The organism is Streptomyces sp. MUSC 14 (genome assembly GCF_001866675.1).
Lineage (GTDB): Bacteria > Actinomycetota > Actinomycetes > Streptomycetales > Streptomycetaceae > Streptomyces.
Map to the genome: position 1 here is coordinate 1 of NZ_MLYN01000028.1, position 56,380 is coordinate 56,380.

At 73.2% G+C, this 56,380-nt stretch carries 54 protein-coding genes (1 of these 54 cut by a window edge); 29 read left to right on the forward strand and 25 right to left on the reverse strand.

Annotated features, from left to right (window positions below):
• On the reverse strand, positions 1-900 hold a 900-nt coding region (locus BIV25_RS18640; protein WP_071373476.1), incomplete at its 3' end, for a DUF4349 domain-containing protein.
• A gap of 192 nt (positions 901-1,092) precedes the next feature.
• On the opposite strand from BIV25_RS18640, the gene hemG reads away from it, so the two are divergent.
• Both hemG and hemQ read left to right on the forward strand, forming a co-directional pair.
• Entirely contained in the window at positions 1,093-2,547 is a 1,455-nt protein-coding gene (gene hemG / locus BIV25_RS18645) for a protoporphyrinogen oxidase (RefSeq protein WP_071373477.1), read from the forward strand.
• Between the two features lie 5 nt (positions 2,548-2,552).
• Entirely contained in the window at positions 2,553-3,284 is a 732-nt protein-coding gene (hemQ, locus tag BIV25_RS18650) for a hydrogen peroxide-dependent heme synthase (RefSeq protein ID WP_071373478.1), read from the forward strand.
• A 12-nt stretch (positions 3,285-3,296) separates the two neighbouring features.
• Here hemQ and BIV25_RS18655 read toward each other — a convergent pair whose 3' ends face one another.
• The 7 genes from BIV25_RS18655 to BIV25_RS18685 form a co-directional block, all read right to left on the reverse strand.
• Positions 3,297-4,931: an alpha/beta hydrolase gene (locus BIV25_RS18655; protein WP_071373656.1), complete on the reverse strand. Its 1,635-nt coding sequence runs from the start codon at positions 4,929-4,931 to the stop codon at positions 3,297-3,299.
• 331 nt (positions 4,932-5,262) lie between these two features.
• Positions 5,263-6,039, reverse strand: a complete 777-nt coding sequence (locus BIV25_RS18660) for a TIGR04222 domain-containing membrane protein (RefSeq protein WP_071373479.1) — start codon at positions 6,037-6,039, stop codon at positions 5,263-5,265.
• 103 nt (positions 6,040-6,142) lie between these two features.
• Complete coding sequence (locus BIV25_RS18665; protein WP_071373480.1) at positions 6,143-6,901, reverse strand: DUF4142 domain-containing protein; 759 nt, start codon at positions 6,899-6,901, stop codon at positions 6,143-6,145.
• A gap of 223 nt (positions 6,902-7,124) precedes the next feature.
• The gene (locus BIV25_RS18670; protein WP_256255913.1) at positions 7,125-8,510 is read right to left on the reverse strand and encodes a DUF692 domain-containing protein; all 1,386 of its coding nucleotides are present in this window, start codon (positions 8,508-8,510) and stop codon (positions 7,125-7,127) included.
• Positions 8,511-8,600: 90 nt separating this feature from the next.
• Complete coding sequence (locus BIV25_RS18675; RefSeq protein WP_071373481.1) at positions 8,601-9,206, reverse strand: TIGR03086 family metal-binding protein; 606 nt, start codon at positions 9,204-9,206, stop codon at positions 8,601-8,603.
• A gap of 76 nt (positions 9,207-9,282) precedes the next feature.
• The gene (locus tag BIV25_RS18680) at positions 9,283-9,921 is read right to left on the reverse strand and encodes a TetR/AcrR family transcriptional regulator (RefSeq protein WP_071373482.1); all 639 of its coding nucleotides are present in this window, start codon (positions 9,919-9,921) and stop codon (positions 9,283-9,285) included.
• Positions 9,922-9,933: 12 nt separating this feature from the next.
• Positions 9,934-10,641, reverse strand: coding sequence for a peptidyl-tRNA hydrolase (locus BIV25_RS18685; protein ID WP_071373483.1), 708 nt, complete (start codon positions 10,639-10,641; stop codon positions 9,934-9,936).
• Positions 10,642-10,736: 95 nt separating this feature from the next.
• On the opposite strand from BIV25_RS18685, the gene BIV25_RS49295 reads away from it, so the two are divergent.
• Positions 10,737-11,639 carry an ATP-binding cassette domain-containing protein gene (locus BIV25_RS49295; protein WP_071373484.1) on the forward strand — a complete coding sequence of 301 codons (903 nt, stop codon included), beginning with the start codon at positions 10,737-10,739 and terminating at the stop codon, positions 11,637-11,639.
• Positions 11,636-12,307 carry an ABC transporter gene (locus BIV25_RS49300; RefSeq protein WP_071373485.1) on the forward strand — a complete coding sequence of 224 codons (672 nt, stop codon included), beginning with the start codon at positions 11,636-11,638 and terminating at the stop codon, positions 12,305-12,307. Before BIV25_RS49295 ends, BIV25_RS49300 begins: the two co-directional genes overlap by 4 nt.
• Here BIV25_RS49300 and BIV25_RS18700 read toward each other — a convergent pair.
• The 7 genes from BIV25_RS18700 to zapE all read right to left on the reverse strand — a co-directional run bounded on the left by BIV25_RS18700 (position 12,299) and on the right by zapE (position 18,942).
• Positions 12,299-13,156, reverse strand: a complete 858-nt coding sequence (locus tag BIV25_RS18700; RefSeq protein ID WP_071373486.1) for a polysaccharide deacetylase family protein — start codon at positions 13,154-13,156, stop codon at positions 12,299-12,301. The genes BIV25_RS49300 and BIV25_RS18700 overlap by 9 nt on opposite strands.
• A gap of 79 nt (positions 13,157-13,235) precedes the next feature.
• Positions 13,236-13,778, reverse strand: coding sequence for a YbhB/YbcL family Raf kinase inhibitor-like protein (locus BIV25_RS18705; RefSeq protein ID WP_256255914.1), 543 nt, complete (start codon positions 13,776-13,778; stop codon positions 13,236-13,238).
• Positions 13,779-13,934: 156 nt separating this feature from the next.
• The gene (locus BIV25_RS18710) at positions 13,935-14,927 is read right to left on the reverse strand and encodes a slipin family protein (protein WP_079176716.1); all 993 of its coding nucleotides are present in this window, start codon (positions 14,925-14,927) and stop codon (positions 13,935-13,937) included.
• A gap of 179 nt (positions 14,928-15,106) precedes the next feature.
• The gene (locus BIV25_RS18715) at positions 15,107-16,654 is read right to left on the reverse strand and encodes a SulP family inorganic anion transporter (protein ID WP_079176717.1); all 1,548 of its coding nucleotides are present in this window, start codon (positions 16,652-16,654) and stop codon (positions 15,107-15,109) included.
• Positions 16,655-16,662: 8 nt separating this feature from the next.
• Entirely contained in the window at positions 16,663-17,244 is a 582-nt protein-coding gene (locus tag BIV25_RS18720; RefSeq protein WP_071373487.1) for a carbonic anhydrase, read from the reverse strand.
• Positions 17,245-17,349: 105 nt separating this feature from the next.
• Positions 17,350-17,673 (reverse strand): hypothetical protein, encoded by a 324-nt coding sequence (locus BIV25_RS18725; RefSeq protein ID WP_071373488.1) that lies wholly within the window; start codon positions 17,671-17,673, stop codon positions 17,350-17,352.
• 165 nt (positions 17,674-17,838) lie between these two features.
• On the reverse strand, positions 17,839-18,942 hold the full coding sequence (gene zapE, locus BIV25_RS18730) for a cell division protein ZapE (protein WP_071373489.1): 1,104 nt from the start codon (positions 18,940-18,942) through the stop codon (positions 17,839-17,841).
• Positions 18,943-18,979: 37 nt separating this feature from the next.
• Between zapE and BIV25_RS18735 the strand changes: the two genes are divergently transcribed.
• From BIV25_RS18735 to BIV25_RS18800, 14 genes are all read left to right on the forward strand, one after another.
• A complete protein-coding gene (locus BIV25_RS18735; RefSeq protein WP_071373490.1) occupies positions 18,980-19,810 on the forward strand; it encodes a pyrimidine reductase family protein in 831 nt (276 codons plus the stop codon).
• 129 nt (positions 19,811-19,939) lie between these two features.
• On the forward strand, positions 19,940-20,413 hold the full coding sequence (locus BIV25_RS18740) for an indole-3-glycerol phosphate synthase (RefSeq protein WP_107486180.1): 474 nt from the start codon (positions 19,940-19,942) through the stop codon (positions 20,411-20,413).
• 97 nt (positions 20,414-20,510) lie between these two features.
• Positions 20,511-21,902: a UDP-N-acetylmuramate--L-alanine ligase gene (gene murC, locus BIV25_RS18745; protein WP_071373492.1), complete on the forward strand. Its 1,392-nt coding sequence runs from the start codon at positions 20,511-20,513 to the stop codon at positions 21,900-21,902.
• Positions 21,903-21,916: 14 nt separating this feature from the next.
• Positions 21,917-22,324, forward strand: coding sequence for a peptide-methionine (R)-S-oxide reductase MsrB (gene msrB, locus BIV25_RS18750; protein ID WP_071373493.1), 408 nt, complete (start codon positions 21,917-21,919; stop codon positions 22,322-22,324).
• Between the two features lie 71 nt (positions 22,325-22,395).
• Positions 22,396-24,069 (forward strand): SWIM zinc finger domain-containing protein, encoded by a 1,674-nt coding sequence (locus tag BIV25_RS18755; RefSeq protein ID WP_071373494.1) that lies wholly within the window; start codon positions 22,396-22,398, stop codon positions 24,067-24,069.
• A gap of 115 nt (positions 24,070-24,184) precedes the next feature.
• The gene (locus BIV25_RS18760) at positions 24,185-26,575 is read left to right on the forward strand and encodes a DUF4132 domain-containing protein (protein WP_071373495.1); all 2,391 of its coding nucleotides are present in this window, start codon (positions 24,185-24,187) and stop codon (positions 26,573-26,575) included.
• Positions 26,575-26,967, forward strand: a complete 393-nt coding sequence (locus BIV25_RS18765; protein WP_071373496.1) for a hypothetical protein — start codon at positions 26,575-26,577, stop codon at positions 26,965-26,967. Before BIV25_RS18760 ends, BIV25_RS18765 begins: the two co-directional genes overlap by 1 nt.
• A 213-nt stretch (positions 26,968-27,180) precedes the next feature.
• Positions 27,181-28,506 (forward strand): PP2C family protein-serine/threonine phosphatase, encoded by a 1,326-nt coding sequence (locus tag BIV25_RS18770; protein WP_256255916.1) that lies wholly within the window; start codon positions 27,181-27,183, stop codon positions 28,504-28,506.
• A gap of 184 nt (positions 28,507-28,690) precedes the next feature.
• The gene (locus BIV25_RS18775) at positions 28,691-30,028 is read left to right on the forward strand and encodes a ferric reductase-like transmembrane domain-containing protein (protein ID WP_071373498.1); all 1,338 of its coding nucleotides are present in this window, start codon (positions 28,691-28,693) and stop codon (positions 30,026-30,028) included.
• A 15-nt stretch (positions 30,029-30,043) separates the two neighbouring features.
• The gene (locus BIV25_RS18780; RefSeq protein WP_071373499.1) at positions 30,044-30,469 is read left to right on the forward strand and encodes an FMN-binding protein; all 426 of its coding nucleotides are present in this window, start codon (positions 30,044-30,046) and stop codon (positions 30,467-30,469) included.
• A gap of 1 nt (position 30,470) precedes the next feature.
• Positions 30,471-31,217: an FAD:protein FMN transferase gene (locus BIV25_RS18785; protein WP_071373500.1), complete on the forward strand. Its 747-nt coding sequence runs from the start codon at positions 30,471-30,473 to the stop codon at positions 31,215-31,217.
• Between the two features lie 125 nt (positions 31,218-31,342).
• A complete protein-coding gene (locus BIV25_RS18790) occupies positions 31,343-32,473 on the forward strand; it encodes an ABC transporter ATP-binding protein (protein ID WP_071373501.1) in 1,131 nt (376 codons plus the stop codon).
• Positions 32,470-33,123, forward strand: a complete 654-nt coding sequence (locus BIV25_RS18795) for an ABC transporter permease (protein WP_071373502.1) — start codon at positions 32,470-32,472, stop codon at positions 33,121-33,123. The genes BIV25_RS18790 and BIV25_RS18795 overlap by 4 nt, the downstream gene beginning before the upstream one ends.
• Positions 33,120-33,788, forward strand: a complete 669-nt coding sequence (locus BIV25_RS18800; RefSeq protein ID WP_071373503.1) for an ABC transporter permease — start codon at positions 33,120-33,122, stop codon at positions 33,786-33,788. Before BIV25_RS18795 ends, BIV25_RS18800 begins: the two co-directional genes overlap by 4 nt.
• Positions 33,789-33,793: 5 nt before the next feature.
• On the opposite strand, the gene BIV25_RS18805 is transcribed toward BIV25_RS18800, so the two are convergent.
• The 4 genes from BIV25_RS18805 to BIV25_RS18820 are packed head-to-tail and all read right to left on the reverse strand — an operon-like array spanning position 33,794 to position 38,462.
• Entirely contained in the window at positions 33,794-34,393 is a 600-nt protein-coding gene (locus BIV25_RS18805) for an ATP/GTP-binding protein (RefSeq protein WP_071373504.1), read from the reverse strand.
• Positions 34,380-34,790 carry a DUF742 domain-containing protein gene (locus BIV25_RS18810; RefSeq protein ID WP_071373660.1) on the reverse strand — a complete coding sequence of 137 codons (411 nt, stop codon included), beginning with the start codon at positions 34,788-34,790 and terminating at the stop codon, positions 34,380-34,382. Before BIV25_RS18810 ends, BIV25_RS18805 begins: the two co-directional genes overlap by 14 nt.
• A 31-nt stretch (positions 34,791-34,821) precedes the next feature.
• Positions 34,822-35,298: a roadblock/LC7 domain-containing protein gene (locus BIV25_RS18815; RefSeq protein WP_071373505.1), complete on the reverse strand. Its 477-nt coding sequence runs from the start codon at positions 35,296-35,298 to the stop codon at positions 34,822-34,824.
• Positions 35,295-38,462 carry an ATP-binding protein gene (locus BIV25_RS18820; RefSeq protein ID WP_079176718.1) on the reverse strand — a complete coding sequence of 1,056 codons (3,168 nt, stop codon included), beginning with the start codon at positions 38,460-38,462 and terminating at the stop codon, positions 35,295-35,297. The genes BIV25_RS18815 and BIV25_RS18820 overlap by 4 nt, the downstream gene beginning before the upstream one ends.
• 232 nt (positions 38,463-38,694) lie before the next feature.
• Between BIV25_RS18820 and BIV25_RS18825 the strand changes: the two genes are divergently transcribed.
• On the forward strand, positions 38,695-39,660 hold the full coding sequence (locus BIV25_RS18825; protein ID WP_071373506.1) for an ABC transporter substrate-binding protein: 966 nt from the start codon (positions 38,695-38,697) through the stop codon (positions 39,658-39,660).
• Between the two features lie 245 nt (positions 39,661-39,905).
• On the opposite strand, the gene BIV25_RS18830 is transcribed toward BIV25_RS18825, so the two are convergent.
• The gene (locus BIV25_RS18830) at positions 39,906-40,361 is read right to left on the reverse strand and encodes a tellurite resistance TerB family protein (protein WP_071373507.1); all 456 of its coding nucleotides are present in this window, start codon (positions 40,359-40,361) and stop codon (positions 39,906-39,908) included.
• Positions 40,362-40,509: 148 nt separating this feature from the next.
• Between BIV25_RS18830 and BIV25_RS18835 the strand changes: the two genes are divergently transcribed.
• On the forward strand, positions 40,510-40,878 hold the full coding sequence (locus tag BIV25_RS18835; RefSeq protein ID WP_071373508.1) for a metalloregulator ArsR/SmtB family transcription factor: 369 nt from the start codon (positions 40,510-40,512) through the stop codon (positions 40,876-40,878).
• Positions 40,879-40,933: 55 nt separating this feature from the next.
• A complete protein-coding gene (tatA, locus tag BIV25_RS47100) occupies positions 40,934-41,224 on the forward strand; it encodes a Sec-independent protein translocase subunit TatA (RefSeq protein ID WP_079176719.1) in 291 nt (96 codons plus the stop codon).
• Positions 41,225-41,365: 141 nt separating this feature from the next.
• Here the strand turns inward: tatA and BIV25_RS18845 are convergent, their stop codons facing one another.
• Together BIV25_RS18845 and BIV25_RS18850 are read right to left on the reverse strand one after the other, a co-directional pair.
• Positions 41,366-41,821 (reverse strand): DUF6114 domain-containing protein, encoded by a 456-nt coding sequence (locus BIV25_RS18845; RefSeq protein ID WP_256255918.1) that lies wholly within the window; start codon positions 41,819-41,821, stop codon positions 41,366-41,368.
• Between the two features lie 5 nt (positions 41,822-41,826).
• Complete coding sequence (locus tag BIV25_RS18850; protein WP_071373510.1) at positions 41,827-42,525, reverse strand: DUF6230 family protein; 699 nt, start codon at positions 42,523-42,525, stop codon at positions 41,827-41,829.
• Between the two features lie 766 nt (positions 42,526-43,291).
• On the opposite strand from BIV25_RS18850, the gene BIV25_RS18855 reads away from it, so the two are divergent.
• The 3 genes from BIV25_RS18855 to BIV25_RS18865 all read left to right on the forward strand — a co-directional run bounded on the left by BIV25_RS18855 (position 43,292) and on the right by BIV25_RS18865 (position 46,253).
• Positions 43,292-43,942, forward strand: coding sequence for a Tat pathway signal sequence domain protein (locus tag BIV25_RS18855; RefSeq protein ID WP_071373511.1), 651 nt, complete (start codon positions 43,292-43,294; stop codon positions 43,940-43,942).
• Positions 43,943-44,377: 435 nt separating this feature from the next.
• Positions 44,378-45,025 carry a ScbR family autoregulator-binding transcription factor gene (locus BIV25_RS18860; protein ID WP_071373512.1) on the forward strand — a complete coding sequence of 216 codons (648 nt, stop codon included), beginning with the start codon at positions 44,378-44,380 and terminating at the stop codon, positions 45,023-45,025.
• Positions 45,026-45,047: 22 nt separating this feature from the next.
• On the forward strand, positions 45,048-46,253 hold the full coding sequence (locus tag BIV25_RS18865) for a damage-control phosphatase ARMT1 family protein (protein ID WP_071373661.1): 1,206 nt from the start codon (positions 45,048-45,050) through the stop codon (positions 46,251-46,253).
• Here BIV25_RS18865 and BIV25_RS18870 read toward each other — a convergent pair.
• Both BIV25_RS18870 and BIV25_RS18875 read right to left on the reverse strand, forming a co-directional pair.
• Positions 46,241-47,503, reverse strand: coding sequence for a cytochrome P450 (locus BIV25_RS18870; protein WP_071373513.1), 1,263 nt, complete (start codon positions 47,501-47,503; stop codon positions 46,241-46,243). The genes BIV25_RS18865 and BIV25_RS18870 overlap by 13 nt on opposite strands.
• Positions 47,500-48,300 carry an alpha/beta fold hydrolase gene (locus tag BIV25_RS18875; RefSeq protein ID WP_071373514.1) on the reverse strand — a complete coding sequence of 267 codons (801 nt, stop codon included), beginning with the start codon at positions 48,298-48,300 and terminating at the stop codon, positions 47,500-47,502. The genes BIV25_RS18870 and BIV25_RS18875 overlap by 4 nt, the downstream gene beginning before the upstream one ends.
• A gap of 172 nt (positions 48,301-48,472) precedes the next feature.
• Here BIV25_RS18875 and cyc2 point away from each other — a divergent pair, with 172 nt between their 5' ends.
• From cyc2 to BIV25_RS18900, 5 genes are all read left to right on the forward strand, one after another.
• Positions 48,473-50,635 (forward strand): germacradienol/geosmin synthase Cyc2, encoded by a 2,163-nt coding sequence (gene cyc2 / locus BIV25_RS18880; protein ID WP_071373515.1) that lies wholly within the window; start codon positions 48,473-48,475, stop codon positions 50,633-50,635.
• A 148-nt stretch (positions 50,636-50,783) separates the two neighbouring features.
• Positions 50,784-52,670 (forward strand): O-aminophenol oxidase PhsA, encoded by a 1,887-nt coding sequence (gene phsA / locus BIV25_RS18885; RefSeq protein ID WP_371273036.1) that lies wholly within the window; start codon positions 50,784-50,786, stop codon positions 52,668-52,670.
• Between the two features lie 544 nt (positions 52,671-53,214).
• Positions 53,215-53,808, forward strand: coding sequence for a PDZ domain-containing protein (locus BIV25_RS18890; RefSeq protein WP_071373516.1), 594 nt, complete (start codon positions 53,215-53,217; stop codon positions 53,806-53,808).
• Between the two features lie 237 nt (positions 53,809-54,045).
• Positions 54,046-55,173, forward strand: coding sequence for an aminopeptidase P family protein (locus BIV25_RS18895; protein ID WP_071373517.1), 1,128 nt, complete (start codon positions 54,046-54,048; stop codon positions 55,171-55,173).
• 65 nt (positions 55,174-55,238) lie between these two features.
• Complete coding sequence (locus BIV25_RS18900; RefSeq protein WP_071373518.1) at positions 55,239-56,177, forward strand: aminoglycoside phosphotransferase family protein; 939 nt, start codon at positions 55,239-55,241, stop codon at positions 56,175-56,177.
• Between the two features lie 26 nt (positions 56,178-56,203).
• Here the strand turns inward: BIV25_RS18900 and treZ are convergent, their stop codons facing one another.
• Positions 56,204-56,380 carry the 3' portion of a malto-oligosyltrehalose trehalohydrolase gene (gene treZ, locus BIV25_RS18905; RefSeq protein ID WP_071373519.1) on the reverse strand. The gene runs 1,569 nt beyond the window's last position, so 177 of the gene's 1,746 nt are visible here — the last part of the coding sequence; its start codon lies beyond the right edge, outside the window; it ends in the stop codon at positions 56,204-56,206.

The following is a 56,380-nucleotide window of genomic DNA, read 5'->3' on the forward strand; positions in this document are numbered from 1 at the left end:
GGGTTTCGCGTGGTGCGGCAGTCGGGGGCGTATGATCCGCAGCCACATCAGCGTCAGCAGGGCCGCGCAGGCCGCGAACGGCAGGGCGGCGCCGAGCGCGAGGGCGATCCAGCGCAGCATCGTGACGAGCACGTGCCAGCCGCCCGACAGGGCGTCCACGACGCCCGGAGAGTGGTCCGTGGCGGCCCTGCGCGCGGGCTTCTCGGACAGCGACAGGGTGATGGTCGCAAGGCTCGTGCGGTCCTTCAGGGACGCCTGCTGCGCCAGCAGGGCCTCCAGGTCGGCCTCGCGGCTGCTCAACTCGCCCTCCAGGGACACGACATCGCTCAGCCGGTCCGCCCGGCCCATCAGCGCGCGGATCCGGTCCACGCTGGCCCGCTGCGAGCTCACCCGGCTGTCCACGTCCACGACCTGGTCGGTGACGTCGACCGCCTTCGCGGTGCGCTCGACGAGCCGGCCGGTGCCCTGGAGAGCGGCGAGGACGTCGTCGTAGCGCGCGCTCGGCACGCGCAGCACGACCCGGCTCCGCTCGTGGCCGTCGGCGTCCCGGTCGGTGTTCTCCTCGCCGACGTAGCCGCCCGCGTCCTCGGCGGCCGACCGGGCCGTGGCCAGGGCCTTGGCGGCGTCCTTGACCTCGACGGTCAGGGAGGCGGTGCGGACGACGGCGTCGGCGGCGGGGCCCGGCGTCCGGCGAGCGGACCCCGTGGCGCCCGAAGTGGCCTGGCCGGACGCGCCGTTGACGCCCGTGACCGGCCGCCGGGCCGTGTTGCCCGCGGCGGACTTCGCCGAGGCGCCGTCCTGGTCGGCGGCGGCGCCGCAGCCCGCGAGGGCGAGGCAGGCGGCGAGCAGCAGCCCGGCGAGCGGCCGGACGGGGCGGCGTGGGGAACGCGGTGTGCGCATGGGTGGTACCCCCCGGGGGACGGTGATCTGCGATTGCTGTGACGGCCCTACGACGGCCGGGCGGGCGGGGACGTTTGACGGCGCGGGTTCCGATGCGGTCACGGTCCGGACGCGCCGCGGTCACCGGGGTGCGGTGGAGGGGACCTTCGGGCCCTGGCGGGAGTGTCGGAGGGGTCTGAGAGAGTGGAGGGCATGAGCGCAACGGGTACGCGTACGGGGCATGTCGTCGTCATCGGAGCCGGGATCGCCGGGCTGGCCGCCGCCCACCGGCTGCTGGGGCGCGGCGCGCGCGTGACCGTGCTGGAGGCCGCGGACCGGGTCGGCGGCAAGCTGCTGCCCGGCGAGATCGCGGGCGTGCGGGTCGACCTGGGCGCCGAGTCGATGCTCGCCCGCCGCCCCGAGGCGGTGGCCCTCGCGCGTGAGGTCGGGCTCGACGAGCGCCTTCAGCCGCCCGCCACCGCGACCGCCTCGCTCTGGACCCGGGGCGCCCTGCGCCCCATGCCCAAGGGCCACGTGATGGGTGTGCCCGGCACCGCCGCCGCGCTCACCGGCGTCCTGTCCGACGGGGGCCTCGCCCGCATCGAGCGCGACGCCGACCTGCCGCGCACCGAGGTCGGCGACGACGTGGCCGTGGGCGAGTACGTGGCCGCCCGGCTCGGCCGCGAGGTCGTCGACCGCCTCGTCGAGCCCCTGCTCGGCGGGGTCTACGCGGGCGACGCGTACCGCATCTCGATGCGCTCGGCCGTGCCCCAGCTCTTCCAGGCGGCCCGCACCCACACCTCCCTCACCGAGGGAGTCCGCGAGATCCAGGCCAGGGCGGCGGCGAACCAGCAGACCGGGCCGGTCTTCATGGGCATCGAGGGCGGCGTGGGCACGCTGCCGCTCGCGGTCGCCGACGCCGTCCGCGCGCGGGGCGGCGAGATCCGCACCGGGACGCCCGTGCACGAGCTGCGCCGGGAGGCCGACGGCGGCTGGCGGGTGGTCGCCGGGGAGCGGGTGCTGCGCGCCGACGCGGTCGTCCTCGCCGTCCCGGCCCCGGCGGCCGCCCACCTGCTGGGCGCCGAGTCCCCGTCGGCCGCCGCCGAACTGCGCGCGATCGAGTACGCGTCGATGGCCCTGGTCACCCTCGCCTACCGGCGCGCCGGACTGCGGCTCCCCGAGGGCAGCGGCTTCCTGGTCCCGCCGGTCGACGGCCGCACCATCAAGGCGTCCACGTTCGCCTCCCACAAGTGGGGCTGGATCGCGCAGCAGGACCCGGACGTGGTCGTGCTGCGCACGTCCGTGGGCCGGCACGGCGAGACGGAGATCCTCCAGCGCGACGACGCCGCCCTGGTCGAGGTCTCCCGGCACGACCTGCGCGCGGCCACCGGTCTGGACGCCGAGCCCCTGCGGACCCGGGTCACCCGCTGGACCGACGGCCTGCCGCAGTACCCGGTCGGGCACCACGCGCGCGTGGCCCGCATCCGCGAGCACGTCGCGAAGCTGCCGGGCCTCGCGGTGTGCGGTGCGCAGTACGACGGCGTCGGCATCCCGGCCTGCATCGCGAGTGCCCACGCGGCCGTCGACCAGCTCGGCGGCGATCCGGCCGGAATCCGGGAGCTGACGGCCAACCCGGTGCAAAGCCTCCACGGCGGAGCGGGAGAATAGGAACCATGAGCGACGACGCCCCCACCACCGAGCCCGGCAGGATCCCCAACAAGGGCAAGCTGGCCAAGGACCTCAACGAGGTCATCCGTTACACCCTGTGGTCGGTCTTCAAGCTGAAGGACGTGCTGCCCGAGGACCGCGCGGGTTACGCCGACGAGGTCCAGGAGCTGTTCGACCAGCTCGCCGCCAAGGACGTCACGGTCCGCGGCACCTACGACGTCTCCGGTCTGCGCGCCGACGCCGACCTCATGATCTGGTGGCACGCCGAGACCAGCGACCAGCTCCAGGAGGCGTACAACCTCTTCCGGCGCACGAAGCTCGGCCGCGCGCTGGAGCCCGTGTGGTCCAACATGGCGCTGCACCGCCCGGCCGAGTTCAACCGCTCGCACATCCCGGCGTTCCTCGCCGACGAGACGCCGCGCAACTACGTGAGCGTCTACCCCTTCGTGCGCTCCTACGACTGGTACCTGCTGCCCGACGAGGACCGTCGCCGCATGCTCGCCGACCACGGCAAGATGGCCCGCGGCTATCCCGACGTGCGCGCCAACACGGTCGCCTCGTTCTCCCTCGGCGACTACGAGTGGGTCCTGGCCTTCGAGGCCGACGAGCTGTACCGCATCGTCGACCTCATGCGCCACCTGCGTGGCTCCGAGGCCCGCCGGCACGTCCGCGAGGAGATCCCGTTCTACACGGGCCGCCGCAAGGACGTCGCGGACCTGGTGGCGGGCCTGGCCTGACCTCGCCGGGACCTACTTGGTGGCCTTGCCGGCCGGAGCGGCCGGCCGGGGCTCCTGGTGCGGTGCGCATGACGCGTGCCGCCCGGGAACCCGGCCGTCCAGCAGGTACGCCCAGAAGCGGTCGTTGACGCACGCGTTGGCGCCGCCCGCGATGCCGTGCGTGCCCGCGTCCCGCTCGGTCACCAGGACCGAGCCGGCCAGCCGCCGGTTCATCTCCAGCGCCCCCGGGTACGGCGCCGCCGCGTCCCGCTCGGCCGCCAGGATCAGCACCGGCGGCAGCTCACCGGGTCCGGTCCGCACGTCCAGCGGCTTCTGCCGCGGCGCCGGCCAGTAGGCGCACGGCAGGTTCAGCCACGCGTTGTCCCAGGTCTCGAACGGTGCCACGCGGGCGAGCCGGGTGTTGTCCCGGTCCCATGTCCTCCAATCGGTGGGCCAGGGGGCGTCGTTGCACTCCACCGCCGTGTACACCGCGTCGGAGTTCTCCGCCGCCGCCCGCGCGGCCGGGTCCTCCGCCCCCGCCGTGGCCAGCCGGACCAGCGGCTTCGGGTCGCCCTTCAGATAGGCCGAGAGCGCGGCCGCCCGGCTCGGCCAGTCGTCGTCGTAGTACCCGGCGCTCAGGAACGTGGCCTGGAGCTGACCGGGGCCGACCTTCCCGTCCGCCGCCTTGCGGGCCAGGCGCTCGCGCGCGGTGTCGTAGCCGTGCTGCACCTTCCCGGCCGTGTTCCCGAGCCCGTAGGCGCCGTCGTGGCGGGCGACCCAGTCCTTGAAGTCCGTCCAGCGCTCCTCGAACGCGGCCGACTGGTCCAGGTTGGAGCGGTACCAGATGTTCTGCGGATCCGGGTTCACCGGCGCGTCCAGCACCATGCGCCGTACGTGCGAGGGGAACATCGTGGCGTACAGCGCCCCGAAGTACGTGCCGTACGACGCCCCCACGAACGTCAGCCGGTCCTCGCCCAGCGCCGCCCGCAGGACATCCAGGTCACGGGCGTTGTTCAGCGAGGTGTAGTGGCGCAGCCCGCTCCCGGAGCGCCGGGCGCAGCCGCGCGCGTACGCCTTCGCCCGGGCGATCCGCTGCTGCTTGTACGCCTCCGACGGGTGCACCGGCGCCGCGCTGGGCGCCGCGGTCAGGCGCCGGGGGTCCTCGCAGGACAGCGGTGCCGAGCGGCCCACGCCGCGCGGGGAGTAGCCGACGAGGTCGTACGCGGCCGCGGCCTGCTTCCACTGCGGGACGGCGCCGATCAGCGGGAAGATCATGCTGGAGGCGCCCGGGCCGCCCGGGTTGTAGACGAGGGCGCCCTGCCGGGGCACCCGCCGCTTGCTGTCGCGAGGGTCCTTCCGGGTCGCCTCGGCGCGGCTGACGGTCAGTTTGATCTGCGCCCCGTCGGGATGGGCGTAGTCCAGCGGGACGCTCACCGTGCCGCACCGCACGGTGCGCGCCGTCGCGGGGATGTCCGCGCGCGAGCACGCGCCGAAGTCGATGCCCCGCGCGCGGGCGCGGGCCACGGCCACGGCGGTGCCGCGCGCCTCGGCCGTGCCGGGCACACCGGGCACCGCGCGCCCCGCGTCGAGAGTGTGTCCCGCCGGGGCGGCGGCCAGGGTGGTCAGGAGCAAGGACCCGGCGGCCGAGTACAGGGCGGCAGCTCTCATCGCGTATCCCTTCGGTGCGGCGACGGCGATGGCACGGCTGCCACGCCCCGGCGACATCACAAGGGATGTTTCGTTCGGCCGTGGGGGAAGGCAAGCACCACCCGGCCGGTGTCGGCCCCAATGCCCCCGATGCGCCCCCTGCGGCCGCCCTCACTCCCGCCAGGTCCTGTCGTCACATTCCCGTCGTCGCCCGAAGGGCGGCCTCGCGGCGTCTGGTGCGTGCTCGGGGTGCCGGGCGGAAGTCCTCGTACGGACGTACTTGGGCTTTCGCCCGGTGCGGCGAGAGGGCGTGCCAGGCGTCGCGAGGCAGACGGGAATGTGACGACAGGGCCTAGGGCTGGTCGCGATGGGTGAAGGCCGCGCGCAGCTCGGGCTCGCCGATCGCCCGGATCCCGCGCACGGCGACGGAGGTGAGGAACGACCGCTCGTCCCCGGCCGGCCTGCGAGGCAGCGCGCCCAGCAGCCGCAGCCCGGCCGGCGAGGCCCAGCGGGAGTACGGCTGCACCTCGAACCGGGCGATGACGAGGCAGCTCAGCGAGAGTACGAGCGGCAGGGCGAACCACAGGCCGACCAGCAGCCGCGGGGTGCCGGTGGGCAGGGGCAGCAGCAGTGCGCTCGCGCCGAGCACCGCCACGGCCAGCGCGCCCGCCCGCACCTGGCGCACGGCCGCCGCGACGGTCGTGGCGGCACCGTCGGGGACGGCGAGCCCGGCGCGCTCCAGCCGGACGGCGAGCCGTCGTACGGCCTCGGCACCGGCCGCGCGGGCCCGTACGGGCTGGATCCGGGACTGGCCCTCCGGCCCGATGGCCCCGATGACGGACTGTTCGATCTCGTCGTGCCCCCGCGGGTCCACCACCGTGGCCCAGCCGGTGTGCGCGAGCAGCAGACGCCGCTGCCGGGCCATCGAGACCATCGTCACATCGGCGACCCGGGCCGGACCGCCGGAGAGGAAGGCCGCCTCGTACAGCGTCAACGCGTGCGCACGCTCCTGGTCCACCGCGGCGGCGGCCGCGTCCCGGGCCGCCGCGCGTACGGCCGCCAGACACAGCCGGGTGCACGCCGTACCGGCGAAAGCCCAGGCCAGGAGCAGGAGAAGAAACCAGAACATGACAAGTTTCTATGCCGACGGCCCGGGTGAACGCCATGCCCTTTTCACATTCCGGACGGAGTGTGGCCGGTATGTGACGTTCCGTCTCGTGCGGTCGGCGCCGTCAGGGGCTGCTCGGCTCCGCGGTGGCGGGCGGCAGGGAGTACGACGGGCCCGGTGACGGCGTCAGCGGGACGGCCGCGCTCGGGGCGACCGCCGGCGGGTTCGGCACCGGGGTGGGAGAGGCCGCGAGCTCCTGGGCGAGCGTGGCGAAGTCGACGTACCCCGTCGCCTCCAGGACCTTGATGTGGTCGAGGACGGTCGCGTTGGCGTCGTCGGCGAGATCGCGGACCAGGGAGTTCTGGGTGTCGGCCCGGACCTGGGCGGCCAGCGCGTACACCCGGCCGTGCGCGAGCCGCAGAAGGGCGGCGAACTCGCGGTCGAAGTCCTCGCCCTGCGCGCCGTTCAGGGTGGCGAGCCACTGCTTCTGCTGGCTGTTCGCCTCGTTCGGCAGGGGGATGCCGAGCTGGGTGGCGACCGTGCGCACGTGCGCGTCCAGCGAGGTGTGCCCGTCGACCAGGTGCTGGCCCGCGGTGCGGACGGCCGTCGTGGTGCCCTTCTGCTCCGCCAGCTCGCCGGCCGGCAGCTCCCAGAGCCCCGCGAGCCGGACCTTGGTGATGAAGTCCTTGTCCTGGGCCGACAGCGGGCCGTAGGGGGTGGTGACGGTCTGCGTGCTCAGCGTGCTCGCGTCGGCCGTGTCCTGCCGGTCGGCGTAGGACCAGATCGGGTAGAGCAGTGCCGCGGCGGTCGCCGCGAGTGCCGCGATGACCAGTCCGGTGCCGCTGAATATGCCTCGGCCCTTGATCGGGGGTCGGGGTCGCATGGCGCCTCCTGTAGCGCACCGCACGCGTGTGCAGGGGTGTGGTACGGCTTGGCATATTACTGCCGTCGGTTCCCTGCGGGGCTTGGGCGGGGTACGCGCATGATCACCGTCTCCGTGCGGCGCGTCGGCGACCGCCCGTGCGTCGTGGCTGGTCGCGCCGTTCCCCGCGCCCCTTCGGCGCGCTTGCGCCGGGGCGGTGCCGGTGAGCGAGGCCACTTCCTGCTCAGCCCCGCTGTCGCCGCAGTACCCTGCGCGCCGTACGGGCCACCCGCCCGCCGGACCGCCTCGGTGCCGGTCCCGACCGGTCCAGCCACCACTCCCGCAGCTCCTCGCGTGCGCCCGCCTCCCGCGGGCGGCCGGAGTGCAGCAGACGGCCGGCGAAGGTGAGGGCGTCGCGGCGGTACCCCCCGCTCATCGGATGCTCGCGCGCGTACTCCAGGAACAGCTGCCGGTACCCCGCGCCGAGGATCACCGGCAGCTCCGGAGCCACCTTCGCCACCACGTCGGCCCGCTTCGCCGCGAGCGCCCGGGCCTGGACCCGCATCCGGGCGCGGTCGAACCCCTCCGGCACCGGCGTCCCGGCCACCAGCGAGGACAGCACGGCGGCCTGGGCGACGCCGACCCGCTCGCGCGCCGCCACCACGGGCCGCGCGAGCACGGCGACACCGCCGCCGTCACCCGCGCCCGAGGGAAGGGCACCGGCGGCGGCCCCCGTGCCGCCACCGGTGCCGGCCTGTTCCCGTCCGGCCGTCACCGCATCGCGGATCAGGGTCAACTCCCTTTCCAGTTCGGCCGGTTCGGGGAAGTTCTCGTCGCGCTCCAGCAGCACGCCGGGCGGCTGGGTCCGGGCGGCGAGGTCGGTCAGGATGTCCAGGACCGGGCGCGGTACGGGGTGGGCGTGGCTGTCGTGCCAGACCCCGTCGCGCTCGAAGCCGCCCGCGACATGGACGTAGGCGAGCGCCTCCAGCGGCAGCCCGGCCAGCGCCCGGGCCGGGTCCTCGCCCCGGTTGACGTGGTTGGTGTGCAGGTTGGCCACGTCGATCAGCAGCCGTACGCCGGTGCGCTCGACCAGCTCGGACAGGAACTGCACCTCGGTCAGCTCCTCGCCCGGCCAGGAGAACAGCGCGGCGATGTTCTCCAGCGCCAGCGGCACCGGCAGGGCGTCCTGTGCGATACGGACGTTCTCGCACAGCACGTCCAGGGCGTCCCGGGTGCGCGGCACCGGCAGCAGGTGCCCGGCCTCCAGCAGGGGGGACGCGGTGAGCGGCCCGCCCGCGCGCACGAACGCGATGTGCTCGGTGACCAGCGGGGCGCCGAGGGCCTCCGCCCGCTCCGCCAGTGCCGTCAGCCGCCCCTCGTCGGGTCGGCCGGCGTCGCCGAGCCCCAGGGAGACCCCGTGCGGGATCACGGTCACGCCGCGCTCGCGCAGCCGCAGCAGCGACTCCGGGAGATGCCCCGGGCAGACGTTCTCCGCGACGACCTCCACCCAGTCGATCCCCGGCATCCGCTCCACGGCGTCCGCGATCTCCGGCCGCCAGCCGATCCCCGCGCCCAGCCGCCCCGTGGTCTCCGGCTGCACGGCCCCGCCCCGCATGATCCCTGCCCGCATGACCCCTCCCCTCGTGCGAATGACGGAGGTATCGCCCCGGCGGGCGGTACCGAATCCCGTTCCCGTCGCGTTCAGAGCAAGATTTGAGGTTCAGCCCCGCACGGGCCACCGCTCGGGGCTGCGGCCCAGCAGCCGCAGCGCCTCCTCCAGCGGGCCGGATCCCGCGGGCACCTCCAGGGCGGGGCCGAAGGAGGAGCCGGGGCCGCGCCGGGCAGGATCGGCCGGCACCGCACGGGCCACGGCGAGCGCGGCGACGAGGACGTGCTCGGGCAGGTCCACCGTGGTGCCGAGGGCGGCGGCGACGTCCCAGGCGTGCACCACGTAGTCGACGAAGTGGAAGCCCATCGCCCGCCCGCCGGGGAAGTCGCCCAGGTTCGGCAGCGTGAACTCCCGCTCCGTGGCGCCCGGTTCGGCGAACGCCGCGAGCACCGCGGCGGCGGCCGAGCGGTGGGTCCGGGCGGGCTCGCTCAGCTCCTCGGGCTCCCGCCAGTGCTCCGGCTGCCGTCCCGCGCCGCGCGCCGCGGCGGCGAACCCGACGTGCTGTGCGGTCATGTGGGCCACGAGCCGGCGCAGGTTCCAGCCGGTGCAGGGGGTGTCGCGCGTCCAGTCCTCGGGCGTGGCCAGGTCCACCACGCGCACGGCCTCCTGGACGGCGATCCGGTCGAGTTCCACGACGTTCGTTCCGGTCACAGTCATGGCCCGAGCATAAAACAAAGCGAACGATCGTGCTCTTTTTTGGGAAACCCGGTCCCGATGCCAACCGGGTTCCGGGTCAGGGGACTTGAGGGACCGGGGTGCCGTCCACGGCCGCGCCCCGCAGCCGCGCCGCGATGGCCACCCGCGCCCTGCGGTACGCGCTCTCCTCGTCGTGCAGCACCGACAGGGCGTTCGCCGTCTCCAGCAGCGCCACCACCTCGAAGGCGAGTTGCGGGACGTCCGTGTCCGCGCGCAGCTCACCCGCCGCACGGGCCTCGTCGATCGTCCGCTCCACGTACCCCGACCAGTCGCGCTGGGAATGGACCGCGGCGTCGTGCAGCGGCCCGGTCCGGGCGTCGTACTCGGCCATGACGCCGTAGAAGAAGCAGCCGCCGGGGAACACCCGGCCGCGTGAGTACTCCAGCCACAGCTCGCACAGCCGCCACACCCGCCCGACCCCGGCCGGGGTCTGCGCCGCGGGCCGGAGCACCCGCTCGGTGAAGATCCGCGCGGCCTCCCGCACCGTGGCCAGCTGAAGCTCCTGCTTGGAGCCGAACAGCGCGAACACCCCGCTCTTGCTCAGCTCCAGCTCGGTGGCGAGCCGTCCGACGGTGAGCGCCTCCAGGCCCTCCACCGAGGCGATCTCCACCGTGCGGCGCAGCACCAACTGCCGGGTGCGGTTGCCCCGTTCGACCCGGCCGTCGACCCGCGTCATCGCGCCGGCCCCCTAGCGCAGTGCAGGGTGATCGGCGACGACCGTGCACGAGCCCGGCGCGATCTCGGTGAAGCCGGCGTCCCGCACCACCGGCAGCCCGCTGCCGGTCAGCCGCCCCCAGTCGGCGGGGTCGGCGGTGCGCACGGCGAGCGCGAAGCCCGCGTCCCGCCAGGCCGCGCGCTCCGCCTCCGGCAGCGCCCACCAGGCCAGCTGCGCGCCGTGCCCCGCCTGGGCCATGGCCTTGCCGGCCGACATCTCCAGCTCCGGGTTCAGCCACAGCACGGGCCGGGCCGCCTCGGGCGCGACGGGCGGCTCCGGGTCGTCCAGCTCGGTGCCGGACACCTGGAGCCTGGCCAGGTCCTTGGGCCAGCCGTCGAGCGGGATCGGCGGGAACACCCGCAGCTCGGCCGACTTGCCGGTCACCGTGATCCCGGGCAGCGCCTCGGCCCGCCGCCACTCGGACCCACGGGCGCGCCGGACCACCTTCCGGATCCGCGCGTCCTCCCAGGCGCGTACCGCCCCGGCCCACGCGCCGTCCCCGTGCGCCCGCTCGTCCCCGAGCAGCACGAGCACGGCCCGGGCCGCCGTCTCCAGCGCGTCGGTACGGGCGGGCGGCGCGGCGCGCTCCAGCCGTACGACGAGCGGGAGCACGAACTGGGGTGCTTCGTCACGCGTGTCAGCCGGGGGCGTGGGAGTCGGGGGCGTGGATGCAGGGCTCACAACAGGCCACCTTAAAGGGCGTGCGGCACGGCGCGACCGGCCCACGGACCGGACGGGGCAGCGGTCCCCGCGGCGCGACCGACCACAATGACCGTATGCAATGTGCCTTACGACTGTCCGCCGTAGGCCGCCGCTACGGCATCCGCGGCCCCTGGGTGCTACGAGGCGTCGACCTCACCATCGCGCCCGGCACCCTCACCCGCATAGAAGGAGCGAACGGCACCGGAAAGTCCACCCTCCTGCGTCTCCTCGCCCGCCTGGACGCGCCGACCGAGGGCCGCGTCACCGGCCGCCCGCGCACGGCCTACGTCCCGGAGCGCTTCCCCTCGGCGCTCCCGTTCACCCCGCTCGGCTATCTCACCCACCTCGGCACGGTGCACGGCCTGAGCCGCGCGACGGCACGGCGCACCGCGGGCACCTGGCTGGAGCGGTTCGGCGCCGGCGGCCACGCCGACACCCCGATGGCCCGGCTGTCCAAGGGCAGCAGCCAGAAGGTCGCCGTCGCCCAGTCCCTGCTCGGCGAGCCGGAGCTGCTGGTGCTGGACGAGGCCTGGACCGGCCTGGACGCGGCGGCGCGGGCCGAGCTGGAGCGGGCGGTGGCCGAGCGGACCGCCGCCGGCGGCGCCGTGGTGTTCGTCGACCACGACCCGGCCCGGCTCGCCGGAACGCCGGACGCGACGTACACCGTGCTCGACGGCGGGCTCAAGCCCCGTACGGGCGGCGGGAGTTCACCGGCCGGGCCGCTCGCCCTGATCGTCGCGCAGGGACCGGCCGGCGGGGCGTTGCCGCCCGACGCGGCGCGGACCGGCGCCACCGCGCTGGAGACCGCGCCCGGCGGCTACCGCCTCACCGTCCCCGCCTCCCACTCGGACATCCTGCTGCGCGCCCTGCTCACGGCCCGCCCGCCCTGGCACGTCGTGCGCGTCACCCCGCCCCCGGAGCACACACCGGTCCCCGACGACCTCGCGCCGCCCCCCGATCCAGGAAGCCGCCCATGACCGCACTCCTGCGCTACCAGCTGGACCTGCTGGTGCGCTCCCAGCGCTGGCTGCCGCCGGTGCTCCTCTACGCCGCGTACCTCGTGATCGGCGTACAGAGCGGCCAGCCCGTCCTCGACTCGCTCGGCTTCACGGCCGGCGGTCTGCTGCCGGTGGCGGCCTGGCTGGTGCGGATCTGCGTCACCGGCGAACCGGACGCGGCCCGCTCCTGTGCCGCCGCAGCGCGCGGCCCCGCCCGCGCCCACCTCGCCGCCCTGCTGACCGCGCTGCTCGCGGCGGCGGTGCTCGGGGTGGTGGCGACCTCGGTGGTGACGCTGATCAGCGCCCCGGCGGACAACGGCCACCAGATCCACGTACCCCTGCTGCAGGCGGGCGCGGCCGGACTGCCGGCCACGCTCGCCTGCGCCCTGATCGGCGCGGCCGTCGGCGCGCTCACCAACCGGCCGGTGCTGCGGTCCACCGGCCGCGCGGTGCCCTCCATGCTGCTGGGCGTGCTGCTGTCCGTGGTGCTCACCGGCTCCCCGGCGCAGGCCGCGGTGAGCGGTCTGGTCACCGGCTCGCAGACCGGCCGGATCACGGTGCCGCTGCTGCCGCTGGCCGCGGCGCTCGTGCTCGCTGCCGCCGCCTTCGCCGCGGCGGCCCGGCTCAGCTCCCGCCGCTCACCCTGACCGGTGCCCGTCGGTCTGCCCGATCAGCTCGGAGACCTTCACGAACCGGTAGCCGCGCCTGCGCAGTTCGGGTACGACCGTGCGGACGGCCCGCTCGGTGACCGGGGCGGCGCTGCGGGTGCAGTGCAGGACGACCACCGAGCCGGGCCGCACGCCGTCCAGCACCTGCCGGGCGACGGCTCCGGCGTCCGTGGCGAACGCGTCGCCGCTCACCACGTCCCACTGCACCGCCGTCACCCCGAGCCCGCCCAGCGCCCGCAGCGAGCGCTCGTCGTGACAGCCGCCGGGGAAGCGGAAGTACGGCATCGGGTGCGGCACGCCCGCGTTCTTCAGGGCGGCGTCCGCGCGCCGCACGTCCGCGCGCATCCTGTCGGCCGGCAGAGCCGGCAGGCCGTGGCAGCCGGCGGTGAACGCGTGGTGGCTGTAGGAGTGGTTGGCGACCTCGAAGCGCGGGTCGCGGCCGAGATCGCGGGCCTGTGCCGGGTACTCATCGGCCCACCGGCCGGTCATGAAGACGGTGGCCGGCACCTTCAACGCGCGCAGGGCGCCGATGAGTCCGGGGTTGTCGAAGTGCTCGCCGGCCGCCGCGCGGGGCCCGTCGTCGGCGGTCATGTCGGCGTCGAAGGTCAGCGCGACCGCCCTGCCGCGGGTGCGCGGGCCGTGCTCGAAGACCGGGGCCAGCCCGCCGGGCCCCGGCGCGAGCACGGGCGGCCGTACGACGGGAGGGATGATGGAGACGGGTACGGCGGACCTGCCCGGCCCCGGACGGCCTCCGCCCGCGCCGCCACAGGCGGCGAGCGCCGCGCCCAGGACACAGACGGCGCCGATACGGCCTGCTCGTGCGATCATCACGCGAACGTACGGCGGGATGGTCGCTCGTATACCGATCTGCGAACGGCGCGGCGCCCCGGTCACCCGGCCGGCGGGCTCAGCGGCCGTAGCGGCCCGTGAGAGTTCCCTCGGCGAGCGTGTGGCCGGTCAGGGCCTTGTGGAGGTCGGCCGGGGTGGCGTCCGGGGAGAGCGCCGGGCGGCGGTCGGTGGCGTAGACCGTGAGGACGTAGCGGTGCGGGCGGTCGCCGCGGGGCGGACACGGGCCGCCGTAGCCGGTCCTCCCGAAGCCGTTGCGGCCCTCCGTCGCGCCCGGCGGGCGCTCTCCCGCGGCGAGACGCGCGGTGCCCCGCCCGATGTCCCACGCCAGCCAGTGCGTGAACGTGCCGTGCGGGGCGTCCAGGTCCTGGAGGAGCAGCGCCAGGGACGCCGTGCGGGCGGGTACGCCGGTGACGGCGAGCGGCGGTGAGACATCCGCTCCGTCGCAGGTGAAGCGGCGCGGGATCGTGCCGCCCCCGGCGTACGCGGTGCTCGTGACCGTGATGCGGGCGGCGGCTGTCGCGGGCCCCCGGTCGCCCGTGCGGCCCGCGCCCCCGCACCCGGCGACGCAGCCCAGCACGGCCGCCAGGACCGCCGGGGCCACCACACTCCTCCGCATTCCCCGCACGCCGGGGGGTGTCGTTCGGATCATGCCTGCGTCGCGGGCTCTGGCACGCGCTCCCTCCAGAGGGGGCACCCCCAGCCGCGTTGTCGTCACTCGCCGACTCCCGTCGACTCACGCCTGCGCATGCCCGGCACGCTAGCCGGACCGCGTCCCTCCGTCACCGTCCGCCGCGCGGGGCCCCTCGTCGCCGTCGAGGGACCGCTGCGTGCCGCCGCCGTCCGGCACGTGCTGCGTACTCCCGCCGTCCAGGGCGCGCTGTGCGCCGGCACCGTCCGGTGCCCGCGGCGCCCGGTCGCCGTCGGGTCCCCCCACTGCTCTGTCGCCTTCCCGCGTCTGCGGGGCGGTCTCACCGTTCGGTGTCTGCTGCGGGTTGTTGCCCCGCTCCAGGAAGTGCAGCAGCTCCACCGGGATGGGCAGCACCAGAGTGGAGTTCTTCTCGGCCGACACCGCCATCACCGTCTGGAGCAGCCGCAGTTGGAGCGCGGCCGGTGTGTCGGCCATCTGCTGGGCGGCCTCGGCGAGCTTCTTGGAGGCCTGGAGTTCGGCGTCGGCGTTGATGATCCGGGCCCGGCGCTCCCGGTCCGCCTCGGCCTGGCGGGCCATGGACCGCTTCATCGTGTCGGGCAGGGAGACGTCCTTGATCTCGACCCGGTCGACCTGGATGCCCCAGCCGACGGCGGGGCTGTCGATCATCAGCTCCAGCCCCTGGTTGAGCTTCTCGCGGTTGGACAGCAGATCGTCCAGGTCGCTCTTGCCGATGATCGACCTGAGGGACGTCTGGGCCATCTGCGACACCGCGAACTTGTAGTCCTCGACCTTCACCAGGGCGCTCTCCGGGTCGACCACCCTGAAGTAGACGACCGCGTCCACCCGGACGGTGACGTTGTCGCGGGTGATGCCCTCCTGGGCCGGGATCGGCATCGTCACGATCTGCATGTTGACCTTCTGCAGCCGGTCCACGAAGGGGATGACCAGCGTGAAGCCCGGATCCCGTGCGGCACCGCTGACGCGGCCGAGCCGGAACAGCACACCGCGTTCGTACTGCTTGACCACCCGGGCCGCCATCGCCAGGTAGATCACTCCGGCGGAACCCGCCGCCGCGATGGCGCCCAGCAGCTCCTGGAGCATGGTGACCTCCTCACGGAGAGGTCTGCTTTTGTCCGCTGCTGTCACCATAAGCCGGTTGGGCCGCTCCGCAAGGGGTCCCGGCGAACCGGTGTACCCCCAGGGACCGGGCCGGGATGCCGAGGGGCGTCGGCATCCCGGCCCGGGGTCAGGAGCCGCCGGGCGGACCGGGCGGTGACCGGTCAGACGGCCTGTGCCGCCGTGACCCTCACCGGTTCCGTCCCGGCCGCGCTGTGGCGTTCGGCCCAGTTCTCCAGGGCCGTACGACAGGCGTGGTCGAGGTGGTGCAGGCCGGTCAGGTCCAGGCGGACGGGGCGGTCCCGGGGGAGGGACTCCAGGCTGTCGAGGATCTTCGGCAGCCGCAGGAACGTCGCGTTGCCCGAGAGCTGGGCGTCGACCGGGCCCGCGCCCTTGTCGACCACCTCCAGCCCGACGTGCGAGGCCTCCCAGGCCGTCTTGACCACCGCGAGCGCCAGGCCGATCAGCACGCCCTCGAACATGCTGACCGCCACGATCGAGACCGCCGTCACGGCCAGCACCAGGGCCTCGCCCCGGTGCTCGCGCCACAGCCCCGCGAGGGCCCGGACCGGCACCAGCTTGGCACCCGAGTGGATCAGGATGCCGGCGAGCGCCGGGATCGGGAGGTACGCCAGCACCCCGGGCAGCAGGGCGGCGAACAGCAGCAGCCACACGCCGTGCAGCACCCGGGAGGCCTTGGTGCGGCCGCCCGCCTGCACGTTGGCCGCGCTGCGCACGATCACCGCGGTCATCGGCAGCGCGCCGAGCAGCCCGCAGACCGCGTTGCCGGTGCCCTGGGCGACCAGCTCCTTGTCGTACGCGGTGCGCGGCCCGGAGTGCAGCCGGTCCACGGCCGCCGCGCTGAACAGTGACTCGGCGGAGGCGATCAGTGTGAAGGCGACGACCGTGCCGAGCACCCCGACGGCCGCCAGCTCGCCGAAGGCGCTCAGCGGCGGCGGCCGGACGGCGCCCAGCAGCCCCCGCACCTCGACGGTGGCCACCGGCAGGTCCAGCGCGAACGCGGCCAGCATGGCGAGGCCGACCGCGGCCAGCGGCGCGGGAACCGTACGCACCTTCGCCGGGGCGTGCTTCCACAGCAGCAGGACCACGACCGTGCCCGCCGCGACGGCGAGCGAGGCCAGGGCCGTGCCGTCGCCGAAGGCCGCCCACAACGCCCCGGGCAGCCCGGCGATCTTGCCCGGACCGGAGTCCGGGGCCTTGGCCGCCAGCGCCGGGTACAGCTGCCCGGCGACCAGGACCAGCCCGATTCCGGCCAGCATGCCCTCGACGACCGAGACCGAGATGGCGCGGAAGTAACGGCCCAGCCGCAGCAGGCCCATGGCGATCTGGATCGCTCCGGCGGCGAGCACGATCACGCCGAGCACCGGCAGGCCGTACTCCTTGACCGCCTCGAAGACGAGCACGGTCAGACCGGCGGCCGGCCCCGACACCTGCAGACTGCTGCCGCGCATCAGTCCGGTGACGAGGCCGCCCACGATGCCGGTGACCAGGCCGAGTTCGGCCGGGACACCGGAGGCGACGGCCACGCCGACGCACAGCGGCAGCGCGACCAGGAAGACGACGAGGGACGCGGCGAAGTCCTGCCGCGCGTGGGGGAAACGGGATATTCGGAGTTTCCGGTATTGCAGGGTTTTCCGGGGTGTCTCGGGTATGAGGGGGTTCTTGCCGGTCGCCGGCCTGTCGTCGGTCATCGGTGCGCTCACAGGGACTCGAAGGTGTCGGTCTGCGGGTGGTGCGCCCGTACGGAGCCCGTGTGCACCTCGTAGTACCAGGCGTGCAGCCCGAGTTGCCCCTGTGCGAGCTTCCGCGCGACGCAGGGGTACGAGCGCAGCCGCAGCAGCTGGGTCAGGGCGTGGGCCTGCACCCCTACGGCGACCTCCGGGTCCTCGGCCTGGCCGGCCGGACGCGGGGTGGCGGCGTGCGCCAGCCAGTCGCGTACGGCCGGTACGGCGGTGAGGTCGTCGCCGCGCACCAGCGCGCCGACGGCCCCGCAGTGCGAGTGGCCGCAGACGACGATGTCGCGGACGCCGAGCACCTCCACCGCGTACTCGATGGTGGCGGCCTCGCTGGTCGGGTGCTGCGAGGTGTGGGGCGGGACGATGTTGCCCGCGGTGCGCAGCTCGAAGAGCTGGCCGGGGCGGGCGCCCGTGATCAGGGCCGGGACGACCCGGGAGTCGGAGCAGGTGATGAAGAGCACCTGCGGGGACTGGCCTTCGCCGAGTCTGGCGAACTCCTCAGGGCGCTGTCCGAAGCTACGGGCGTTGTCGATGAGGGGCTGCATGTGTGTGGTTCCTCCTGGCGCGCCTGCACGGACGCGTCGGTGTTGAACGGTTCTGGTGGGGGGAGTGGAAGAGCCCGGTGGGGCCGGGCCGGCGCCGACCGGCCGTCAGCTGGGGAAGACCTGAAGTGCCGCCGGGGTATGGGGTCTTGAGGCCTTCGGGGCGCGCGGCCCGACGGCTCCGGGGATGCCCGGGGCGTCGGCGCCGGCGGCCCGGCCGGTTATGAGCGGGTGCTCCTGCGCGCACGCGGCGGAGCCCGCACCCTCGTGTGCCGCCGTGGCGGGGGAGGTGATTCCGGGCTCGGCGTTGGCCTGCGCCTGACTGAGCGTGTGCGCGGGTGCGAAGGATCCCGCGAGAGCGAAGAGCTGGAACGCGAGCAGTGCGGCGGCGAGGAGAGCGAACCGGGTCCGGGCTGTCGTACCTCGGAACATGCGCCCCCCTTCCGTGACATCACGCGTCTCGTGCGAACCAAGCGTTAGTCAATGCTTGGTCAAGAAACACGTTAACCCTGCAAAGTCCTTTGCAGGGTTAACAGCGCGTTACGGGCATGAGAGAGCGTGAAAAGTGCCGGTCGGGTGGCTGGATCTGGCTCTTGACTACGAGGCGACGAGCCCCTTGGCATCCCGGGCCAGTGCGGTGAGCCGGGATATCGCGCGGAAGTACTTCTTGCGGTAGCCGCCGTTCAGCATCTCCTCGCTGAACAGCCGGTCGAAGGGCAGCCCCGAGGCCAGCACCGGGACCTCGCGGTCGTAGAGCCGGTCCGCGAGCACCACGAGCCGCAGCGCCGTCGACTGGTCCGGCACCGGCTGCACACCGGTCAGGCACACGGCCGTGACCCCGTCGGTCAGCGCGCCGTACCGGCTCGGGTGGACCTTCGCCAGGTGCTCCAGCAGATGCGGGAAGTCGTCCAGCGAGGCGCCCTCGGTGGCGTACGCCGCCTTCGTCACCTCTTCGTCGGAGAACGGCCGGGGGGCCTCGGGCAGACCGCGGTGCCGGTAGTCCTCGCCGTCGATGCGCAGGGCGCGGAAGTGGGCCGACAGCCCCTGTATCTCGCGCAGGAAGTCGGCCGCGGCGAACCGGCCCTCGCCCAGCTTGCCGGGCAGCGTGTTGGAGGTGGCGGCGAGCGCGACGCCCGCGTCGACCAGCTTGCCGAGCAGGGTCGACACCAGGACCGTGTCGCCCGGGTCGTCCAGCTCGAACTCGTCGATGCACAGCAGGCTGTGCCCGGACAGCGTCTGCACCGTCTGCTGGAAGCCGAGGGCGCCGACCAGGTTCGTCAGCTCCACGAAGGTGCCGAACGCCTTGCGGGCGGGCTCGGCGGGGGTGGCGTGCCAGAGGGAGGCGAGCAGGTGGGTCTTGCCGACGCCATAGCCGCCGTCCAGGTAGACCCCGCGCGGGCCGGCCGGGGTCTTGGGCGCCCTGGCCCGGCCGAAGCCGAGGAAGCCGCGCCTGCCGGCGCCGGAGGCGTGCGCCCCGCCCAGTCCGGCCGCGAAGCCCTCCAGGACCGACACGGCCTCGGTCTGGCTGGGCTGGTTCGGGTCCGGGATGTACGTCGAGAAGCGGACCGAGTCGAAGCGGGGCGGCGGCACCATCTCGGCGACGAGCCGGTCCGCGGGGACGTGCGGCTCGCGGGCGCACAGGGAGAAGGGGCCCGCTTCGATCACGGGGCTGGAACCGGGGGCGGCGGTGGAGGACGACACGGTTACCCATGCTAAGCGCCGTGTCACACTGCACGACATGCGACGCCTGTTCCCTGTGACCGACGAAACAGCAGCCCAGGACCGTACGGCGGCGCTCGCCGACCGTGAGTGGAGCCTCGCCGAGCTGGCCGCCGCCTACGCCTACCCGGAGCCCGGGTCGGAGCCGGCGTCGGGGTCGGAGCCGGTGTCGGTGTCGGGGGAGCCGCGGCCGTGGCTGCGGGCCAACATGGTCTCCACCCTGGACGGTGCGGCCCAGCACGACGGGCGCTCGCAGCCCATCTCATGCGCCGCCGACATGCGGATCTTCGGCACCCTGCGGGCGCTCGCGGACGTCGTGGTCGTGGGCGCGGAAACGGTACGTCAGGAGCAGTACCGCCCGGCACGCGCGCGTACCGAGTTCGCCGCGGCCCGCGCGGCCGCCGGACAGGGCCCGGCGGCGGCGATCGCGGTCGTCACCGCGAGCCTGGACCTGGACCTCTCGCTTCCGCTGTTCACCTCGTCCCTCGTGCCCACGCTGGTCCTGACCGGCGCCGCTGCCGCCCCGGACCGGGTCGCCGCCGCCGAGAAGGCGGGTGCGCGGGTGGTGGTCGCGGGCGACGGCGCGGGCGTCGACCCGGCCCGCGCGGTACGCGCCCTCGCCGGGCTCGGCCACACCCGGCTGCTCACCGAGGGCGGGCCCCGGCTGCTCGGCCAGTTCATCGCCGCGGGGGTGCTGGACGAGATGTGCCTGACCCTCTCGCCCATGCTCACCGCGGGGGAGGCGCAGCGCATCGCCGGGGGCCCGCCGGTCGCCGTGCCGCGCCGCTTCACCCTCGTCTCCCTTCTTGAGGAGGCCGGATTCCTGTTCGGTCGCTACCGTCGGTCCTGAAATCAGCGGAATCTGTCGTTCCGTTTAGCTTCCGGAGGGCAGACTTAGACCGGCAGGACCCGTGGGAGCACGGGGCAGGATGGTTTCCGCAGCGGCCCTGCCGGGGCCACGGACGAGAAGAGGCGTTCGGTGTTCACAAGCGTTCTGATGATCGAGAAGGCCTTGACGTCCGCCGACGTGGAGTTCGTCACCACCCTGCACGGGGACGAGCCGGTCGCCTTCCACGTACTCCTCCAGCCGCGCGGCGACCAGGCGGACCGCCTGCTGCGGGCCATCGACGACATCGCGCTCGGTGAACTCGACGAGGCGGTGCGGGAGCGGGACACGCCGGAGGGGGCGGCGGCGCAGGGGGTCGGACAGCAGGCCCTCGACGTCTCGGTGCAGGCACTGCGTGCGGCGGGGAGCACGGCGGAGGGACGGTTGGTCGAGGACCATCCGCTGGAGGCGCTGAAGGCTCTCGTGGCGGAGGCGTCGGCGGACGAGGTGATCGTGCTGACCGATCCGCACTATGTGGAGGAGTTCTTCCACCGGGACTGGGCGTCGCGGGCGCGGCACAAGGTGGGGGTGCCGGTGCTGAAGTTGTTCTCGCACAGCAAGGCGTGAGCCGGGCCGGCTGCCCCGCGCCCCTTGCGAGGCGGGCCGTGCGCGAGCGCATAGGCTAGGCCCGCTCTAGTACGTACCGTCCTCTGGGGAGAACCACATGGCACCCGGCCTTCCTGCCGCCATGGACCGACCGCACTTCATCGGCATCGGCGGCGCCGGGATGTCGGGTATCGCGAAGATCCTCGCCCAGCGCGGGGCCGCCGTGGCCGGCAGTGACGCCAAGGAGTCGGCGACCGTCGAGGCGCTGCGGGCGGCCGGCGCCACCGTGCACATCGGGCACGCGGCCGCACACCTCGCCGACGACGCGAGCTGTGTCGTCGTGTCCTCGGCGATCCGGCAGGACAACCCCGAGCTGGCCCGTGCCGCCGAGCTGGGCATCCCGGTGGTGCACCGCTCCGACGCGCTCGCCGCGCTGATGCAGGGGCTGCGCCCGATCGCCGTGGCGGGGACGCACGGCAAGACCACGACGACCTCGATGCTGGCCGTCTCGCTCACCGAGCTGGGTCTGAAGCCGTCGTACGCCATCGGCGGCGACCTGGACGCGCCCGGCTCCAACGCGCTGCACGGCACGGGCGACATCTTCGTCGCCGAGGCCGACGAGTCGGACCGCAGCTTCCACACGTACGCCCCCGAGGTCGCCATCGTCCTCAACGTCGAGCTGGACCACCACGCCAACTACGCCTCGATCGACGAGATCCACGAGTCCTTCGAGACCTTCGCCGGGAAGATCGTGCCCGGCGGCACGCTGGTGATCTCCGCCGACCACGCGGGGGCGCGCGAGCTGACCCGGCGGCTGGCCGGCTCGGTGCGGACCGTGACGTACGGCGAGGCCGAGGACGCCGACGTACGCGTGCTGTCGATCGTCCCGCAGGGGCTGAAGAGCCGGGTCACCGCGGTGCTCGACGGCCAGGAGCTGACCTTCGCCGTCTCCGTGCCCGGCCGGCACTACGCCCTCAACGCCGTCGCCGCGCTCGCCGCCGGTGCCGCCCTCGGCATCCCCGCCGCGGAGCTGGCGCCCGCGCTCGCCGCCTACACCGGGGTCAAGCGGCGCCTCCAGCTCAAGGGCGAGGCGGCCGGCGTCCAGGTGATCGACTCCTACGCCCACCACCCGACCGAGATGACCGCCGATCTGGAGGCCATGCGCGCCGCCGCCGGCGACTCCCGGATCCTCGTCGTCTTCCAGCCGCACCTGTTCTCCCGCACCCAGGAGCTGGGCAAGGAGATGGGCGACGCCCTGGCCCTCGCGGACGCGTCGGTCGTCCTCGACATCTACCCGGCCCGCGAGGACCCGATCCCGGGCGTGACCAGCGAGCTGATCATCGACGCCGCGCGTGCCGCCGGCGCCGACGTCACCACCGTGCACGACAAGGCGGAGAGCCCCGCCGTGATCGCGGGAATGGCGAAGCCCGGTGATCTCGTTCTCACCATGGGCGCGGGCGACGTGACCGACCTGGGCCCGCTGATCCTGGACCGCCTGTCGCAGCAGTGAAGGGGCTGAGGCTCATGTCGTACGACGTCGAGAAGCCGGACGAGCAGTGGAAGGCGGAGCTGACTCCGGCCGAGTACGCCGTGCTGCGCCAGGCCGCCACCGAGCCGGCGTTCACCGGTGAGTACACGGACACCAAGACCCGGGGCGTCTACTCCTGCCGGGCCTGCGGTGCCGAACTGTTCACCTCGGACACGAAGTTCGAGTCGCACTGCGGTTGGCCGAGCTTCTACGACGCACGCGACTCGGACGCGGTGGAGCTGGTGTCCGATCGTTCCCACGGGATGGTGCGGACCGAGGTGCGGTGCGCGCGGTGCGGATCGCATCTGGGGCACGTCTTCGAGGGCGAGGGGTATCCCACGCCGACGGACCAGCGGTACTGCATCAACTCGATCTCGATGCGGCTGATCCCTGACGAGGGCTGACCACGGGGAGCGGGACGGAGTTGCGTCCCGCCCGGCGTCAACCGCACTACCGCAGGCGGGCGGGGAGAACCATGCGAGGTCTGACCGAGGCGAACCTCAAGAAGCTGGCCGGTGCCCGTTCCTTCGAACGCGGCCTCGGGTACCTCGACGCGGTGTCCGGGGTCGAGGTCGGTGACGGCTGGGTCACCGCGACGGTGCACGGTACCGAGCGGTACGAGGTGGAGCTGACCCTGGACGGGCCGGGCGGGCCGGTCGGCGCGTGCGACTGTCCGTTCGGCCTGGAGGGCAACTTCTGCAAGCACCTCGTCGCCCTCGGTCTGCGGATGCTCGCTCAGCGGGAGAGCCTGCCGCGGCAGCGGAAGGCGGCCCGGGAGCGCGCGCAGGACCTCGACGGATGGCTGTCCGCCCTGACCAAGGACGAGTTGCTCGCCGTGCTGCGGGAACAGATCGAGGAGGACCGGCAGTTGCGGCGGCGCCTGGAACTGCGGGCGGCGGGCGCGCGCGGGGACCTCGCCGCGGTCCGGACCCGTATCCGCGATCTGCTCGACGTCACCCCCTTCGCGCAGTACGAGTACGTCGAGTACGCCGATGCCCGCGCCTACGCCGACCAGGCGGGGCAGGTGGTCTCCGCGATCCGCGCGCTGACCGGCTCCGGCCGGGCCGCCGACGCGATCACTCTGGCACGGGAGGCGATGCGGCTGCTGGCCGAGGCGGTGGAGAGCGTCGACGACGCGGACGGACGGCTCGGGCAGGTCGGTGCGGACCTCGCCGACGCCCACCTCGAAGCGTGCCGTGCGGCACGCCCCGACCCCGAGGAGCTCGCGCGCTGGCTGGCCGGCCATGCGCTCGGCGACCTGGACGACGGCCTGAGCGACATCGATCCGCTCGATTACGAGGATGTCCTCGGCGAAGCGGGAATGGCCGTCCTGCGCACGACGGCCGTCGAGGCGTGGCGGGACAACCGGCGGGGCTGGGCGGAGAGATGCCTGATGGAGCGTCTGGCCAGGGCCGGAGGCGACGTCGACACGGTGATCGCCGTACACGCGGCCGACCTCGCGCCGAACGGCCACACGCACCTGGTCGTCGCCCGCGAGCTGGACACCGCCCAGCGCTGCGACGAGGCCCTGCGCTGGGCGGAACGCGGCATCCGGGAAGCCCGGGACCTTGCCGCCGTCGACACCGCCCTCGTCGACTACCTCTGCGACCGCTACACCCGGGCGGACCGCCTGCCGGATGCCGTCACCCTGCGCCGCGACCACTTCGGCGCCCGCCGCTCCCTGCTCGCGTACCAGCAGCTGAGGGCCGCCGCGCGGGCCGCCGGCCGCTGGCCGGCGGAGCGCGACGGGGCGCTGGACCTGCTGCGCGCCGACGCGGGGCGGCACGAGAGCCGGTACGGCGGCCCGGTGCTGATCGACGCCCTGCTCGACGACAAGGACGCCGACGCCGCCTGGCAGGCCGCCACCCGGACCGGCGCCCACGACCGGCAGTGGGGCACCCTTGCCGACCAGGCACGCGCCGGCCGTCCGGCCGACGCGCTCGGGGTCTACCTGCGCCTGGCCGAGCCACTGACCAAGCAGACCGGCAACGCGGTCTACGCGCAACTCGTCGCCCTGCTGCTGAACATCCGCGACTGTCACCACCGCCTGGGCACGGACGAGGAGTTCGCCGTGTACGTCGCGGCCCTGCGCACCGCCCAGAGACGCAAGCGGAACCTGATGCGCCTGATGGACGAACACGGTCTGTGAGCCGGTACGGCGGCATCTCTGCCACCGGACGGCGCTCGTCATGCTCTTCACGTGAACAGCCGTGGGGATTCCTCAGGTTGACCGCGTTGTCAGTCCCCTCTGTCATCATCTCGCCATGCTCGACGACGCCTTGGTGACCGAATCCCGCAGGAACGACCTGGACCTCGCAGCCCGGCTGATGCGCGCGCTGACGCACCCGGACTTCGCACTTGAGGAGCAGGACAGGCACCCGGATCTCTCGCAGGTCTCCGACGAGGAGCTGGGCAGCCTGCTCGTGGCGGCCCACCAGGTGGACACCTCGGCCCCGCGCACGACGGCGATGGTCCGTTTCGCGGTCGAGCGCGCGAGCGAGGGGCGCCGGCCGCGCTATACGCCTGACGCGTGCCGCCGGATGTTCGAGGTGCTCGTCGAATGGTACGAGGAGCACGGCTGGGTGGACCTCACCCGTGGCCTGGACGCGCTGGAGCACTGCACGGGGCAGCTGCCCGACGTGTCCGGACCGGTCCGCACCCTGGTCAGGTCGTGGCTGGAGAAGGACAGCGTGCGCCAGCCGTACGCGCTGCTCGCGATCGCGGGGTTCGCCGACGACGCGACACGGCGCGCGGCCGTGCAGCGCCTCTCCCGTGATGTGGGCCCCATCGTCGCGGACGAGATCGCCGTGATCGCCGGCCTTGCCCCGGCCGAACAGGCGCAGCTGTCCGAGACCGACCGGGACCACAGGTTCGTCTCGCCGCTCGCGCACGCCTGGCGCAGGTCGGCCGACAACCCCGGTTACGTGGCGTTCGCCCGCCGCGCCCTGGAAGCGGCGGCCGACCGCACCGACGCGATCCGGGCGGGCGAGATCCCCTACCGGGCGGACAAGGCGTTCACGGACCGGGAGATCACCACGCTCGGACAGGCCCTGCGGGTGGCGTTGGTGCGCGACGAACCCTGGCTGCCGGAACTGTCCGAGCGACTGCTGCCCGGCATCGCCCTCGCGCCGACGAGGGCGAAGACACTGCCTTCGCAGGCTCTGCTGTACGAGGTGGTCCGCGCCGCGCAGGACTTCCCGACCCCCGAACTGGTCTCCGCGATCCGTACCGTGCGCCGGACCGTCCGGCACGCCGGGGTGCCCAAGCAACTCGACAAGATGCTCAAGAAGGCCGACGCGGCCCTGGCCGAGCGCACCGAGGTGGCGCTGCGACTGCCGAGACTGGACTTCGAGACCGCGCCCGTCAGCGGCTCCGTCGTGGGCGGTCTCCTGAGCCGGCCGGTCGGGGACTACCGGGCCGTCGTCACGGTCACCGACACCGCCACACTGACCTGGGAGAAGGACGGCCGCCCGCTGCGCAGTGTCCCGGCGCCGGTCCGCCGTGACCACGTCGCCCAGGTCAGGGAGCTGCGCGACCTGGTGAAGCGGGTGAACGCCCAACTCGTCACCCTCGTACGCGCGCTGGAGGGCGGCTTCACCGTCGACGCCGTCCATCCCTACGGCTGGTGGCGCGCCGAGCTGGCCGGGCACCCCCTCGCCCGGACCCTCGTACGCCGGCTGATCTGGGAGATCGAGGTCGCCCCCGGCGAGTGGCGGGCCGTACTGCCCGAGACGGACGACGACCTTCCCGACGCGCCCGACGACGCCTCCGTACGGCTGTGGCACCCCATCCGCTCCGCGCCGGACGCCGTGCGGGCCTGGCGGGACCTGCTCCTCGAACGACGGCTCCGGCAGCCGTTCAAGCAGGCGTTCCGCGAGATCTACCTCCTCACCCCCGCCGAGGAGCGGACCCGCGTCCACTCCCACCGCTTCGCCGCGCACCTCGTCCACTACCGCACGATGTTCGCCCTGTTCAGGGCCCGCGGATGGAAGAGCGACCTGCTCGGCCCCTGGGACGACGGGGACGGCGGCGAGGCCGAGCGCACCCTGGCGGCCGGGGAGTGGCGGGTCCGCTTCTTCCACACCTGGGCCGACCGGGCCGGCGGCGACGAACTGGCCTCGACCGATCAGGTGCGCTTCGACCGCCGGGTGCAGGACGCCTGGCGGGAGGCACCGCTCGCCGACGTGCCGCCACTGGTGTTCAGCGAGGCGATGCGCGACGTGGACCTCTTCGTCGGCGTGAGTTCGATCGGCGCCGACCCCGAGTGGACCGACGGCGGCCCCCACCGCACCTACTGGGAGCGGGCCTCCTTCGCCGAGCTGACCGAGAGCGCGAAGGCGCGCCGCGACGCCCTGGAGCGGATCCTGCCTCGCCTGAAGATCGCCGAACGGTGCACGCTCGACGGCCGCTTCCTGACCGTCCGCGGCGATCTGCGCACCTACAGGATTCACTTGGGCTCGGCCAACATCCTGATGGAACCGGACGACAGCTACCTGTGCATCGTCGCGGCACGGCGCCCGGGGGGTGACGGCAGGGTCTTCCTGCCGTTCGAGGACGACCGGCTCTCGCTGATCCTCAGCAAGGCGTTCCTGCTCGCCGCAGACGGCAAGATCACCGACAAGTCCGTCCTTGCGCAGATCGGGCGAGGTGTCTGATGGCCACCGTGACATTCCGGGACGAGACCGCGACGGGCAGGCCCGTCAGCGAGTGGCAGGTCGCCGGACTGCCCGCACGGATGACCGTACGGGACCTGATCAGACACCGGGTCCGCGAGGAGGTCGCCCGGTACAACGCTCGCCCGGGCAGCCACTTCAACGGCCTCGTCCGCCCCGAGGACGCCGAGGCGGAGGTGAACGGCCACCGGCTCCGTGAACCCCGCGGGATCGACTGGGAGGGCCAGGCCGAGATCGCTGAGCGCGCCTTCCTGTCCAACGGCTTCTTCGTACTGGCCGGGGACCGCCAGGTCGAGGACCTCGACGAGGTCGTGGATCTCACCGCCGACCTCGATCTGGTCTTCATCAAGCTCGTCGCGCTCGTCGGCGGCTGAGAAGGTCTCCCTGACCGGACGCGCCGAATCTTGCAAAAGGCGTGCCCGAAACGCTTCGGGCAGTCGAAAATGAGCACCACCGGACACGGGGCGGGAGCGAGAATGGAGTCCCGCACGGGGCAGCCGGGGACTGGTGGGGCCAGTGGTGCGGATGTGACGCATGAGACCGATGCCCTGTTCGTCCCGGTTTGAGATTCTGTGAGGGTGTTGGGTGTGGCGCGCTGGATCCAGTCCCGTCGCAGGCCGTGGCCTGCCGACAGCGGCCACCGTCGCGCCGACGCCGACGTCGGCGACCAGGAGCCGCCCGTGTCCCTGCGCACCGCGGCCGGCGCACAGGCCGTGCCGGCCGCCGACGTCGCCACGGCACGCGCGCGGCTCACCCTCCTCAGCGACGCCCTGGCCGGCATCGGCAGCACCCTCGTCGAGTCCACCACCTGCGCCGAGCTGACCGAAGCCGCCGTACGGCTGGCCGGCGGGACCGCCGCCGTGCTGCGCCGGACCGGGAAGACGATCTCCGGATACGAGGAGATCAACGGGGACGCCGATGTGCTGCCCGACGTACGCTGGGCCACCGCGGTGGCCCGGGAAGCAGGCGCACCGGCGCTCGACACGACGGCCGAGCCCTGGCTGGAATACGCCGGCGCGCCCAGCACCAGGGCCGCCCTGTGCCTGACGCTGACCAGCGGGGACGATGTGTACGGCGTCCTGGTGTGGGCCCGCTCCGGGGAGCCGCTGCGCCCCCTGGAGGCCGAGTTGCTGAGCGTGCTCGCCGAGCGCGCCGCCTCCCACATCCGCCATGCCCGCGCCTACGAACACGTCAACCGCACCGCCGGCGACCTGCAACGCGCCCTGCTGGAAGAGCCCGGCCGCCCGCACCCCAACCTCGACGTCGCCATCCGCTACCTCCCGGCCGGCCGGCACGCGGTCGTCGGCGGCGACTGGTGCGAGACCGTGCGGCTGCATTTCGGGCGGACCCTGCTGGTCGTCGGCGATGTCATGGGACACGGCCTGGAGGCCGCCGTCGACATGAACGCCTACCGCTCCTCGCTGCGCTACATCGCCTCCGCCGACCTGCCACCGCACCGGGTGCTGCGGCAGATAGACGAGCTCTCCTCCCGGGAGGCCGAACGCCGGCCCGCGACCTGTCTGCTGGCCGGCGTCGACCCCGGCCGGGGCCAGGTCACGCTGGCCAGCGCCGGGCATCTGCCGCCGGTGCTCATCGAACCCGACGGCTCGGCCCGGCTGCTGACGGTGCCCGTGGGGCCGCCGCTGGGCACGGGGCTCGGCGGGTACGAGTCGGCCACGCATCCACTGGCGCCGGGGCAGACCCTGGTGCTGTTCACCGACGGGCTGGTGGAGCGGCGGGGCGAGGACATCGACGAGTCGCTGGCGCGGCTCTCCGCCGTCCGCTTCCCCACGGGGGACGGGCTGGAGGACGTACTGGACACGATCCTCGAACGGCTGGACGCGCGGCACGCGGAGGACGACGTCGCCGCGCTGGCCGCGCGGCCGTACACCAGACACACCGACGCGTCGTAGGGACCCCTGCCCGCCCGCGGCCTGCGGAGGTGCAGGTCACAGAGGTGCGCCACCCGTACAGCCCTGCCGGAGGTGCCCACCCCGGCGGGCACGTCGATACTCGGTTGAAAGCCGTCCGGCAGGAGAACGACAGCATCCGCGGGCGAAGCTCGTCACCCAGGACCCGATCAAGGAGCTGCCGTCCGTGACGACCCTCCAGACCCGTCCCGCGCCGCCCACGGCGATCCGTCCCCGCGCCGTGGCCCGGACCGGGCTGTACGCGCTGCTGGCCGCCAACGCGGCCGCGGTCGCCTGGTTCTTCGTCCAGGCCGGCTTCGCCTCGAACGCGCTGGTCGTGCTCGGCCGCCTCTGCGGCCTGTACGGCGCCCTCCTCATGGCCTTCCAGCTGCTGCTGGTGGCCCGGCTGCCCTGGCTGGACCGCAGGATCGGCATGGACCGGCTGACCTCCTGGCACCGCCGGACCGGCTTCGGCGTGCTGTGGACCCTGCTCACGCACGTCGTGTTCATCACCTTCGGCTACGCCCAGGCGTCCTCGACGGACCCGGTGAACCAGCTCGTCAACCTCGCCGAGACCACCGAGGGCGTGCTGCGCGCGATCGTCGCGCTCTCGCTGATCATCGTGGTCGGCGCGGTCTCCGCCCGCTGGGCCCGGCGCCGGCTCGCCTACGAGACCTGGCACTTCATCCACCTCTACACCTACGTCGCGGTGGTCCTCGCCTTCACCCACCAGGTCGCGGCCGGTACGACGTTCACCTCCTCGCCCGTCGCGCGGACGTACTGGTACACGCTGTGGGGCGGCGCCCTCGGAGCGGTGGTCGCGGGCCGGATGGTGCTCCCGCTGTGGCGCAACCTGCGGCACCGGCTGCGCGTCGAGGCGGTCGTCCCCGAGTCCGACGACGTGGTCTCCGTCTACGTCACCGGCCGCGGCCTGGACCGGCTGCCCGCCCGCGCCGGCCAGTTCTTCCTGTGGCGCTTCCTCACCAGGGACCGCTGGTGGCAGGCCAACCCATTCTCCCTGTCGGCCGCCCCCGACGGCCGCACCCTGCGCCTGACAGCCAAGGCGTCAGGTGCCGGCAGCGCCGCCCTGCGCCATCTGAAGCCCGGCACCCGAGTCTTCGCCGAGGGCCCGTACGGCGCCTTCACCACGCTGCACCGCACCCGCCCGGAGTCCGTGCTGATCGCCGGCGGCGTCGGCGTCACCCCCATCCGGGCACTGCTGGAGGAGCTGGACGGCCACGCCGTCGTGATCTACCGGGTGGCCGCCGGCCGGGACGCCGTCCTCCACGACGAACTGCGTGACCTCGCCCTCGCCAAGGGCGCCGAACTGCACCTGGTGACCGGCCCCGTCGCCCCCGATCTGCTCGCCCCGCGCGAACTGGCCCGGCTGGTACCGGACATCGCCGACCGCGACGTCTTCCTGTGCGGGCCGCCCGGCATGATGACCGCCGTGCTGCGCAGCCTCGGGGACCTGGGCGTGCCCAGGAAGCAGATCCACTTCGAGCGTTTCAGTCTCGCGGGCTGAGAGAGGCGTCCCACCGTGAAGCGAGCCGTTCCCGTCCTCCTCCTGACCGTCGCGGGGCTGGTCCCGGTCTGGCGCTACCAGCCGTCGACCGGGACCGCCGACATCGCCCGGCCCGCGTCGACACCGGCCACCGTGCCGTCGTCCCCTTCATCCCCTTCATCGGCTTCGTCCCCCTCGTCGTTGAGAGTCGTCCCCGGCACCGCGGTGGACACCGTGAAGGGCGTCTTCCAGGTGGAGGTGACCTTCCGCGGCGACCGGATCGCCGCCGTACGGATGCTCCAGGCGCCGCACCATCCGCAGACCAGGTGGGCCGTACCGGAGCTGGTCACGGAGACCCTGAAGGCACAGAGCGCCCACATCGACTCGGTGTCCGGGGCCACGATCACGAGCCAGGGGTACAAGGAGTCCCTCCAGGCCGCCCTCGACGCCAAGGCCTCCTGACGTGCGGCGTGTCGAACACGTCATGGGCTTCCCGGTGTCCCTGCGGATCGACGACGAGCGCGACGCGGACGATGAGGGCGGCAGGGATGGCTTCGGCGCGGCCGCCGACGCCGTCTTCGCGTGGCTGCGCGAGGTGGACGCCCGGTTCAGCCCGTTCCTGTCACAGAGCGAGGTGTCCCGGTACGGGCGGGGCGAAGTGGCGCACGGCGCGCTGAGCGCGGACCTCGTGGAGGTGCTCGGCCTGTGCGAGGAGTACCGGGCCGCGACCGGCGGCGCCTTCGACGTACGGCTGCCCGGGCGGGAGTTCGACCCCTGCGCGGTGGTCAAGGGCTGGTCGGTGCAGCGGGCGGCCGGTCTGCTGGCGGCGGCCGGGGCGCGCCGGTTCTGTCTCAACGCCGGCGGCGACGTGGTCGCCGCGGGCGGGCCGTGGCGGGTCGGGATACGGCATCCGGAACGGGCCGACCAGGTGTGCGCCGTGCTGGCGGTCACCGACGCGGCGGTGGCGACCTCCGGGCGGTACGAGCGCGGCGACCACATCCTCGACGGCCGCACCGGGCGCCCCGTGACCGGACTGCTCAGCCTCACCGTGCTGGCCCCGACCCTGACCGAGGCGGACGCGACCGCCACGGCCGCCTTCGCGCTCGGCGCCGAGGGGCCGGCCTGGGCCGCCGCCCGCCCGGGCTGCGAGGTGTTCGCGGTCGACGCCGGCCGGAGCGTGCTCCGTACCCCGGGGCTGCCCCTGGCCTGACCGGCCACGCGCCCGCCAAAGTGCCGAAACACTCGCGGTCTAGACTCTCCCCGCAACGGCCTGCGCACCGACGACCTTGGCCGAAAACGGGCGGAAGCTGCCAAACCCGAAGGGTATTCGGCGTTTTGATACGGATAGATTCAGTCACGAAGCGGTATCCGGACGGCACGGTCGCGGTCGACCGGCTGTCGCTGGAGATACCGGACCGCGCGATCACCGTCCTCGTCGGGCCCTCGGGCTGCGGCAAGACGACGACGCTGCGGATGATCAACCGCATGGTGGAGCCCACCGAGGGCAGCATCCTCCTCGACGGCACGGACATCCGGCAGCAGCCGGTCAACACCCTGCGCCGCTCCATGGGTTACGTCATCCAGCACGCCGGGCTCTTCCAGCACCGCACCATCCTCGACAACATCGCCACCGTGCCCCGGCTGCTCGGCACCCCCAAGAAGGAGGCACGGGCCCGCGCCGCCGAGCTGATGGAGCGGGTCGGGCTCGACGCCACGCTCGCCAAGCGGTACCCGTACCAGCTCTCCGGCGGCCAGCAGCAGCGCGTCGGCGTGGCCCGGGCGCTCGCCGCGGATCCGCCGGTACTGCTGATGGACGAGCCGTTCTCCGCCGTCGACCCCGTGGTGCGCAAGGGGCTCCAGGACGAACTGCTGCGCATCCAGGACGAGTTGGGCAAGACCATCGTCTTCGTCACGCACGACATCGACGAGGCGATCAAGCTGGGCACGATGGTCGCCGTACTGCGCACCGGCGGCCGGCTCGCCCAGTTCGCCCCGCCCGCCGAACTGCTCAGCGCGCCCGCCGACGCCTTCGTGGAGGACTTCCTCGGCGCCGACCGCGGTATCCGCCGGCTCTCCTTCTTCCCCTCCGCGGACCTGGCGTTGGAGACCGAGCCGATCGTGGCCGTCGACGCCGACGCCAAGACGATCGCCGCGCATTCCGCCGCTCCCTATCTCCTCGTCACCGACGCGGACGGCAGGCCGCTCGGCTGGAGCGAGCCGGACCGGCTCACCGCCGGAGCCGTCGAGACGGGTCAACTCCTCGACCACGGACGCCCGTTCGTACCCGGCGCCGACTCGCTGCGCGCCGCGCTCGACGGCGCCGTGCTCTCGCCCACCGGCCGGGCCGTCGCGGTGGACGGCGCGGGGCGCGCCGTCGGCGTCGTCTCGCAGCAGGTCATCGGCGAGGCCATCCGCGCCGCCCACAGCCGGGCGGCCGGCGCCGCGGACGCCGAGGCCGTGCGGTGAACGGCTTCTTCGACCTGCCGAGCGACCTGGAGTACAGCTACCTCGGCCTCGTCGCCCTGCACCTGCGCGAAGGGCTGCTGCCGGTGCTGGCCGGGCTGGTCCTCGCGCTGCCGGTGGCCCAGCTGTGCGTCCGCTTCCGCTGGGTCTACCCGCCCGTTCTCGGCGTCACCACCGTGCTCTACTCCATCCCCTCGCTGGCCTTCTTCGTCGTCCTCATCGACTACTTCGGACAGAGCGAGACCACCGTGATGATCCCGCTCGCGATCTACAGCCTGGTGGTGCTGGTCCCGGCGATCGTCGACGGCGTCCGCTCGGTGCCGCCCGAGACCCTCGCCGCCGCGCAGGCCATGGGCTTCGGACCGGTGCGCCGCTACCTCCAGGTCCAACTGCCCATCGCCGTACCGGCGATCATCGCGGGCCTGCGGGTGGCGACCGTCTCCAGCCTCTCCCTGGTCAGCGTCGGCATGCTCATCGGCAACCAGGGCGCCCTCGGCAACATGCTCTACGCCGCCACCACGTACCACCGCCCCGCCCTGGCCGTGAACTCCGTACTGACCACCGCCGTGCTGGGCATCCTCGCCGACGCGGCGCTCGTCCTCGTCCGCCGGCTGCTCACCCCCTGGATGCCGACGAAGGGTGCCGCCCGGTGAACGTCCTGAACTTCGCGCACGCCTTCTTCAGCGACAGCACGCACTGGCACGGCTACGACGGCATCCCCACCCGGCTCACCGAGCACATCACGTACTCGCTGGAAGCACTGCTGTACGCCGCCCTGATCGGCCTGCCCATCGGACTGGTCACCGGCCACTACGGCCGCGGCGGCAACGCCCTCGCGCTGCTCGCCACGGCCGGCCGGGCGCTGCCCAGCTTCGGTCTCCTCGTCCTGATGTTCATCTGGATCGGCTTCGGCCTGCTGCCGGTGATGATCCCGCTGGTCGTGCTCGCCGTACCGCCGATCCTGGTCACCACCTACGAGGCGATCCGCTCCGTCGACCCCTCGCCGGTGGACGCGGCCCGGGGCATGGGCATGCCCGAGGCACGGGTGCTGTTCCAGGTGGAGGTGCCGGTCGCGCTCCCGCTCATCCTGAGCGGCCTGCGCACGGCGGCCATCCAGATCGTCTCCACCGCCACCATCGCGGCCTACGTCAGTCTCGGCGGCCTCGGCCGCTACATCATCGACGGCCTCTACCAGAGGAACTACGAGAAGGTCGTCGGCGGCGCCTCCCTGGTCGCCGCCCTCGCCCTCGTCACCCTGCTGGTGTTCTGGGCGCTGTCCCGGATCACGGTCTCGCCGGGGGTGCGGCGCAGCGGCTGACCCGGCTACAACTCGGTGCGGGCCAGCGCCAGTTCGAGCACGACGAGCAGCGCGTCCCGCACCGAGCCCCGGTCCCGGGCGTCGAACACCACCACCGGCACCCCGTCGGAGACGTCCAGCGCCCAGCGGACCTCGTCCAGGGTGTGCTCCACCCTGCCGTCGAAGGCGTTGACGGCGACGGCGAACGGGATGTCCCGGTGCTCGAAGTAGTCGACGGCCGCGTAGCAGTCGTCCAGGCGGCGGGTGTCGACGATGACGAGCCCGCCGACCGCACCCTCGACGATGTCGTCCCACATGAACCCGAACCGCTCCTGCCCGGGCGTGCCGAACAGATACAGCTTCAGGGTCGGGTCGATGGTCAGACACCCGAAGTCCATCGCCACCGTCGTCGTGGTCTTGCGCGGGGTGTGCGTGAGATCGTCCACGCCCGCCGCGACCTCGGTGATCGACGCCTCGGTGGTGAGCGGCTCGATCTCCGAGATCGAGCCGACCGCGGTGGTCTTGCCCACGCCGAAGCCGCCCGCGACCACCATCTTCACCGGCAGCGGCGGTCGTACGGCAGCGGGTGCGGCCGAGCCGCGCACGAGCGGTTCAGTCGGTGTCACTCGGTACCCCTCGGGAGTCGGGGACGGCCCTGAGACCGTCGATGAGCCTGCGCAGGACGGACGCGTCGCGGGTGGCGCCGGTGTCCGGCACGTACACCGCCAACCGCCCCGCCTCGCGCAGGTCTTCGGCCAGCACCCGGACCACGTTGAGGTGCAGGCGCAGCCGGGCCGCGAGTTCCGCGAGGGACTGCGGCAGCCGGCAGGCGTCGACGATGTCGTACTGCTCGAAGGAGAGCCCGGCGAGCGCCGCCAGGCCCTCGGCGGTGGCCACCACCTGGGTCTCCAGGGGCAGCGCCCGGCCGGAGCCGTCGTCCGCGACCCGGCCTGCGGTCACCAGGAACGGCCGTACGGCCGGGGCGGGGCCGACCGGGTCCGGGCCCGCCGCGCCGTCCGCCATGACCATCTGCTCTCTCTCCGTGCGCGGACGCTCAGCGGGCGGACGCGGCGGCGACGCTGTTCTTGAGCTCCAGCACCAGCTGCGGGCTGAGCGCGGCACCGGCGCGGTTGGCGAACAGGGTCATCTCGTAGGCGATGTTGCCGAGCTTCGCCTCCTTGTCGGTGACGACACCGAGCACGGCGCCGGAACCGATCGCGGAGACGATCACATGGCCGCCCTCCAGATCGATGATGACCTTGTTCAGACCGCCCAGACCGTAGTTACCGGAGGCGCCCGCGGCCAGGCTGGTGATGCCCGACACGATCGCCGCGAGCCGCTCGGAGTCGGCGGGCTCGCGCAGCTCGGACACCGCGATCAGCAGACCGTCGGAGGACACGGCGATCGCGTCCACGACCCCGGCGGTCTCGGCGGCGAAGCGGTTCAGCAGCCAGGTGAAGTCGGCCGCGGCCGCCTGGAGATCGGCCGGCGCAGCGCCGCCCGCCGGGGTGTCACCTGTCGACGTGCTCAACTGTCGGCTCCTTCGGGGAGGTGGATCGGGTCGTGCGGTGCGGTGGCGTGGACTTCGGGTACGACGTCGCCGACGGAGGCGTCGTCGGCACCGCGCGCGGGGTCCTCGGCCGGGGCGCGGCGGGGACGCGGGGCGGCTTCGGCTGCGGCGCCGTGGGGGTGCTCGGTGGGGTGTGTGCGGGCGGGCGTGCCGTCGGCGGTGCGCCCGGCCGGGGTGTGCGGCTCGGCGGGAGCGCCGTGAGCGTGCGCCGGGGCTTCGGCCGGGGCGCCGCCGTGGGCATGTGCGGAGTCTTCGGCCGGGGAGCCGAGGGGTTGTGCCGGGCTCCCGGCAGGGGAGCCGAGGGTGCGCTCCGGGCTCTCGGCCTGGGCGTCGACGGCGTGCACGCGACTCGCGGCGTCTGCCGTGGCGGCATCGGTCTGTGCCTGCGTGTCGGCGTGTGTCTTGGTGTCGGTCGGCTTGCTGGTGTGGGTGGGTGTTCCGGTGTCGGCGTGCGGCCTTGTGTGGGTCTGTGGCTCGGCGTTGGCCGGCGCGATTGATTCGGTGAGCGTGCCGGTGTCGGTCTGCGACGCCGGGTGGGTCTGTGCCTGCGTGTCGGCGTGTGTCTTGGTGTCGGTCGGCTTGCTGGTGTGGGTGGGTGTTCCGGCGTGGGCTTGCGGCCCTGTGCGGGTCGGTGTCTCCGCGTCGGCTGGCCCTCTTGATTCGGTGAGTGTGCCGGTGTCGGTCTGTGCCTGCGCGTCGGTCGGCCCACTGGTGTCGGTGGGTGCTCCGGGATCGGTGCGTGCCCCCGTGTCCGTAGGTGTCCCGGTGCCGGCGGCGCGTTCGGTGGCCGGGCGGCGGTGGTTGCCCGTGTCGCTGTCGCGGTGGGCGCGTTCGACGGCGGCCTCGAACTCCTCCAGTGCGTCGCGTTCGGCCTCGGCGTCGCGGGAGCGGGCCGGCTGGGGGAGCGACTGGGCGGCACCCGCGGTGGTGTGCAGCGTGGCGCCGCGGACCCGGCGGCGCAGGGGCCGGCAAGGGGCGGGGGCCTGCTCCGGCTCGCGGCGGGGGAGTCGGCGGGGCAGCGGGTCGGTGTCGTCGGCGGCGTCCCGGGAACCGGCGGAGGAGCGTTCCTGCGCGGACTCGGCGGGCCGGACCGTGCTCTTGGACCGCTCCGGACCCGAAACCGCCCCGGGGGGCGTCGGCCGCACCGTGACCGTCCCGGCGACCGGGCTCGCCGGCCGCAGCAGCGCGGTCGGCAGGGTCACCTCGGCCGTCACACCGCCACCCGGCGTCCGGGTCAGCTCGACCGCGATCTCCCAGCGGCGGGCCAGCGCGCCCACCACGAACAGGCCGAGCACCTTCGTCGGCACCAGGTCCAGGCGTTCGCGGCGGATCAGCCGGGCGTTCTCCTCGGACAGCCGCTCGGTGCTCATGCCGAGGCCGTGGTCGGTGATCACGACGTGTGTGCCCTCCGCGCCGGTGCGCACGGTCACCTCCACCGGGCTGCCCTCGGGCGAGAACGACACGGCGTTCTCCAGGAGTTCGGCCAGCATCAGCGTGAGGTCGCCGATGACGTCCGGCTCGGCCAGGGCGTCCGACGCGGCGTACAGCCGTACCCGCTGATAGCCCTCGATCTGCCCGAGCGCGGCCCGGACGACGTTGGACAGCGCCGTCGGCTCCCCGTCCAGCCCGCCCTCGCGGATGCCGGCCAGCAGCATCAGGCTGTCGGCGTTGCGGCGCAGTCGTACGGCGATGTGGTCGATGGAGTACAGCCGCTCCAGCAGTGCCGGATCCGTCTCACCACGCTCCACGGCGTCGATCAGCGCGAGTTGACGTATCGTCAGGTTGCTGACGCGCCGGCCCACGTTGCCGAACATCTCCGCGGTGTTGCGGCGGCTGAGCACCTGCCGCTCCAGCAGCGCGCCGGCGGTGGTCTGTACCCGGTTGAACGCCTCGGCCAGCTCACCGATCTCGTCGCGCGCGGTGACCGGCATGTCCCGCAGCCGGGGCGGCCCGTCGTCCTCGGCGTCGTCGTCGGCGACCCGGGCCAGCTCGCGCCCGGCCACCTCGGCGACCTCCCGCGCGGCCCCGGTCAGCGCCTGCACGGGCCGGATCACCGAGCGGCGCACCAGCACCGCGAAGGCGATCCACAGCGCGAACGCGAACAGCGCCCCGCTCAGCAGCAGTCCGGCGCGCCACCGCGCGGAACCGGCCGAGTGCTCCGCGCCGGAGGCGATCTGACCGATCAGCGAGGTGGTGATCTTCAACCGGGCGGCGGCCTGTTCGGGGTAGTCCGGGTAGGCGAGCAGCGCGTTCTGCACCGCCTGCCGGATCTCGTCCCTGCCGCTCGCCTGGAGCCGACCGACGTCCACCTGCAACGCGGCGAAGGACTGGGCGATGTTGAGCTGCGCCGGGGTGTGCTCGATGCCGGCGAGCCGCTGGGCCTGGGCGTCGGTGGCGAACCGGGCGAACCGGTCGGCCTGGTGGTTGTAGAGGTCGTAGGCGCCGACCGCGCTGGTGAACTCGATCAGCGCGTTGGTGTCGCCCGTCGACGCCGCGAACACGTTGGTCTCGAAGGCCCCGTGGGCGGCGTCCGCGCGCAGCAGGGAGTCCAGCAGGTTGCCGGTGAAGGTGTCGGCGAGGTCCGCGTTGCGGTCCAGGCCGAGACCGTCGATGACGCCCTGGGCGGCGCGGGAGTAGGCCGGGTCGATGGTGTCGGCGGCCATGAACGACTGCCCGATCGAGGCGCGCAGGCTGGACAGGCCCTCGACCTCGCGCAGCGCCTGCGCCTCGTCGGCGGGCAGCCGGTCGCCGAAGGTCTCGCGGACCTTCACCACCTGCGCGTCGACCGCGTCCTGGGCCGCGCCGTAGGCGGACGTCGAGGGCTGGGTGTAGCCGGACTCGTAGTCCGCGGAGAGCAGGATGGCCTGCTGGTGCTCGGCCTCGATACGGTCCACGAGCTGTGCCACCTGGACGCTGTCGCGCACCAGCCGGGCCGCCGAGGAGGAGCTGTTCCACTGCAGCACCAGGTCGGTGAAGACGTACGAGAGCAGGACGGCGATCACGGCCAGCGGGATGCCGACCAGGAGGTTGAGCTTGCGCCGGAAGGGCCAGCGGTCGGCGGCGTCGCGCATCCTGCCCCGCGCCGGGGCGTGCCGGGCGGGCGCGTCCACCTCGTCCGTGGACACACGGGCCTCCTTCTGGGGTGCTCTCCGGCACCGAAGCGGGCCCCGTGCACTGCCGTGGCCGGATTTCAACTGCCCCAGAGATTACAGTCTCCTCGAAAGAACAATCGGCGCAGATCGCATCACGAATCCATGACGAAGACAGCGCTCTCTGTGCACAACTGACCGCAGATCGAGGCCAATCGGTGATCTATTGCGCTTGACTGACCGAGAACCGGCTGGATTGGATCAGTGGGTGACTTCCACACAGCGCATCAGCAGGTCCATCCGAAGGAACCGGGGAGCGGCGGCCGTCGCCCTCGTGGCGGCGACGGCTCTGCTGGCGGGCTGTTCCTCCAAGAGCGGCTCCTCGGGCGGCAACCCCCTGACGGACGACGGCAAGGCGAGCGGCGACACCGTCGTCGTCGGCTCCAACAACTTCCCCGAGAGCACCCTGATCGCCGACATCTACGGCGAGGCGCTCAAGGCCAAGGGCATCAAGGTCACGTACAAGCCGAACATCGGCAGCCGCGAGACCACCTACGGGCTGATCAAGAACGGCTCCATCAAGGTGCTGCCCGAGTACAACGGCGCGCTGCTCGCCTATCTCGACCCGAAGGCGAAGCCGACGACGGCCGACGCCACCACCACGGCCATCGAGGCCAAGCTGGACTCCAAGCTGACGTTGCTGAAGCCGGCGGCGGCGCAGTCCAAGGACTCGGTCACGCTCAACGCGGCCACCGCGAAGAAGTACGGCCTGACCGAGAAGTCCACCATCGCCGACCTGAAGGACCTCGCGAAGGACCTGGTCCTCGGCGCCTCGCCGGAGTTCCAGACCCGTCAGCAGGGCCTCGTGGGCCTGAAGTCCGTCTACGGCCTCGACTTCAAGTCCTTCCGGGCGCTGGACGCGGGCGGCCCGCTCACCCAGGCCGCGTTGCAGAAGGACGCCGTGCAGGCGGCCGACATCTTCACCACGGACCCGACCATCACCAAGGAGAAGTTCGTCGTCCTCCAGGACCCGAAGAACCTCTTCGGTTTCGAGAACGTCCAGCCGCTCGTGTACAAGGGCGCGCTGTCCCAGAAGGGCGCCGACGCGCTGAACGCGGTCTCGGCCAAGCTCGACACCGCGACCCTGCTGGACCTGGACACCCAGGTGCAGGCCCAGAACAAGGACCCGCTGGACGTCGCCCAGACGTGGCTGAAGTCCGCGGGCCTGGTCTGACGCCGCGACGGGGTGCCGTTCGGCTCATGCCGGCGTCGCGGGCCCTGGCACGAACTCCCGCACGCCCGGCCTCGCTCCGTCGGCTCCCTCCTCCGCCCCGCTCGGGACGGCCGGCCCGCACTGCTCGACGCGGCCGGCCCGATCCGGACGACGCCCCCTGGGTGAACGCCGAGGACGGGGCACGGCCGACGGAGTCGAGCGTGCCCCCGTCCGCGTCCGGCCGACGTGGCCCCGGTCGGCAGGGCTCAGAGGTCGAACTCGTGCGGCGGCAGGTCCAGCGTGAAGCAGGCCTCGCGCACCACGGCCTGCTCGGTCTTGTCGAAGTCGCCGTCCGCACCGCCGATCACGATGCCGATCTGGATGACGGCCCGCGCCTCGGCGGGCTTCTTCTTTGCCTTGGCGATCTCCTGGAGGACGCTCACCTTGCCGAAGGCGAAGTCGGTCGTGAGCTTGTTCAGGTTCTCCTCGAAGCGGCGGCGCAGGTCGTCCGCCGGGAAGTTCTGCAACACCTCGTTGGTCGCGATGAGCTGAGCCACCCGCTGCCGCTCCGACGGGTCGACGGTCCCGTCGGCGGCGGCCACGAGCGCGCACATCGCCATGCTCGCGTCCCGGAACGCACCGCTCTTCAGGTCGTTCTTCTTCGCCACCAGCTGGGTCTGCATCGTCGACGCCGACTCCTTGATGCGGTCCCACAGGGCCATGCGTACTCCTCGTGTCAAAAGGCCGGGCGCTCCCACGGCACACCGGCGGCAACTTCTACAACACCGTAGAAACTCATGGCGCCGCCGGGAAGTTCCCGCCCGCCTAGACTGAGTCCCCGTACCCAGCGGAAAACAGAGGAAGGCGACAGTGACGACAGCGCCCGGCACCGGCCGTCAGGACCCCTCCGCCGAGGTGCTCGCCGAGGCGGCCGCCGCCTTCGGGCTGCTCGCCTCGCCCGCCCGGCTGCACATCGTGTGGGCGCTGATCCACGGCGAGAGCGATGTCACCGGGCTCGCCGAACGGGTCGGCGGCGCACTGCCGGCCGTCAGCCAGCACCTGACCAAGCTCAAGCTGGCCGGCCTCGTCCGCTCCCGCCGCGAGGGCCGCCGTCAGGTGTACTTCGTCGACACGGCGGGTGAGGCCGCCGTCGTGGAGGTCGTACGACTCCTCGTCGACAGCCTGGCCGCGGGGGACACCGCCGCCGAGGCCCCGGCCCGTCGCCTGCGCGGTCTCTGATCCAGGTTGTACAGTTGCGCAATATGGCAACTGTTCATGAGAGGGAGGGGCGGACATGCTCCGCAACGGACTCGAGCCCTGGCATCTGCTGATCGTCGCGGTCGTCTTCATCGTTCTCTTCGGCGCGCGCAAGCTCCCCGACACCGCGCGGGCGCTGGGCAAGTCGATGCGCATCCTCAAGAGCGAGGCGCAGGCGATGAAGGAGGAGGGCGCGGCGTCCACCGCCGCCGCCGACACGCCGGTGGTGCAGCCGACGGAGGTGCTGACGTCGAGCGACGTCCGCGCGGCGGCGAGCACGGCCACGACGCCCGGCGCGGGTGCCGCGGCGGGCGTGGCGGCCCACTGAGCGGCGCCGCTCGCCTCCCGGAGAGGGACGCGCACTCTCGGACCGGCGGAGGGTGCGCCCCTTCCCGGCCGGGAGCCGGCCGCTCGGGGGCCGGCTCCCGGAACCTCGGGCCCTGCCCGAGGCCGGTCCTCGGGCCGGTTCTCAGGCCGGTCCCTCCACTCCCTCCGCCCCCGTGTGCGCCGCGGCGGCGGACCGCGGCTGCTTGCGCCGCCTGCGGCGGCTGACGCGCGGCTCCTGGTCGGGCAGCCAGCCGAAGGCGAGGCAGCAGCCCGTGGCGCCGAGCAGGAGGCCGAGGAAGAAGCCTCCCAGGTTGGACGTGAGCCAGGTGCCCAGGGAGACCAGCATGCCGGTGATGGAGTAGAAGAGCCGCTGCGAGGGGTTGAAGAGGATCAGCAGGCCCAGCAGCGCCATCAGCGTCGGCAGCAGATAGCCGGCCAGGCCCTGCATGCCGATGTGCATCACGACCTTCAGCGAGGCCTTCTCGGTGAGCAGGATCCAGCCGCCGCCCAGGGCGAGCAGCAGCCCGCCCCAGAACGGCCGGCGGGCCCGCCAGCGGCGGAAGGCCGCCCTCGCGCCCTGACGTGGGACGTCCGGCACGGCGATCAGCAACCCTTGCTGCTGAAACCGAGTTTGAGGCCGGGCAGCTTGAACACACCTGCTGTCGTCGCGTAGTTGGTCTGCCGCAGGTTGGCGATGTGCACGGTGTCGGCCTGCTGGCTGAAGACCCCGATCGGGCCCTTCACGCCCGCCTTGGTCAGCGTGCTCGCGTCGTTGCCGATCTCGATGTTGTTGAACGCCGCGTCGCCCGACAGCTGGGTCGAGTCGGTGGTGAGGTCGCTCGCGGACACCGGCGTGTCGCCGCCGCCCGCCCTGATCAGCAGGTTGGTGCCGCCGAGGTCGACGCTCTGGCACAGCTTGGTGAGCGTGGCGTTCTTGATCGCCGACGTGACGACCAGCTCCTGCCCGCCGCTGTCCCCGGCGTTCGGGCTGCCGTCGGCCATGTTGTCGAGCCCGCCGAACTGCTCGAAGCCGGTGCCGGTGAGGTCGGTCGCGGTGACCGTGAACGGCATGCCGGAGATCGCGAACTGCACACCGAGGGCGCCCTGCGCGGTGAGGACGGCGAGACCGGCGGCGACGAGGGTGGCGGGCACCGCCATCACCGCGGCCCGGCGTGCACGGACCCGGCCTCGTCTCTCACCACCGGCGGCGGCCCGGTCGGTCTGTGGTGCTTCGGACGGTGAACCGTTTCCCGGGTTCTCGGGGGTGTTGCCGTCGGACGGGACGTCCGGGGACGAGGCCATGTCTGCTCCCATGGGCATGGATCCACTGCGGGTCGGGCCGGCTGACGCGGTGTCCTGGCGCGGACAGCGACCGCCGCGCACGCCTCCTCGCACTCCCGGCGGGCAAGGGCTTTCTCGTTACGCGGCAGTAGCCTCCGAGGAAGTTACTGCCGGTTACTTTGAAGGGTCAAGGGAGATGTGAAAAAAGGGTGTCGAACCCGTACGGGCCTCGGTCACATGCCACAACTACCCTTGCGGTGCTTGACGTTGATGGTTGATCAGGTCTACAACTTCCCCTGTTTCACGGATCCGTGGCGCCGGATCCGCCGAGCGTCACGGGCCGCGTTCCCGGCCCCTTCCCGGCGACCGCTCACCTCGGCTCACGGCAACCGCTCACACGGCACGGCGCACGGGTCCCATTCCCCCAGGTCCGGGTGCCGGCCGTCTCCCTCCGGCCCGGCCGGAGGCCTTCCCCCGAGGCCTCCGGCCGGCGCCGGGTCCGCCGCCGTCGGCGGTCCGTCGCGTACGGAGAAGGCGCGACGGCCCGCGTCGGCGGCACCCCCAGCCCTGCCGCCGCCACCGCGTCACCGCACCCCGCGCCGCTGCCACCGGCGCCCGCACCACTCGCGTGACGCGCCACGCGCACGTGTGTCCACGGCAGTTCGCGCTTCCTCGCCGCGCCGGGCGCGCCGACGTGCCGTACGTGCACCGCCTCGCGCCATCCGCTGCACCCGCCACCCCTCACCTCACCTCACCCGATCCCCACTCAGGAAAGAGGCACCCGCCCATGCGTACGCGATCCGTCCTCACCCTCGCCGGCGCCGCCACCGCTCTCGCCCTCGCCGTGGCGACTCCGGCCTCCGCCGACGGCGCCGTCCTCACCACCGGCAGCGCGGGCGGCACCGCCGTCGCCGTCGGCGACACCCTCACCGCGCCGCTCGCCTCGGGCACGTCCGCCACGCTCTACTCCAGCGCGACCGGCACCAGCGGCGTCTCGTGCACCTCCTCCCAGTTCACGGCCTCGGTCACGGCCAACCCGTCGGCGCCCGGCACGGCCACCGAGTCCGTCTCCGGCCACACCTTCGACGCCTCCTCGTGCACCAGCAATGTCACCGGTGTCACCGGCGTCAGCAGCATCACCGTCGACAACCTGCCCTACACGGCGACGGTCGCCTCCGACGGCACCCTGACCGTCTCCCCGGCCAGCGGCTCGACCATCCAGACCACGGTCAAGCTGAAGACCCTGCTCGGCAGCATCACCTGCGTCTACCAGGCGGCCGGTCTGACCGGGAAGACCGACAACTCCGACAGCAGCATCACCTTCACCAACCAGCAGTTCACCAAGTCCTCCGGTTCGTCGCTGTGCTTCGCCAGCGGCTACTTCACGGCCAAGTACGCACCCGTGACCGACGGCGGCGCCCAGGTGTACGTCAACTAAACTCAGAACAAGGGCAGTTCACCGAAAGCCCGAGCCGCGACCGGCGGCTCGGGCTTTCGGCGTGCCGTTGTTCCGCCGTGCCGGTGCTTCCCTGATCGGGGGGCGCAAGGCACCGACCGGTTCGGCTGTTTCGCGCCTCCCGCGAGCCCCCGTTGAGGAGTCGGCCGTCGGCCTCGTATCGTGGCGATCATGCGTGCGGCGCGCAGGGTCGCGCGACCGCCGCGCATCGGTGAACGAGGAAGGGGGAGACCGCTCTGATCTCGCATGATCACGGACAGCTGACGGGCTGTTCGATACGAGATCCTCCCCGTGGCACGTGTCGTTCCGCTGGCCCGCACGGTCGACTCTCCCTGTCCGTCGGTGAGTTATCGTATGCAGGGTGTAAGAAACAAACCGCATGTCCCGTTCGTTAACGTCGCGAGGAGGGGTCCCATCATGGCGAGGCAGTTACGCGCCGAGCAGACCCGGGCAACGATCATCACGGCCGCCGCCGATCTGTTCGACCGGCAAGGCTACGACTCCACCAGCCTGAGCGACATCGTCGCGCACGCAAAGGTCACCAAGGGTGCGCTGTACTTCCACTTCGCCGCCAAGGAGGACCTGGCCCAGGCGATCCAGGAACTCAACGCCGAGGCCGCGCGCCGGCTCGTCACCGAGGTCGAGAGCCGTGGCTACTCCTCGCTGGAGGCCCTGATGCGCGCCACGTTCGGCATCGCCCGGCTCGCCGTGGAGGACCCGGTGCCGCGCGCCGCGCTGCGTCTCGCCACCGCCGACATCGCCGTACGGCCGCCTGCCGGGCACCTGTTCACCGAGTGGCTGGACTTCGCGACCCGTAAGTTCCACGGGGCCGTGCGGGAAGCCGACGTGCACAGTGAACTCGACGTCGGCGTCGTCGCGCACTCCCTCGTCTCCTTCTACGTCGGCACCAGGGTCGCCGGCCGCTCGCTCGAACCGGTGGGCCGGCTGCCGCGCCGGGTCGCCGAGATGTGGCACCTGATGATCCGCGGCCTGGTCCCGGTGCACCGCCGCCCCCGCTACGTCACCCTCGCCACGCAGCTGGAGCGGGAGACCAGAACCGCCTGACCCGCGCGCTACCGTGACGGACATGCCCGACACCCCGTTCGCACCCGTGATCCTCGGCAACGAAACCGGCTCGTTCCCGCACAGCGTGCTGGCCGACCGGCACCCCGCGATCATCCAGCAGGTGCGGGACGCCTTCCCGTACGGCCCCGGACAGCACCGGGCGCTGGACGAACTGCTGGCGAGCTGCACCGAGGGCACGATCGAGCCGCTGCCGGCCGACGCCCCGGACCGGGACCTGTGGCACGGCTGGGGCCTGCCCGCGTACACCGGGCGGTCCTGGTACGACGTCCCCTGGCTCTGGTCCGAGAGCTGGTTCTACCGCCGGCTGCTCGACGCCGTCGGATACGTCGGCCCCGGCGCCTGGCAGGGTATCGACCCCTTCCGCCCGTTCAAACGCGCCGAACTCGACGCGCCCGAGACCGACGCGGAACTCGCGGCGCTCGACGACCTGGCCGGTCTGCCGGAGGAGGAGCGGGCGCGCGCCCTGCTGCACGGCTCGCTCTGGGGCAACCGGGCCGACCTCGGCTTCCGGCTCTCCGCCGAGAGCGCCGAGGGCGCCGAGCTCCGGGACCCGGCGCCCGCGCTGGTCGCCGACGACAGCGACGCCCTGTTCGCCCTGCTGCCGCGCACGGGCGCCGGCACCCTCGTCCTGGTCGCGGACAACGCGGGCCGCGAACTCGTCCCGGATCTGCTGCTGATCGCCCACCTCCTCGACCAGGGCCGGGCCGCCCGGGCGGTGCTGCACGTCAAGCCGCACCCGTACTACGTCTCCGACGCCACGACCGCCGACGTCGTCGACGCGCTGCGCCGGCTGCGCGCCGCCCCGGGCGCGGCCGCCGGGTACGCGCGCGTGCTGTGGTCGGCGCTGGCCGACGGCCGTCTCGCCGTGCGCGCCCACCCGTTCTCGTGCGCCCCGCTGCCGTACGCGGACATGCCGGACGATCTGCGCGCCGAGTTCGCCGCGGCCACGCTGACCCTCTTCAAAGGCGACCTCAACTACCGCCGTCTGGTGGGCGACCGGCTGTGGCCGCCCACCACGCCCTTCGCGGCGGTGACCGGTCACGCCCCGGGCCCGGTCGCCGCCCTGCGCACTCTGAAGTCCGACGTCGTCACCGGCCTGTCCCCGGCGACCGAGGCCGCGCTCGTGGCGTCCGAGGGGCGGCGCTGGCGCACCAGCGGCACGCACGCGCTCATCCAGGTCTCACCTGATCTTCCTCAAGTGACCTGAAACCGCAGTGACTTGATGCCGTTGATGAAGTTCGACACGAGCCGTGCGGGCGGCGCCGCCGGCCGGGCCTGCGGCAGGGCGCGCAGCACCTCCTCGTAGAGCTGCCGCAGCTGCAGCCGCGCGAAGTGGGCGCCCAGGCAGACGTGCGGACCGTCACCGAAGGACACATGCGGGTTGGGGGAACGGGCGAGGTCGAGCCGGCCGGGATCGGCGAAGACCCGCTCGTCCCGGTTGGCCGAGGCGTGGAAGACGACGACCTTGTCGCCGGCCCGGATGCGCGTGCCCGCCAGCTCGGTGTCCCGCGTGGCGGTGCGGCGGAACGTCAGCACGGGCGGATGCCAGCGCAGCAACTCCTCGACGGCCGACGGGAGTCCGACCGCCCCGGCACGCAGCGCCGCATAGGCGGCCGGGTGCTCGGCGAGGGCCAGCAGGCCGCCCGGCGCCGCACCGCGCACCGTGTCGTTGCCCGCGATCGTGAGCAGGAAGAAGAACATCTCCAGCTCGGCCGGGGCGAGTTCGGTCTCATGGGCGAGCGTGGTCAGCACGTCGTCCGCCGGATGGCGCCGTTTGTACGCCGCGAGCTGCCGCGCGTAGGCGAACATGTCCGCCAGCATCGCCGGGGAGCGCGGATCGACCAGCCTGCCCGCCGCGTCCAGGGCCGGGGTGCCCGCCTCGTCCGGGTCCTGGTAGCCGATGACCCGCTGCGTCCAGTGCAGCAGCAGGCCCCGGTCGCTCTCCGGGACGCCCAGCAGATCCGCCAGGTTGAGCAGCGCGTACTCGTCGGTGACGGCGGTCACCAGATCGACCGTGCCGTCCCCCGTCCGGGCCGCCGCCAGTGCCCCGGCGAGCAGCGTGCCCGCCCGCTCCCGGGCGGCCGACGCGAACCGCTCGATCCGGCCCGGTGTGAACGCGCGGCTCACCAGCCTCCGCAACCGGCCGTGCCACGGCGGATCCTGATTGAGCATCATCCGCCGGATGAACGGCAGGTCCGCCGGATCGGGGTCCCGGATCTGGGTCGCGCCGACGTACGAGGAGTACGTCGTCCCGTCCTTCAGCACCCGTACGACGTCCGCGTGCCGGGTCACGGCCCAGAACCCGGGCCCGGCCGGCCAGCCCAGCACCTCCGGCTCCTCCTGCCAGGCGACCGGATGGCGGTCGCGCAGCAGGCGGTAGTCGTCGTGCGGGACCCCGGCGCCGTACCGGCGGGGGTCGAACACGTCCGGCACCCCAGGCGTTTCACGCACGCTCACGCCGACTCCCGTGCCGGTACCGGCTCTTCGCCGTCCGCCCGCAGGAAGTCCTCGACCGCGCGGATCAGTTCCAGCGGTGTCTCGTCCATGGAGTAGTGTCCGGCGCCCGCCAGCGTGACGAGTTCGGCGCGCGGGAACCAGGACAGCCAGGTCTGCCGCATGACATCGGGCGACAGTGCCGGGTCGAGCGCGCCGGCCACCGCGAGGGCGGGCACCGCGCAGCCCGCGACGTCGGCGTGGAAGTCGTCGCCCGCCCAGGAGTCCAGCCAGGCCCGGAACGCCTTCGCGTCGCTGCGCTCCAGGGAGCGGGCGACCATCCGGTCCAGCCAGGCGGCCGGGCGCAGCCCGCCGGTGGTGACGTCGAGGATCGCCCGCCGGTTCGCCGGCCTCTTCGCCGCGTCCCTGAACAGCGCGGCCTGCTCACCGGCCAGCGGCAGCCCCGAGGCCGGCACCGGCGAGACACCGACGATCCGGCGCAGCCGGTGCGGGGCGAGGGCCAGCAGCCGCTGTGCCACCGCGCCGCCCATGGAGTGCCCGACCACCGAGAACCGCTGCCAGCCGAGCCGGTCGGCCAGTTCCAGCAGGTCTCCGGCCGCCCCGGCCGTCGTGTACGGGCCTGCCGCGTCCCGGGCCTCGCCGTACCCGCGCAGGTCCACCAGCGCGTAGGTGAAGGAGGTCCGGTCGAGGTCCGGCAGCACGGCCGCGTAGGCGGAGCGGTCGGCGAACCAGCCGTGCACGGCGAACACCTGGTGGGGGCCGTCGCCGTGCACTTCATGGGGCAGCACGAAGGAGGTCATGCGCCTACCGTGGCCCGCGCGCGGGGGTACGGCAAGGGCACGGACCGGGGCGTACGGGCGGGCACACACACCCGTTGTGCCGCGGTCAGGGTTTCGAGGGCGGTTCATACGATGGTGTGGCCGTGTCCGGGGCGGCGGATGGGTGCCGCGGGCCACGGGTAGTGCCCCGGCCATGACGCAGCCGTTCGAACTCCCGCACTTCTACATGCCGTATCCCGCGCGGCTCAATCCGCACCTCGACGAGGCGCGGGCCCACTCCACCCGGTGGGCGCGCGAGATGGGCATGCTGGAGGGTTCCGGGATCTGGGAGCAGGCCGACCTGGAGGCGCACGACTACGGGCTCCTGTGCTCCTACACCCACCCCGACTGCGACGGCGCGGCCCTCTCCCTGATCACCGACTGGTACGTGTGGGTCTTCTTCTTCGACGACCACTTCCTGGACATGTACAAGCGCACCCAGGACCGCGCCGCCGGCAAGGCCCACCTGGACCGCCTGCCGCTGTTCATGCCGCTCGGCCCGGGCGCCGAGGTGCCCGAGCCGCGGAACCCGGTCGAGGCGGGCCTGAAGGACCTGTGGGCGCGCACCGTACCGGCGATGTCGGAGGACTGGCGGCGGCGTTTCGCCCTCGCCACCGAGCATCTGCTCAACGAGTCGATGTGGGAGCTGTCGAACATCAACGAGGGGCGGATCGCGAACCCCGTCGAGTACATCGAGATGCGCCGCAAGGTGGGCGGTGCCCCCTGGTCGGCGGGGCTCGTGGAGTACGCGACCGCCGAGGTGCCCGCCGCCGTCGCCGGCACCCGGCCGCTGCGCGTCCTCATGGAGACGTTCGCGGACGCCGTCCATCTGCGCAACGACCTGTTCTCCTACCAGCGCGAGGTCGAGGACGAGGGCGAGAACAGCAACGGCGTCCTGGTCCTGGAGAAGTTCTTCGACTGCACCACCCAGGAGGCCGCCGAGACCGTCAACGACATCCTCACCTCACGCCTGCACCAGTTCGAGCACACCGCGCTCACCGAGGTCCCCGCCGTCGCCCTGGAGAAGGGCCTCACCCCGGACCAGGCCGCCGCGATCGCCGCCTACACCAAGGGACTTCAGGACTGGCAGTCCGGCGGCCACGAATGGCATCTGCGCTCCAGCCGCTACATGAACCAGGGGGCGGTGTCGCAGGCTCCCTGGCAGCTGCCGAGCGGCCCCGGCACGGCGGCCGCCGACGTCGGCGCCCTGCTCGCCTCCGCCGCCCGGCAACGGCTGCGCGCCTACACCCACGTGCCGTTCCAGAAGGTCGGCCCGTCCGTGCTGCCCGACTTCCGCATGCCGTACGAGCTGAGCCTGAGCCCCCACCGGGAGAGCGCCCGGAGCAACCTCGTCGCCTGGTCGCACCGCATGGGCATCCTGGGGGAGGGCGTCTGGGACGAGGACAGGCTCGCCGCCTTCGACTTCGCGCTCGCCGCGGCCGGCATCGACCCCGACGCCACCCCCGGGTCCCTCGACCTCAGCGCCCAGTGGCTCGCCTGGGGCACGTACGCCGACGACTACTACCCGCTCGTCTTCGGCCACCGCCGGGACCTGGCCGGGGCGCGGCTGAGCACGGCCCGGCTCTCGGAGTGCATGCCGGTCGAGGGGGAGCCGGTCGTCACTCCCGCAAACGGCATGGAACGCGGACTGCTCGACCTGTGGACGCGCACCACCGCCGGGATGGACGCCGAGCAGCGGCAGGCCCTCAAGGCGTCCGTGGACGTGATGACCGAGAGCTGGGTGTGGGAGCTGTCCAACCGGCTCCAGAACCGCATCCCCGACCCGGTCGACTACCTGGAGATGCGCCGCGCCACCTTCGGCGCCGACCTCACCCTGAACCTCGCCCGCAGGGGTCACGGCCCCGCGATCCCGCCGGAGGTCCGCCGCAGCGGCCCGGTCCGGTCCCTGGAGAACGCCGCCGTCGACTACGCCTGCCTCCTCAACGACATCTTCTCGTACCAGAAGGAGATCGAGTACGAGGGGGACATCCACAACGCGATCCTGGTCGTGCAGAACTTCTTCGGCGTGGACTACCCGACCGCACTGCGCGTCGTGCACGACCTCACGACCCAGCGCATGCAGCAGTTCGAGCACGTCATCGCCCGCGAACTGCCCGTCCTGTACGACGACTTCGCACTGTCGGCCGAGGCCCGTGCCGCGATGGACGCCTACGTCGCCGACCTGCAGAACTGGCTGGCCGGCATCCTGAACTGGCACCGCACCGTCGACCGCTACCGGGCCGGGTTCCTGGCCCGCCGCGCCCACGGCTTCCTGCCCGGCCGGGCGCCCGCTGTCCCGGCGCTGTCGCTCGGCTGACCGTCGCGGAATCTCCGCGTACGGAACGGGTGATTCAGGGAACTTCCTCACGCTCTGCGCAGTCTTGAGAGGCAAGGGGAACAAACAGCGACACGACAGACACACAGACACACAGGAACACGTCAAGGACACACGGGGGTGTTCGCACTTGACCGAGATCATCGAGACGCTGGAGAGGCTCGCCGGGGGGACCAAGCGGCGGGAGGCTTCGGCGCCGGGTGAACTGACGCCGTACGTCGCGCCGTTGACCGTGCCGCCGGTCCTGCGTCCTGCGGCGGACGACGTCCTGCACGAGACCGAGATCGCCGTGCGCCCGACCTGGGTGCGCCTGCACCCGCAGCTGCCGCCGACCCTCATGTGGGGGTACGACGGACATGTGCCGGGCCCGACCGTCGAGGTGCGGCGCGGACAGCGCATCCGCATCGCGTGGACCAACCGCGTACCGAAGGAGGCGGAGTTCCCGGTCACCTCCGTCGAGGTGCCCGGGAGCGCGCCCGGCACCCCGCCGCCCAGCACCGAGCCGGGCCGCGGGGGCGTCGAGCCCGACAAGGACGTCGCCGCCCTGCCCGCCTGGACGGTGACACATCTGCACGGCGCCCAGACCGGCGGCGGCAACGACGGCTGGGCGGACAACGCCGTCGGCTTCGGCGACGCCCAGCTGTCGGAGTACCCGAACGACCACCAGGCGGCGCAGTGGTGGTACCACGACCACGCCATGAACATCACGCGGTTCAACGTGATGACGGGCCTGTACGGCACCTACCTCCTGCGGGACGACGAGGAGGACGCGCTGCGGCTGCCGTCCGGGGAGCGGGAGATCCCGCTGCTGATCGCCGACCGCAACCTCGACACCGACGAGGACGGCCGCCTCAACGGCCGGCTGCTGCACAAGACGGTGATCGTCCAGCAGAGCAACCCGGAGACCGGCAAGCCGGTCTCCATACCCTTCACCGGTCCGTACACCACGGTCAACGGCCGCATCTGGCCGTACGCCGAGGTGGACCCGGCCTGGTACCGCTTCCGGCTGCTCAACGCCTCGAACGCGCGCATCTTCGAGCTCGTCCTGATCGACGAGCACGGCAAGCCGGTGCCGGGCGTCGTGCACCAGATCGGCAGTGACGGCGGGCTGCTGCCCCGCCCCGTGCCGGTCGACTTCGAGGGTGACCTGCCCACGCTGACCGCCGCGCCGGCCGAGCGCTTCGACCTGCTCGTCGACTTCCGCGCCCTGGCCGGCCGGACCCTGCGCCTGGTCAACAAGGGCCCGAACCAGCCGGCGGGAGTGCCCGACCCGGCCGGTGACGTGCGCCATCCGGCGGTGCTGGAGTTCCGTGTCGGCGAGTCGTGCGCGGAGCAGGACACCTTCGAACTGCCCGAGGTGCTCTCCGGCTCCTTCCGCCGCCTCACCCACGACCTCCCGCACCACCACCGCATGGTCCTGCTCACCCCGCCCGCCACCAAGGGCGCGGGGGGCCACCCGGAGATCTGGGAGCTGACCGAGGTCGAGGACCCGAGCGGGCTCCAGCTGCCGGCCGACGGCATCGTGCAGGTCACCGGGTCCGACGGCACCACGAAGACGTACCGGCGCACCTCACGGACGTTCAACGACGCGCTCGGCTTCACCCTCGCCGAGGGCGGCTACGAGCAGTGGAGCTTCCTCAACCTCGCGCCGATCGTCCACCCCATGCACATCCATCTGGCCGACTTCCAGCTGCTCGGCCGGGACGCCTACGACGTCTCGGGCTTCGACCCGGCCGTCGGCGGCACCCGCACCCCGATCCGGTACGACACCGGCCGGACGATCCCGCTCGCACCCAACGAGCGGGGCAACAAGGACGTCTTCCGGGTGCCCGGGAACCAGATGCTGCGGGTCATGGGCCGCTTCGACGGGGCGTACGGCCGCTTCATGTACCACTGCCACCTGCTGGAGCACGAGGACATGGGCATGATGCGGCCCTTCGTCGTGATGCCGGCCGAGGCCATGAAGTTCGACCACGGCGCCGGGCACGGCGCCGGTCATGAGGGGCACATGGGCTGAGCGGAGCCCCGAGCCGGCTGCCGGGCCGCCGGCAGCCGGCCCGGGCGCGTCGGGCCTCAGGCCTGCCGGGCGATCCCGGATGCCACGCGCTCCACCGCGCCACGCCAGGAAGAAGGGGTGGCCCGGTGGTTCGGCGACGTGGGGGCGCCGTCCTCGTCGTGCCCGGAGAACCGGAGCCCGTGGGCGCTCAGCGTGTCGAGGTGGCGGGTGGGGGCCGTAGCCGCACACCGATCCGCACATCCGCACCGCCCTCGCCGCTGCCGGCCACGGCTGCACCCTGCCGCCCCGGTCGGCCGCCGGCGCCGTACCCGGCACGGTCGCCGTCCCACTCACCGCACCCCGGGTCGTGCACCGTACGGAACTCCTCCACGGCGGCAGCCGGGGGGCTGCGGAGGCAGCCGTGCGGACGCTGGTGGGCGGGGTGTGACCGTGCCCGGCCGAGGCGTCATGACTACCCTGCGCCGCCCTCCGGCCAGTCTCACTCGTTCGTGTCTCGTCGCGGCCCCGCGCCCCGGGTAGAGCATCACCCGGAGGCGAGCGAACCATGGAACAGACTGCGTTGCGTCCCAAGCCCATGCCCGGACAGGACCCGCGGGACGGCGCGGGCACCGACCGGACCGAGTGTGCCGACCACGGCGACCCGGGTCCGGTCCCGCGCCCGCACGCCGCGCACCGGCGTGGACAGCGGCTGCAGAGCCTGCTGTTCGGCCTGTGCGCCGGCATCCTGCTGGTGCTCTCCGGTGTCGGTATCGGCACGGTCGGCGCCAGCGTCATCGGCATGAGCAGGCTCGCCGAACTGCGCCACCAGGCCCCGCCGTCCGCCCCCGCGGCCAAGGCGCCCGCGACCGCGCCGAGCCCCGCCGCGGTGCCGTCCGCGGCGACGCTCGGCGTGGAGGCCGTCGACGCCGAGAAGGCGGGCGCGCTGGTCGTGGGCGTACACGTGCCCGGCCCCGGCTACGCGGCGGGCCTGGTCCGCGGGGACGTCCTGCTCCAGTTCGGCCCCGCGCGCGTGGACAGCGCCGCCGACCTGGCCCGAGCCGTCGCGCACGCCCGCCCCGGCCAGGCGGTGCTCCTCACCGCGCGTCACCGCAGCGGCGGCTACCAGCAGTTGACCGCTGTACCGGGCGTGGTGACCTGACCGGGACGCGCCCCGCGCTCGCACCCCCGGTCAACCGGAGGCCCTGTCAGTCACCCCGGCAGGCCCACTGGTCGCCGTCCGTCCCGCGCGCCATGATGGCCCCATGCCGAGCCCCTTCTCCCGCGACCGCACCCCGCGGAGCGCGCCGGCGACCGGCTCGCGCCGCCCTGGCCGGGCGGGCAGGATGCTGCACGTGACGCCATCGCCCCGTACCCTCACCCGCGCTCGGAGGACCGGATGACCGGTAGCCCGCCCTCGCCCTTCACCGCCGCCGACCACCGGGCCCGGATGGAGCGCGCCACGCGCGCCGCCGCCGACGCCGGTCTGGCCGGGCTGCTCGTGGCGCCGGGACCGGACATGGTGTGGCTCACCGGCTACACGCCCACCGCCGTCACCGAACGGCTCACCGTGCTGGTCCTCACCCCCGGCCACGACCCCGTGCTCGTCGTGCCCACCCTGGAGGCGCCGGACGCCGAGCACGCGGTCGGCGCCTCCGCGCTCACCCTGCGGGACTGGACCGACGGCAAGGACCCCTACGCCGTCACCGCCGCCCTGCTCGACGGCGCGGGCCGCTTCGGCATCAGCGACAACACCTGGGCGATGCACCTGCTGGGTCTCCAGCGGACCCTGCCGGACACCTCGTACGCCTCCCTCACCGATGCCCTCCCCATGCTGCGCGCCGTCAAGGACGCGGCCGAACTCGAACTCCTCGCGGCGGCCGGAGCCGCTGCCGACGCAACGTTCGAGGAGATCCGGAAGGTTCCCTTCGCCGGCCGCCGCGAGTCCGACGTCGGCCACGACCTCGCCGCCCTGCTGCGCCGCTTCGGCCACTCCCAGGTCGACTTCACCATCGTCGGCTCCGGACCCAACGGCGCCAACCCGCACCACGAGGTCGGCGACCGCGTCATCCAGGACGGCGACATGGTCGTCCTCGACTTCGGCGGCCTGAAGGACGGCTACGGCTCCGACACCACCCGCACGGTCCACGTCGGCGAGCCCACCCCCGAGGAACGCCGCGTCCACGACATCGTCCGCGCGGCCCAGGAAGCCGGCTTCGCCGCCGTACGGCCGGGCGTCGCCTGCCAGGAGGTCGACCGCGCCGCCCGCGCGGTGATCACCGACGCCGGGTACGGCGCGTACTTCATCCACCGCACCGGGCACGGCATCGGCGTCACCACGCACGAGCCGCCGTACATGATCGAGGGAGAGGAACAGCCCCTCGTGCCCGGCATGTGCTTCTCCGTCGAGCCCGGCATCTACCTGCCCGGGCGGTTCGGCGTGCGCATCGAGGACATCGTCACGGTGACCGAGGAGGGCGGCCGTCGTTTCAACAACACCACCCGCGAGCTGGTCGTCGTGGGCTGACCGGCCCAGGGAGACCCGCCCCGGTCCCTCTTCCCGACTTTCCCCGAACGGCAACGGCGCGATCCATGACCCAGGCACCGACACCCACCGCGGACACCGTCCGCCGACTCGTCCGCTCGCTGACCGACGAGCACGCGGCCGGTGGCGGAGGACCCGATGTCCGGCCCGTCACGGCGGGCGGCGAGCACTCCACCTGGTGGGTCGGCACCCGCCATGTGCTGCGGCTCGCCCTCGACCGCGAGGCCGCCCTGCGCCAGCGCCGCGAACTGCGCGTGCGCGACCTGGTACGGCCGTACCTCCCCGTCGCCGTCCCGGCCGGCGTCGCGCACGGCGAGTGGGCGCCGGGCCTCACCTACACGCTCGACACCCGGATCCCCGGCGGCAGCGCCGAGGAGCACGACGTCTCGGCCGTCGGCGAGGCCGACCTGGCCGGGCTGCTCACCGGGCTGCGCGCGGTGCCGGCGCCGCGAGCCGAGACGATCGGGGTGCCGCGTGTCGCGCCGCGTTCCCTGGAGGCGCTGCGCCGCATGGCCGTGGCGGCGGCCGAACGCCTCGCCGCCGCCGACGAGTTCGACCCCGCACGCCTGCACCAGCTCACCCCGCTCGGCGCGGCTCAGCTCGCCGCCCAGGCCGGCGGCGCCGTGCTCGTCCACCACGACCTCAAGGGCGAGCATCTGGTGGTCAGCGCCGACGGCAGGGTGCGCGGCGTCCTCGACTGGACCGACGCGGCCCTCGCCGACCCCGCCGAGGACATTGCCGGGCTCGTCCTCGCGGTCGGCTCCGGCGCGGCGGTCCGCGCGGCCACCCTCGCCGGGTACGGCGCCCGCCCCTGCCTGCGCGGCCTGTGGCTGGCCCGCTGCGACACGGTCGTCCGCCTCACCGACCGCCTGGAGGGCCGCGACGACAGCCCGCTGCCCCTTCTGCGCACCCAACTGGGCCGCGCCTGGGAACCGATCATGCTGGAACGGGTGACGGACCTGAAGGAGGACGACCGGGACACGTAGCGTGCCGGGCTCAGCGGCGGCCCGGCTCAGGGCTGGGACAGCACCACGCAGGACTCCCCGGGCAGTTCCAGCAGGCCGTTCGGGCCCGGGGCCGCGACCGGGTCCCAGGCCGCGAGGACCACGGCGGGACGGGCGCCCAGGGGGATCGACGCCGGTTCCTTGCCCACGTTCACGGCCACCCGTACGTCGCCCCGCCGGAAGGC

Excerpts from the sequence above, each read along its gene's own strand:
- BIV25_RS18725 (WP_071373488.1), bottom strand. The coding sequence starts at position 17,673 with ATGTTCCGAGGTACGACAGCCCGGACCCGGTTCGCTCTCCTCGCCGCC.
- BIV25_RS18895 (WP_071373517.1), top strand. The coding sequence starts at position 54,046 with ATGACCGGTAGCCCGCCCTCGCCCTTCACCGCCGCCGACCACCGGGCC.
- BIV25_RS18735 (WP_071373490.1), top strand. The coding sequence starts at position 18,980 with ATGCGACGCCTGTTCCCTGTGACCGACGAAACAGCAGCCCAGGACCGT.
- BIV25_RS18680 (WP_071373482.1), bottom strand. The coding sequence starts at position 9,921 with ATGACGCGGGTCGACGGCCGGGTCGAACGGGGCAACCGCACCCGGCAG.
- BIV25_RS18665 (WP_071373480.1), bottom strand. The coding sequence starts at position 6,901 with ATGCGACCCCGACCCCCGATCAAGGGCCGAGGCATATTCAGCGGCACC.
- BIV25_RS18850 (WP_071373510.1), bottom strand. The coding sequence starts at position 42,525 with ATGGCCTCGTCCCCGGACGTCCCGTCCGACGGCAACACCCCCGAGAAC.
- hemG (WP_071373477.1), top strand. The coding sequence starts at position 1,093 with ATGAGCGCAACGGGTACGCGTACGGGGCATGTCGTCGTCATCGGAGCC.
- BIV25_RS18700 (WP_071373486.1), bottom strand. The coding sequence starts at position 13,156 with ATGATCGCACGAGCAGGCCGTATCGGCGCCGTCTGTGTCCTGGGCGCG.
- murC (WP_071373492.1), top strand. The coding sequence starts at position 20,511 with ATGGCACCCGGCCTTCCTGCCGCCATGGACCGACCGCACTTCATCGGC.
- BIV25_RS49295 (WP_071373484.1), top strand. The coding sequence starts at position 10,737 with ATGCAATGTGCCTTACGACTGTCCGCCGTAGGCCGCCGCTACGGCATC.
- BIV25_RS49300 (WP_071373485.1), top strand. The coding sequence starts at position 11,636 with ATGACCGCACTCCTGCGCTACCAGCTGGACCTGCTGGTGCGCTCCCAG.
- BIV25_RS18900 (WP_071373518.1), top strand. The coding sequence starts at position 55,239 with ATGACCCAGGCACCGACACCCACCGCGGACACCGTCCGCCGACTCGTC.
- BIV25_RS18760 (WP_071373495.1), top strand. The coding sequence starts at position 24,185 with ATGCTCGACGACGCCTTGGTGACCGAATCCCGCAGGAACGACCTGGAC.
- BIV25_RS18890 (WP_071373516.1), top strand. The coding sequence starts at position 53,215 with ATGGAACAGACTGCGTTGCGTCCCAAGCCCATGCCCGGACAGGACCCG.
- cyc2 (WP_071373515.1), top strand. The coding sequence starts at position 48,473 with ATGACGCAGCCGTTCGAACTCCCGCACTTCTACATGCCGTATCCCGCG.
- BIV25_RS18865 (WP_071373661.1), top strand. The coding sequence starts at position 45,048 with ATGCCCGACACCCCGTTCGCACCCGTGATCCTCGGCAACGAAACCGGC.
- tatA (WP_079176719.1), top strand. The coding sequence starts at position 40,934 with ATGCTCCGCAACGGACTCGAGCCCTGGCATCTGCTGATCGTCGCGGTC.
- BIV25_RS18670 (WP_256255913.1), bottom strand. The coding sequence starts at position 8,510 with ATGCGGGCAGGGATCATGCGGGGCGGGGCCGTGCAGCCGGAGACCACG.
- BIV25_RS18675 (WP_071373481.1), bottom strand. The coding sequence starts at position 9,206 with ATGACTGTGACCGGAACGAACGTCGTGGAACTCGACCGGATCGCCGTC.
- BIV25_RS18875 (WP_071373514.1), bottom strand. The coding sequence starts at position 48,300 with ATGACCTCCTTCGTGCTGCCCCATGAAGTGCACGGCGACGGCCCCCAC.
- msrB (WP_071373493.1), top strand. The coding sequence starts at position 21,917 with ATGTCGTACGACGTCGAGAAGCCGGACGAGCAGTGGAAGGCGGAGCTG.
- BIV25_RS18660 (WP_071373479.1), bottom strand. The coding sequence starts at position 6,039 with ATGTTCTGGTTTCTTCTCCTGCTCCTGGCCTGGGCTTTCGCCGGTACG.
- BIV25_RS18715 (WP_079176717.1), bottom strand. The coding sequence starts at position 16,654 with ATGACCGACGACAGGCCGGCGACCGGCAAGAACCCCCTCATACCCGAG.
- BIV25_RS18710 (WP_079176716.1), bottom strand. The coding sequence starts at position 14,927 with ATGCTCCAGGAGCTGCTGGGCGCCATCGCGGCGGCGGGTTCCGCCGGA.
- BIV25_RS18755 (WP_071373494.1), top strand. The coding sequence starts at position 22,396 with ATGCGAGGTCTGACCGAGGCGAACCTCAAGAAGCTGGCCGGTGCCCGT.
- BIV25_RS18855 (WP_071373511.1), top strand. The coding sequence starts at position 43,292 with ATGCGTACGCGATCCGTCCTCACCCTCGCCGGCGCCGCCACCGCTCTC.
- BIV25_RS18655 (WP_071373656.1), bottom strand. The coding sequence starts at position 4,931 with ATGAGAGCTGCCGCCCTGTACTCGGCCGCCGGGTCCTTGCTCCTGACC.
- BIV25_RS18830 (WP_071373507.1), bottom strand. The coding sequence starts at position 40,361 with ATGGCCCTGTGGGACCGCATCAAGGAGTCGGCGTCGACGATGCAGACC.
- BIV25_RS18810 (WP_071373660.1), bottom strand. The coding sequence starts at position 34,790 with ATGGCGGACGGCGCGGCGGGCCCGGACCCGGTCGGCCCCGCCCCGGCC.
- BIV25_RS18765 (WP_071373496.1), top strand. The coding sequence starts at position 26,575 with ATGGCCACCGTGACATTCCGGGACGAGACCGCGACGGGCAGGCCCGTC.
- BIV25_RS18720 (WP_071373487.1), bottom strand. The coding sequence starts at position 17,244 with ATGCAGCCCCTCATCGACAACGCCCGTAGCTTCGGACAGCGCCCTGAG.
- hemQ (WP_071373478.1), top strand. The coding sequence starts at position 2,553 with ATGAGCGACGACGCCCCCACCACCGAGCCCGGCAGGATCCCCAACAAG.
- BIV25_RS18860 (WP_071373512.1), top strand. The coding sequence starts at position 44,378 with ATGGCGAGGCAGTTACGCGCCGAGCAGACCCGGGCAACGATCATCACG.